The 57,671-nt window shown below is 37.5% G+C and carries 41 protein-coding genes and 3 pseudogenes (1 of these 44 running past the window's edge); 12 read left to right on the top strand and 32 right to left on the bottom strand.

Annotated elements, in window-relative coordinates; genetic code table 11:
- Positions 1 to 774, top strand: partial view of a glycine--tRNA ligase subunit alpha gene (locus ACFIKJ_RS06380; RefSeq protein ID WP_375625678.1) — the 3' portion only. 168 nt of this gene lie to the left of the window's left edge; only the last 774 of its 942 coding nucleotides appear in the window; its start codon lies beyond the left edge, outside the window; it ends in the stop codon at positions 772 to 774.
- Complete coding sequence (gene glyS, locus ACFIKJ_RS06375; protein ID WP_375648116.1) at positions 774 to 2,996, top strand: glycine--tRNA ligase subunit beta; 2,223 nt, start codon at positions 774 to 776, stop codon at positions 2,994 to 2,996. Before ACFIKJ_RS06380 ends, glyS begins: the two co-directional genes overlap by 1 nt.
- Before the next feature lie 123 nt (positions 2,997 to 3,119).
- Here the strand turns inward: glyS and ACFIKJ_RS06370 are convergent, their stop codons facing one another.
- From ACFIKJ_RS06370 to ACFIKJ_RS06335, 8 genes are all read right to left on the bottom strand, one after another.
- Positions 3,120 to 3,614, bottom strand: coding sequence for a F0F1 ATP synthase subunit B (locus ACFIKJ_RS06370; protein WP_375625676.1), 495 nt, complete (start codon positions 3,612 to 3,614; stop codon positions 3,120 to 3,122).
- Between the two features lie 11 nt (positions 3,615 to 3,625).
- On the bottom strand, positions 3,626 to 4,192 hold the full coding sequence (locus ACFIKJ_RS06365; protein WP_375625674.1) for a F0F1 ATP synthase subunit B: 567 nt from the start codon (positions 4,190 to 4,192) through the stop codon (positions 3,626 to 3,628).
- 144 nt (positions 4,193 to 4,336) lie between these two features.
- Positions 4,337 to 4,567 (bottom strand): F0F1 ATP synthase subunit C, encoded by a 231-nt coding sequence (locus ACFIKJ_RS06360; protein ID WP_005773968.1) that lies wholly within the window; start codon positions 4,565 to 4,567, stop codon positions 4,337 to 4,339.
- Positions 4,568 to 4,621: 54 nt separating this feature from the next.
- The gene (locus ACFIKJ_RS06355; protein WP_375625192.1) at positions 4,622 to 5,380 is read right to left on the bottom strand and encodes a F0F1 ATP synthase subunit A; all 759 of its coding nucleotides are present in this window, start codon (positions 5,378 to 5,380) and stop codon (positions 4,622 to 4,624) included.
- A gap of 7 nt (positions 5,381 to 5,387) precedes the next feature.
- The gene (locus tag ACFIKJ_RS06350) at positions 5,388 to 5,822 is read right to left on the bottom strand and encodes an AtpZ/AtpI family protein (protein ID WP_375625147.1); all 435 of its coding nucleotides are present in this window, start codon (positions 5,820 to 5,822) and stop codon (positions 5,388 to 5,390) included.
- A 1,066-nt stretch (positions 5,823 to 6,888) separates the two neighbouring features.
- Positions 6,889 to 8,313, bottom strand: a complete 1,425-nt coding sequence (gene der, locus ACFIKJ_RS06345) for a ribosome biogenesis GTPase Der (protein WP_375625148.1) — start codon at positions 8,311 to 8,313, stop codon at positions 6,889 to 6,891.
- A 4-nt stretch (positions 8,314 to 8,317) separates the two neighbouring features.
- On the bottom strand, positions 8,318 to 8,989 hold the full coding sequence (locus tag ACFIKJ_RS06340; RefSeq protein WP_375625149.1) for a tetratricopeptide repeat protein: 672 nt from the start codon (positions 8,987 to 8,989) through the stop codon (positions 8,318 to 8,320).
- Between the two features lie 584 nt (positions 8,990 to 9,573).
- The gene (locus tag ACFIKJ_RS06335) at positions 9,574 to 11,346 is read right to left on the bottom strand and encodes an SLC13 family permease (protein ID WP_375625671.1); all 1,773 of its coding nucleotides are present in this window, start codon (positions 11,344 to 11,346) and stop codon (positions 9,574 to 9,576) included.
- 354 nt (positions 11,347 to 11,700) lie between these two features.
- On the opposite strand from ACFIKJ_RS06335, the gene ACFIKJ_RS06330 reads away from it, so the two are divergent.
- Together ACFIKJ_RS06330 and nhaA are read left to right on the top strand one after the other, a co-directional pair.
- The gene (locus ACFIKJ_RS06330) at positions 11,701 to 13,407 is read left to right on the top strand and encodes a hypothetical protein (RefSeq protein ID WP_375670355.1); all 1,707 of its coding nucleotides are present in this window, start codon (positions 11,701 to 11,703) and stop codon (positions 13,405 to 13,407) included.
- Positions 13,408 to 13,554: 147 nt separating this feature from the next.
- Complete coding sequence (nhaA, locus tag ACFIKJ_RS06325; RefSeq protein ID WP_375625667.1) at positions 13,555 to 14,913, top strand: Na+/H+ antiporter NhaA; 1,359 nt, start codon at positions 13,555 to 13,557, stop codon at positions 14,911 to 14,913.
- Between the two features lie 2,422 nt (positions 14,914 to 17,335).
- On the opposite strand, the gene ACFIKJ_RS06320 is transcribed toward nhaA, so the two are convergent.
- Entirely contained in the window at positions 17,336 to 18,592 is a 1,257-nt protein-coding gene (locus ACFIKJ_RS06320) for an aspartate kinase (protein ID WP_375625153.1), read from the bottom strand.
- 189 nt (positions 18,593 to 18,781) lie between these two features.
- Here ACFIKJ_RS06320 and ubiG point away from each other — a divergent pair, with 189 nt between their 5' ends.
- A complete protein-coding gene (ubiG, locus tag ACFIKJ_RS06315; protein WP_375625664.1) occupies positions 18,782 to 19,525 on the top strand; it encodes a bifunctional 2-polyprenyl-6-hydroxyphenol methylase/3-demethylubiquinol 3-O-methyltransferase UbiG in 744 nt (247 codons plus the stop codon).
- A gap of 20 nt (positions 19,526 to 19,545) precedes the next feature.
- Here ubiG and grxC read toward each other — a convergent pair whose 3' ends face one another.
- A complete protein-coding gene (grxC, locus tag ACFIKJ_RS06310; protein ID WP_375625662.1) occupies positions 19,546 to 19,800 on the bottom strand; it encodes a glutaredoxin 3 in 255 nt (84 codons plus the stop codon).
- 47 nt (positions 19,801 to 19,847) lie between these two features.
- Positions 19,848 to 20,633, bottom strand: a complete 786-nt coding sequence (locus ACFIKJ_RS06305; protein ID WP_375625660.1) for a ComF family protein — start codon at positions 20,631 to 20,633, stop codon at positions 19,848 to 19,850.
- Between the two features lie 197 nt (positions 20,634 to 20,830).
- On the opposite strand from ACFIKJ_RS06305, the gene ACFIKJ_RS06300 reads away from it, so the two are divergent.
- Complete coding sequence (locus ACFIKJ_RS06300) at positions 20,831 to 21,709, top strand: methyltransferase (RefSeq protein ID WP_375625658.1); 879 nt, start codon at positions 20,831 to 20,833, stop codon at positions 21,707 to 21,709.
- Positions 21,710 to 21,716: 7 nt separating this feature from the next.
- Here the strand turns inward: ACFIKJ_RS06300 and ACFIKJ_RS06295 are convergent, their stop codons facing one another.
- Complete coding sequence (locus tag ACFIKJ_RS06295; protein ID WP_375625656.1) at positions 21,717 to 23,072, bottom strand: L-cystine transporter; 1,356 nt, start codon at positions 23,070 to 23,072, stop codon at positions 21,717 to 21,719.
- An 820-nt stretch (positions 23,073 to 23,892) separates the two neighbouring features.
- Between ACFIKJ_RS06295 and ACFIKJ_RS06290 the strand changes: the two are divergent.
- Positions 23,893 to 24,976: pseudogene (locus tag ACFIKJ_RS06290) on the top strand (type ISP restriction/modification enzyme); the annotation flags it as partial.
- Positions 24,977 to 27,085: 2,109 nt separating this feature from the next.
- Here ACFIKJ_RS06290 and ACFIKJ_RS06285 read toward each other — a convergent pair.
- Complete coding sequence (locus ACFIKJ_RS06285; RefSeq protein ID WP_375670354.1) at positions 27,086 to 28,459, bottom strand: glutamate--cysteine ligase; 1,374 nt, start codon at positions 28,457 to 28,459, stop codon at positions 27,086 to 27,088.
- Between the two features lie 68 nt (positions 28,460 to 28,527).
- Entirely contained in the window at positions 28,528 to 29,271 is a 744-nt protein-coding gene (locus ACFIKJ_RS06280) for a 16S rRNA (uracil(1498)-N(3))-methyltransferase (RefSeq protein ID WP_375625159.1), read from the bottom strand.
- 235 nt (positions 29,272 to 29,506) lie between these two features.
- On the opposite strand from ACFIKJ_RS06280, the gene ACFIKJ_RS06275 reads away from it, so the two are divergent.
- Positions 29,507 to 29,650 (top strand): hypothetical protein, encoded by a 144-nt coding sequence (locus ACFIKJ_RS06275; protein WP_012754785.1) that lies wholly within the window; start codon positions 29,507 to 29,509, stop codon positions 29,648 to 29,650.
- A gap of 313 nt (positions 29,651 to 29,963) precedes the next feature.
- Here the strand turns inward: ACFIKJ_RS06275 and ACFIKJ_RS06270 are convergent, their stop codons facing one another.
- Entirely contained in the window at positions 29,964 to 31,844 is a 1,881-nt protein-coding gene (locus ACFIKJ_RS06270; protein ID WP_375625160.1) for an AsmA family protein, read from the bottom strand.
- A 314-nt stretch (positions 31,845 to 32,158) separates the two neighbouring features.
- On the opposite strand from ACFIKJ_RS06270, the gene folD reads away from it, so the two are divergent.
- Positions 32,159 to 33,058 carry a bifunctional methylenetetrahydrofolate dehydrogenase/methenyltetrahydrofolate cyclohydrolase FolD gene (folD, locus tag ACFIKJ_RS06265; RefSeq protein ID WP_375625161.1) on the top strand — a complete coding sequence of 300 codons (900 nt, stop codon included), beginning with the start codon at positions 32,159 to 32,161 and terminating at the stop codon, positions 33,056 to 33,058.
- 66 nt (positions 33,059 to 33,124) lie between these two features.
- On the opposite strand, the gene edd is transcribed toward folD, so the two are convergent.
- From edd to ACFIKJ_RS06230, 7 genes are all read right to left on the bottom strand, one after another.
- Complete coding sequence (edd, locus tag ACFIKJ_RS06260; protein ID WP_375625652.1) at positions 33,125 to 34,948, bottom strand: phosphogluconate dehydratase; 1,824 nt, start codon at positions 34,946 to 34,948, stop codon at positions 33,125 to 33,127.
- A gap of 56 nt (positions 34,949 to 35,004) precedes the next feature.
- A complete protein-coding gene (pgl, locus tag ACFIKJ_RS06255; RefSeq protein ID WP_375625650.1) occupies positions 35,005 to 35,757 on the bottom strand; it encodes a 6-phosphogluconolactonase in 753 nt (250 codons plus the stop codon).
- Between the two features lie 10 nt (positions 35,758 to 35,767).
- On the bottom strand, positions 35,768 to 37,240 hold the full coding sequence (gene zwf / locus ACFIKJ_RS06250; protein WP_375625648.1) for a glucose-6-phosphate dehydrogenase: 1,473 nt from the start codon (positions 37,238 to 37,240) through the stop codon (positions 35,768 to 35,770).
- 120 nt (positions 37,241 to 37,360) lie between these two features.
- On the bottom strand, positions 37,361 to 38,644 hold the full coding sequence (locus ACFIKJ_RS06245) for an NAD(P)/FAD-dependent oxidoreductase (protein ID WP_375625193.1): 1,284 nt from the start codon (positions 38,642 to 38,644) through the stop codon (positions 37,361 to 37,363).
- 11 nt (positions 38,645 to 38,655) lie between these two features.
- Positions 38,656 to 40,083 (bottom strand): glutamine synthetase family protein, encoded by a 1,428-nt coding sequence (locus ACFIKJ_RS06240; protein WP_375625165.1) that lies wholly within the window; start codon positions 40,081 to 40,083, stop codon positions 38,656 to 38,658.
- 559 nt (positions 40,084 to 40,642) lie between these two features.
- Positions 40,643 to 40,915: a hypothetical protein gene (locus ACFIKJ_RS06235; RefSeq protein ID WP_375625166.1), complete on the bottom strand. Its 273-nt coding sequence runs from the start codon at positions 40,913 to 40,915 to the stop codon at positions 40,643 to 40,645.
- A 16-nt stretch (positions 40,916 to 40,931) separates the two neighbouring features.
- Positions 40,932 to 41,663 carry a hypothetical protein gene (locus ACFIKJ_RS06230; protein WP_375625646.1) on the bottom strand — a complete coding sequence of 244 codons (732 nt, stop codon included), beginning with the start codon at positions 41,661 to 41,663 and terminating at the stop codon, positions 40,932 to 40,934.
- A gap of 339 nt (positions 41,664 to 42,002) precedes the next feature.
- On the opposite strand from ACFIKJ_RS06230, the gene ACFIKJ_RS06225 reads away from it, so the two are divergent.
- The 3 genes from ACFIKJ_RS06225 (at position 42,003) to ACFIKJ_RS06215 (ending at position 45,585) form a co-directional block, all read left to right on the top strand.
- Positions 42,003 to 43,424 (top strand): coproporphyrinogen-III oxidase family protein, encoded by a 1,422-nt coding sequence (locus ACFIKJ_RS06225; protein ID WP_375625168.1) that lies wholly within the window; start codon positions 42,003 to 42,005, stop codon positions 43,422 to 43,424.
- 10 nt (positions 43,425 to 43,434) lie between these two features.
- Positions 43,435 to 44,655, top strand: coding sequence for an MFS transporter (locus tag ACFIKJ_RS06220; protein WP_375625642.1), 1,221 nt, complete (start codon positions 43,435 to 43,437; stop codon positions 44,653 to 44,655).
- Positions 44,656 to 45,438: 783 nt separating this feature from the next.
- On the top strand, positions 45,439 to 45,585 hold the full coding sequence (locus ACFIKJ_RS06215) for a hypothetical protein (protein WP_375625169.1): 147 nt from the start codon (positions 45,439 to 45,441) through the stop codon (positions 45,583 to 45,585).
- A 46-nt stretch (positions 45,586 to 45,631) separates the two neighbouring features.
- On the opposite strand, the gene ACFIKJ_RS06210 is transcribed toward ACFIKJ_RS06215, so the two are convergent.
- From ACFIKJ_RS06210 to ACFIKJ_RS06165, 10 genes and pseudogenes are all read right to left on the bottom strand, one after another.
- Complete coding sequence (locus tag ACFIKJ_RS06210) at positions 45,632 to 45,835, bottom strand: hypothetical protein (RefSeq protein WP_375625170.1); 204 nt, start codon at positions 45,833 to 45,835, stop codon at positions 45,632 to 45,634.
- Positions 45,836 to 45,846: 11 nt separating this feature from the next.
- Positions 45,847 to 45,993 (bottom strand): hypothetical protein, encoded by a 147-nt coding sequence (locus ACFIKJ_RS06205; RefSeq protein WP_375625967.1) that lies wholly within the window; start codon positions 45,991 to 45,993, stop codon positions 45,847 to 45,849.
- A 371-nt stretch (positions 45,994 to 46,364) separates the two neighbouring features.
- A complete protein-coding gene (locus tag ACFIKJ_RS06200) occupies positions 46,365 to 47,615 on the bottom strand; it encodes an MFS transporter (RefSeq protein ID WP_375625172.1) in 1,251 nt (416 codons plus the stop codon).
- A 64-nt stretch (positions 47,616 to 47,679) separates the two neighbouring features.
- Positions 47,680 to 47,802 (bottom strand): hypothetical protein, encoded by a 123-nt coding sequence (locus tag ACFIKJ_RS06195; RefSeq protein ID WP_330168748.1) that lies wholly within the window; start codon positions 47,800 to 47,802, stop codon positions 47,680 to 47,682.
- 151 nt (positions 47,803 to 47,953) lie between these two features.
- Positions 47,954 to 48,252: pseudogene (locus tag ACFIKJ_RS06190) on the bottom strand (hypothetical protein).
- Between the two features lie 7 nt (positions 48,253 to 48,259).
- On the bottom strand, positions 48,260 to 48,469 hold the full coding sequence (locus tag ACFIKJ_RS06185; protein WP_375648487.1) for a hypothetical protein: 210 nt from the start codon (positions 48,467 to 48,469) through the stop codon (positions 48,260 to 48,262).
- A 166-nt stretch (positions 48,470 to 48,635) separates the two neighbouring features.
- A complete protein-coding gene (locus tag ACFIKJ_RS06180; RefSeq protein WP_375670353.1) occupies positions 48,636 to 49,979 on the bottom strand; it encodes an MATE family efflux transporter in 1,344 nt (447 codons plus the stop codon).
- A gap of 462 nt (positions 49,980 to 50,441) precedes the next feature.
- Positions 50,442 to 53,648, bottom strand: a complete 3,207-nt coding sequence (locus ACFIKJ_RS06175) for a DEAD/DEAH box helicase family protein (RefSeq protein WP_375653184.1) — start codon at positions 53,646 to 53,648, stop codon at positions 50,442 to 50,444.
- Between the two features lie 28 nt (positions 53,649 to 53,676).
- Positions 53,677 to 55,545, bottom strand: coding sequence for a site-specific DNA-methyltransferase (locus tag ACFIKJ_RS06170; RefSeq protein WP_375670352.1), 1,869 nt, complete (start codon positions 55,543 to 55,545; stop codon positions 53,677 to 53,679).
- A gap of 1,103 nt (positions 55,546 to 56,648) precedes the next feature.
- Positions 56,649 to 56,792 (bottom strand): annotated as a pseudogene (locus ACFIKJ_RS06165) (DUF2924 domain-containing protein); the annotation flags it as partial.
- Positions 56,793 to 57,671 lie beyond the last annotated feature (879 nt).

The following is a 57,671-nucleotide window of genomic DNA, read 5'->3' as shown; positions in this document are numbered from 1 at the left end:
CCTTGGCAAGTTGCTTATGTCCAACCCTCTCGACGTCCAACAGATGGCCGATATGGTAAGAATCCAAATCGTTTACAACACTATTATCAATTCCAAGTGCTTCTCAAACCCTCTCCGCTCAATCTACAAGAACTTTATATAAAGTCGCTACAAGCTATCGGGCTTGATACAAAACTGCATGATATTCGCTTTGTTGAAGATGATTGGGAAAGTCCTACCCTTGGTGCTTGGGGACTTGGATGGGAATGCTGGTGCGATGGAATGGAAGTCTCTCAATTTACTTATTTTCAACAAGTTTGTGGCATTGAATGCGCTCCAGTTTCAGGGGAACTCACATACGGTCTTGAGCGTCTAGCGATGTATATCCAAGGGGTTGATAACGTCTATGACCTTAACTTTAATGGTTTGGAGGGAGAAAACAAAATAAGTTATAGAGATATTTTTTTACAGGCAGAACAGGAATACTCATATTACAACTTCGAATTTGCTGATACAAAACTGCTACATCAGCACTTTATCGATGCAGAACGCGAATGCAGCGCACTTCTTGATGCTGGAAAACCAAATAAAGAAAATATATTACATCGCTGTGTTTTTCCTGCCTATGATCAATGTATTAAAGCGAGCCATATCTTTAATCTTTTGCAAGCACGTGGCGTTATTTCTGTAACCGAACGACAAAACTACATTCTTCGCGTTCGTGATCTCGCGCGCCGTTGTGGGGAAGCCTTCTTACTCACAGAAGCTGGACAAATATATACTGGAGAAGCCTAATGTCTGATCTTCTTCTTGAACTTTTCAGTGAAGAAATACCCGCACGTATGCAACGAAAAGCTGCTGCTGATCTCAAAAAATCTGTTACAGATCAACTTGTGAATGCTGGATTGATCTATGAAGCTGCTCGTGAATATTGGACACCTCGTCGGCTAACATTGGACATACGCGGACTTTCAATACGCTCAAAAGATATCCATGAAGAACGAAGAGGTCCTAGTATAAAATCACCACAGCATGTAATTGATGGTTTTCTACGTGCAACAGGATTAAACGATATTTCTGAAGCACATATTGGACATGATGATAAAAAAGGTCATTTTTATATTGCTAAAATTGTTAAAAAAGGTCGAGCTGCAGAAGAAATTATTGCCGATATTTTACCGAATATTATCCGCAACTTTCCGTGGCCGAAATCTATGCGTTGGGGAAAAGATTCAGCACAAAATGGTGCTCTGAAGTGGATTCGACCTTTACAAAACATTCTTTGCGTCTTCGGACCAGAAATTGGTGAAACACATGTTATTCCGTTTACAATTGGTTCTCTTAAAAGCAATAATTTAACTTATGGTCATCGTTTCTTAAGTGATGGAAAGCCATTTCAAGTGCGCCGCTTTGATGATTATGTTACTCAACTTGAAACCCATAAAGTCATTCTGGATGCCGAGAGACGAAAGAATATTATTTTAGCTGATGCCCAAAACCTCTGCTTTGCCAACGGTTTAGAACTAGTTCAAGACAATCCCCTCCTAGAAGAAGTTGCTGGTCTTGTTGAATGGCCTGTTATCCTGATGGGTGATTTTGACCAATCATTCCTTGATATTCCTCCAGAAATTATTCGCTTGACCATTCGAGCTAATCAAAAATGTTTTGTTACCCGTAAACAAGGAGAAAAAGTAAAACTTTCTCATCATTTTATTCTCGTTTCTAATATTCTTTCAAATGATGAAGGCAAAGAAATTTCAAAAGGAAATAGTAAGGTTGTCCGTGCCCGTCTTTCTGATGCACTTTATTTCTGGCAAACCGATCAGCGTGATTTGCCTGATATTCAACAATTAGAATCTTCTATAAAAAAATTTGATCTTGATATAAAAAAACCTCTCGATCAAAGAATGGCGCGACTTGATCATTTGAATGTAACTTTTCATGCTAAATTAGGTACGCAAGGTGCAAGAGTAGAACGCATTGCTACACTCGCACAAGAAATTGCACCTTTAATACAGACAGATCCTCTTTTAGCAAAACGTGCAGCAATCCTTGCAAAAGCTGATTTGCAAACAGAAATTGTCGGAGAGTTTCCTGAACTACAAGGGGTTATGGGGCAAAAATATGCCCTTCTTCAAGGGGAAGATCCTCGCGTAGCTGTAGCAATCGAGGACCATTATAAACCTCAAGGACCAACAGATCGTCTTCCACAAGAACCGCTTGCTATAACCGTTATGCTCGCCGACAAAATTGACATGCTCGTTGGCTTTTGGCTCATTAATGAAAAACCAACGGGCTCAAAAGATCCCTATGCGTTAAGACGAGCAGCATTGGGAGTTATTAGGCTTGTACTTTCGCGAGATTGGAAAATCAATCTTATGCCACTGTTTCAGTTCGCAATGAATCTTTTCTTACAACAAAAAAATAAATATGAGATTTCTCAAAGAGAAAATTCACAATTACAGAATCTACTTCCAGAAAAAACAAAATATATTTTATCAGACCTGTTATTCTTTTTTCATGACCGTTTAAAAATCTATCTAAAAGAGGAAGGTGCTCGTTATGACGCTCTTGAAGCGATTTTAAATAAAGATTCTGATGATTTTTTATTGGTTGCACGTCGTGTCGAATCGCTTATCGCTTTTATCAATACCCATGATGGAATGAACTTTGTAGCCTCTGTAAAACGTACTGCCAATATTCTTGAAAATGAATTTCAAAAAAGCACGGCAATAGCGAATGAAATTAATCCTGAGCTCTTTGTCGAGAAAGAAGAAAAGCAGCTCTATCATGCAATCTGTGAAGTAGAAAAACAAGCTCTTGCTCCCATCAATGCGACAAATTTATCATTTGCACTCAGTGTGCTAGCGCCACTTGGGAAATTGATTGATATATTTTTTGAAAAGGTATTGGTGAATGATAAAAAACCTGATGTTCGTGCTAACCGTCTTGCTCTTCTCAAACGTACTCACATTGTTACACAATCGGTTGCGGATTTTTCAAAACTTGTCATTTAGAATCAAAATGTCCTATTAACTGGTAAAAATAATGAAGATAAATTTTTCTTTTTTATGACTTTTATTAATTAATCTTGAGAAAATTATGCAACCAAAGAGGCCATTTTTATCTCTCAAATATCATTAATTAAGATATGTTTTCATTTTGATAAATGATTCTTTCTCAAGAGACTCTTTAATAAGTTCATCTGCCTTGTTAGAATCTAATTCCTTTGCAATAAGGATACGTGCTGTAGAAATTGCCAAATCAATAGCCGATGAAGAAACCATGCGTATCGCATCCGCTTCTGCTTGAGCGATTTTTTGCTCTGCCAATTTATTGCGGTTTTTTACATATTCTTCTGCTTTTGTACGAGCCTCAGCAATAACAGATTCAACTTCATGTTTTGCTGCTGCAATAATTTCTTGCGCGTCTTTTTCTGCTTCTGCATGTTTGCGTTGATATTCAGCCAATATTTCCTGTGCTTCTTCACGAAGACGCAGAGCCTCATCCAGCTCATCTTTGATACGCTTCGCGCGTGCATCAAGATGGTGTATAAGCTTCTGTGGAATTTGGAAATAGACTAAAAGAGCTAAAAAAAGAACTAACCCAACAAATGCCCAAAAAGTATCAGTCATTTTTCTCTTCCTCAATAATCCGCAGCTTTAACAACTGAACGAACAGCCTCTTTGCTAATATCAACGTCAATCAATTTTTTCACAATTTCAAGAGCTACTTCTTCAGCGATAGAACCAACATTTTGCATCGCTTTATCCCGAATTTTTGCTATCTGTTTTTCAGCATCTGCGAGTTTTTTTTCTAAACTCTCTTCAATTTCTTTTCGTTCAAGCTCTGCTTTTTCTTTTAATTCTTCACTAGCCACCTGCGCTATAGCATGCGCTTTCAAACGCGCTTCTGCTAATTTCCGCTCATAAGTTTCAACAACAATGTCTGCTTCCTGCTTCATGCGCATTGCCTGATCTAAATCAGATGCGATTCGATCTCGCCGTGTTTCAATAACACCACCAATACGTGGTACAATTACACGAGAGATAAAAAGATAAAAAAGTCCGAAAGAAATTGCCAACCAGAAAAAATGCGAACCAAAATGTACAAAATCAAAAGGTGGAAACACACGATTTGCATGCTCTGCCACCTTTTTAACATGTTCTATCGACGTTTCAGTGTTCTGTGCATAAGCGCTTGAAACAAACATCTTCTTTCACCCTTTAAATAGCTTATTAAAGCCCTCTATAACCGATGATAACTGACTGGCATCTCTCTCTGGCATCTCTCTGGTTAAGAGCTAAAAGGGTAAACCTTTCCTCGTGCAAGAACAGATATACCCTTTTGATGATGATTAAACCCCAAAAAGAAGTAGTAAAGCAATGAGCAGTGAAAAAATTCCCAAAGCTTCTGTTACAGCAAAACCAAAGACGAGACGTCCAAACTGACTATCTGCCGCTGATGGATTTCGTAATGCACCAGAAAGATAGCTACCAAAAATATTACCAAGTCCTAAAGCTGTTCCAGCCATACCAAAGCAAGCAAGACCAGCGCCAATATATTTTGCTGCAAGCACCATTTCCATGTTATTCTCCTTTAAAGCGAAATTGCATTATTCGACGGAAAACCGCCAATTCTATTAATGTCCTGGATGAATTGCATCATTAAGATACATACAAGTTAAAACCGTAAAGACGTAAGCCTGAAGAAATGCGACCAAAAACTCAAGAGCAGTAATTGCTACAGTCATAATAAGCGGTAAAATCGAACCACCCACACCTACGAGTCCTACCCCAATCATTGAAACAACAAACCCAGAAAACACTTTAAGCGTAATATGACCAGCAAGCATATTCGCAAAAAGACGAAGAGAAAGACTAATTGGACGGGAGAGAAAAGAAATAACCTCAATCATTGTCACCAAAGGCAAAACCACAACAGGAACTCCACTGGGAACGAACAGTTTCAAAAAACTGACCCCATGCTTATAAAAGCCATAACCAATCACCGTCAAAATTACCACCATTGCTAACGAAAACGTGATCATGATTTGAGACGTAACCGTATAAAAATAAGGAAAAAGACCAATAAAGTTAGCAACCAAAATAAAAGTAAACAGAGAAAAAACTAAAGGAAAAAACTGCATTCCCTGCACACCAGATGATTCCCGCAGAGTCGATGCTACAAATTCATATGCCATTTCCGAAAGAGACTGCATCCGCGTTGGAACCAATCCACGACTCGATGATGAAATAAAGAGAAAAATAGAAGTTATAACAACCGTGAGGACTGTAAACAATGATACATTTGTAAACGATAAATCCATATTTCCTATGGAAATCTTAATCAGCCTTGAAATCTCAAACTGATGAATAGGATCTGGAGCGTGCGCTGTCACTTCAACCTCATTTATCGGACCTCTCATTGGCCCCTTTATCTTGTTTATCTTGGCGCGATACGCCTTTTTTTCCCAATTGACTGGAGGAAACATACCCCACAGACCGAAGAATACTCACTATACCAGCAGCAAATCCAAAGAAGAGGAAAAATACCAATCCCCAAGGATACGAACCTGCTAACTTGTCAAACCCCAACCCCAAAACAACACCAACTATAACACTCGCCAGAAACTCACTGGAAAGCTTAATTGCATCTGCCATCCCTCCTTGTGATTTTTCCCGCTTATTCTTATGCTCCCGCTTCTTTAATGCCTGCTTGCGCACTAAAGCTACGCTTAAGTTCCTACTACGACATTCCAAATCCTCTGAATGAAGACATTCTCCTTGCTTTTCCTCTTCAGCCTCCTTACGGCTTATAACGGGTCTCTCGCCCACCGCCATCATTGGCTCCTTAATTAAAAGCAAAGTAAGAATGCATTTCATAAAACCGTGTGCATCATATTGTTCCCGAATTTATTCGTCAAGATACTAAAAAAAATCTATCACAAATTATCGTATAAATTTTATTGTATAAATAACGTATTTTTCAATTTACATGCTTTCTTAAAAAGATATTCTGAGCACCTAAACCGACTTCACGACAGCTCCCATGAATAATATAAAACTCATAGAATAGCCTTTTTTACACTTAATAAAAGGCGTAAACTGACACCATCTTATTTTCCGGCTCCAAATTTTATATCAATCCTAGTTTTGAAAGAGAACATAAAAAACTAAAAAACATTACGAGAGCGTTGTTTTGCTCCTTTTATTCAAATAAACTTGCACTTTTTATTTTATGAAAATGATAATAATCAATGGTTTTTATATGATCCTATTCGCAAAGTATTTTACATATGCCATCACAGAACCCATCACTCAATGAGCTTGAGGGTATTAAGAGAGGTTTCTTTAAATACGAGATATTAATAAATCTAAAATTTTAAATAGATCAAGCCAATAGAACACAATAAAATTTAAATAAGATCACCATACCACTTTATACAATTTTAATCCACTTTTTTGAATTTTGCCCTATGATTGAATATCGGTCGATTCAGCAAATATTTTTTCTTTTTATTTAAACAAACTATTGTGAGCAAAAGCGCTTATTCATAGCCTTTATTTTTATGAAGCGATAATTTAATGCTTCTTTTCAAACGAGCATCATAACTATATTCCCCTACCCTCATATTGCATCTATTCTTGCATTTAAATAACCCATTAAGAGGATGATGTACTCTTTCTTAAATACTCCCTATCACACTCTTCTCATAACATACAAATAAATGATCTTTATCAAGATGAGAGAACTCTATTCAATAGCGCTCATGGTAAATGATTATGAATAAAATTAAAACTTTAGCAAATAAAAATTTTTTATTTTATGAAAAGAAAGATCATTGAAAAAACTTATTTTTAAGATTCTTAAGTATAGATTTCATTCACTTAAAAAATTAAAGAGTTATCATTTCTTTTTGGAACGTGTCGCAAAAGGATTATCAGAGGCTCGTAATGATATGCGAACGGGTATACCAGACATATCAAATGTTTCACGTAACCCATTGACAAGATAGCGCAAATACGACTGGGGCATACTTTTGGGGCGCGAGCAAGAAATCATAAATCCAGGAGGACGTGTCTTAACCTGTGTGATGTATTTAACCTTAAGTCGACGTCCAGAAACCGCAGGAGGTGGATGATGAGCCACAACAGTTCCAAGCCATTGGTTCAATTTAGCCGTCGAAATGCGACGATTCCATACACGGTGCATCATCATGACATTTTCCATCAGTTTATCGATCCCTTGACCATATTGTCCTGATAAAGGAACGGCTCTCAAACCACGAACTTGAGGAAGAAATCGCGCACATTTTTCATGCAAATCAATCAATGTGGTCTGACTATTTTCAATAAGGTCCCACTTATTGAAAGCAATAACTGGAACACGCCCTTCACGAATCACAAGATCAGCAATTTGTAAATCCTGCTTTTCAAAAGGTATCGTTGCATCAAAAACAATGACCACCACTTCTGCAAAACGAATAGCACGCAAAGTATCTGCAACAGATAATTTTTCTAATTTTTCCTGAATTTTCGATTTTCGACGTAAACCTGCAGTATCAAAAAGTTTAATATGGCGACCACGCCATTCCCAATCTACAGAAATAGAATCACGCGTAAGTCCTGCTTCTGGTCCTGTTAACAAGCGCTCTTGTTTCAACATACTATTGATAAGAGTGGATTTTCCTGTATTTGGACGCCCCGCAATTGCAATCCTAATGGGCTTACTTTCATCGTAAATAAGCTCCTCTTCTTCCAAATCGTTTACATCATCACCAACAGATGCAGGCTGTATCGTAATATCTTCTTCTTTGTTGTTGCCAAAAGCATGCTCTGACCCCACAGCATCTATAATTGCATCACGCAGATCACTAAGTCCCAAACCATGTTCAGCCGATATTGGGCACGGCTCCCCCAAACCTAATGACCACGCCTCATACTCTCCTCCTGTTGCCGCTCTTGACTCAGACTTATTGGCAACAAGCACAATTGGCTTTCCTGATTTGCGAACCAATGAAGCAAAATTTAAATCACTTGGTGTTATCCCGCTCTTTGCATCAAATACAAATAAAATAAGATCCGCTTCATCAATCGCAGCTTTTGTATGAGAACGCATTCGCCCCTCAAGTGTATGATCACCTGCTTCTTCCAGCCCAGCTGTATCAATCACATCAAAACGTAGATCTTGAAGTTTTGCCGCATGAATACGTCGATCACGTGTTACACCAGGCTTATCATCAACCAAAGCCAATTTTTGCCCAACCAAACGATTAAATAGTGTTGACTTCCCAACATTAGGACGACCAACGATAGCAATGGTAAGGCTCATCGATTTATTCCTTATTTGCCTTGCCCTCAGCTTGTATCAGCTCAAGCATTATTCGAGCCCGATCTGTTATTTTTGAACCCGAAGCACCTTTTTCAGAAATTTTCTTAAAATAATAAACCGCCTCATCCATTTTATCCGCCTTATAAGCAGCTAAACCTAAAGCCTCTCTTGCAGACATATGCATAGGATCGGTATCACTTGTCATATCTTTGATACGCTTTTCAACATCAGCTAACGTCCCTGTATCAACTAGGATATAAGCCGCCCGAATTTTTGCAACTTTCTGCAAAATCTCTGGTGCTTTCTCATCCGCTGCAACAGAATCAAAGATCTCCACTGACTTAATAATGTCACCCTTCTCCATGAGTAAAGAAGCCTCACGTAAACGAGCAAGAAAAGGATACCCTCCAAAATGAGAGGTTTTAACAGTTTCTAATTGCTTTATCGCTTTATCAAAATGACGTGTATCCGCAAAATCAAGACTTTTTACAAATGCATCACCAATATAACCGGCTTTCTTTATTTGCTGATAATGGTAAATTTGATAAGCAACTATCATGAGTATAAAAAGAATAGCTGCTCCAATAATTGAAAAACCATACCGTCTCCAAAAAGCAAGCGCCTTTTCCTGACGAAATTCTGCATTCACTTCAGCAATAAAACTATCATACGACATATATCATACCTTGAAAAAAGTTACTTTATCTGTGCTTTTACGCATAAATGGACCAAGATGGTAGTCCTAATTAACTAAAAATATTTAAATTGCTCGTTTATTTATTTTAAATCAACATGTAGCCAAATAAATCGGATTTTTGCAACAGTCTTAATCGAAAATGATGTAAACGCCCTGTTTGTTCACATTACAGCTTTTACATATATTGTCTTGAGTCTTATAAAAAATTCACTGTTTTAATATTTATCATGATTGCCTATCATCTCAAGCGGATTTTCTCCACATTATATAGAGAGATAATCTTTTAAAGTCTTCAACGCAATCGTTGATAGTATTGGATTATAGAATTATAATAGAAAAGACAATTCTTTTAAAAACTTGAACAAAAAATAAATTTCCACGAATACCTACTAAAACCAAATAGATAAATCTTATCTGTATCAAAAATACCGAAGTGCCATAATAAAGTGTGGTATAATTTCAAATCTTCAGTTAAAGCTCTTTATACAAAATGTATCCCTTCAACTTATCTTCATACGATTAACAACCTTTTGTAATTGATCCTTAAAGTTTCTAAAAATATCCTATTGTAAGGGCCAAACCCACATAAGCATTGGAACAGCAATAATAACGATCAACACCGCCAATGGAGCACCCAAACGTGGATAATCACTAAAACGATATCCTCCTGGTGCCATCACGAGCATATTACTTTGATGTCCAATAGGTGTAAGAAACTCACAGCCTGCACCAATTGCAACAGCCATCAAAAAAGCTTCAGGCTTATAATGAAGGGAATGAGCAAAACTTGACGCAATTGGTGCTACCATCATCACTGTTGCTGCATTATTCAAAAATGGCGTGACCAACATAGCTGTCACCAACATAAGTGCTAAGGCACCAGATGGCGGAAAAAATATTGCCAATTGGCTCAGCCATTGACCAATGAGATCTGTACATCCTGTTTTCTCTAACGCTTCACTCACTGGAATAAGAGCCGCTAATAGTACCAATATTGGGCCATCTAATGCCTGATACAGATCACGCGCAGGCAAAACGCGAAAGATAACCATTGCAGCAGCAGCAGAAAAGAAAGAAAAAGCAACTGGAACAATATGAAAAGCTGTAAAAATAATGGCTATAAATAAAACAGCTAAAGAGATGAAACCATGTCGTAAATTTCCAAACACAATATTTCGTTTTGCTAGGGGCAAGCATTTCAATTCTCTTAATAAATTTGGAATAACTGCATCCTGTCCTTGCAAAACAATCACATCGCCAAGATGAAAAATAATATCATCGAGTCTTCCCCGCACCCTTTCATGTTGACGACTTAACGCAAGCAAATTTACATTATAGCGATCAAATAGAGAAAACTCTTTCGCACTAATACCAATAAGAGGTGAATTATGGGTAATGACTGCTTCAATAATATCAATGTCACTGTCCTTATCACCTGCAGCGATAGTTCGCCCTTTAGAAAACTCTAAACGAGCAGAGTTCATCACGCTATCTAACCCTGTATGCGACCCTTCCAGCAAAATAATATCATTTTCAGACAAAACAAAATCTGGTAATGGCGAAATAGATACTTTGTTTCGGATGATTTGAATCACCATAACGTCACCACTTGATGGCTTAACCAAATCAACAATATTTTTCCCTATAATCGGTGAATTTATTGGAATATGCACTTCTGCAACATAATTACGAATATCAATGGCATCATCAAATGATGCACCTGAACGCACACGCACAGGCAAAAGCCAATAAAAACAGACCAAATATACAACACCAGCCGTCGCAATAACCGCACCAACTGGTGTAAAATCAAACATAGTAAAAGGTGTTCCTGCTAAACGTTCTTGCATCGCTGAAATAACAACATTGGGAGATGTTCCTATCTGTGTCATAAGCCCCCCCAACAAAGAACCAAAGGCCATGGGCATCAAAAAGACAGAAGGAGAAACCTGAGAACGACGTGCAAACTGAAAAGCTATCGGAAGCATAATCGCCAAAGCACCAATGTTTTTAACAAACATTGATAATACGACAACAGAAAGAACTAAAAAAGCTAATTGAAGACGCACAGATTTCACGTCTGGCCATATCCGTTGAATAATAAATTCCATTATACCAGAGCGCGATACGGCCGTACTGACAACAAACACACTCCCCACGATAATAACAATATCATTACTAAAACCGCCAAAAGCTTCCTTCGGACTAACAAGACCAAGAGCACAAGCTATTAATAACGTACAAATAGCAACAAGATCATAACGAAATCGATCCCAAATAAAAACAACCATCATGAGACCAATGATCGAAAAAGCCATTATTTGATTTTCTGTCATAACACTCACCTCTCCCCATTAAATTATAATGTACAAAAACATATCTTTTATGTTTTAAATATTCCTATAAACAGCAGCAAGATAAAAGCAGACATCGGAATATTTTAGGATAATCTTAAAGTGATAAAAAATTATGATGCGCATAAACTTACCTCTCCTTATTATGCGTTCTTTTCTATAAAGTGCTAAACTCAAAGAAAATTGATAAAAGTTGATCAAGCTATATTGCAAAAAAGATGAGAATAACTCTAATATAGAGAGTAGATAATTGTTGAAACTGGTACACGCTATATTTAAACCTTTGTCGTTGCTTAAAAGAATTTATCTTCACTCTCAATTCAAAGAGTGATAAAAATGAAAGAAGAAAGAATGGTCAATCTTAATAGTGGGTATCAAAGTAACCTCAGATATTGGCTCACTTGTATTATTGGATTTGTTGCTATCTTGGCAATTATAATTGTTGGTGGATTTTATATCGCAAAACCCTATCTTGACAGTTTTGTAAAACAAGAAATAGCCCGTCGTGGTATAAAAGCCCTAACATCTGAAGTAAGCATTCTAGGTAGAGTCAATTTGAAGAATGTGACATTACCCGTCCCAGCTGGTACATCACTTAGAATTGGTGCCATTTCTGCCCGTCCTCCCCTTTCCTTTATTCCCGGAACTTTTACATTTTATAATGTTGATTTAAAGCATAATAATATTCATGTGCAAATTCCCCAAATTTCTCTTCGGAGTGTATCCTTAAAAGAAAAAGATAGAACGATAACATCACGGCTTTTACAATCAATGATGCGTATTGAGCTTTCCTCAATTATTGCTCCCAATATACAACTTTCTATAGAAAATAAAAATAACCGAATAGAAACGGTTGAAGTCAAGAATTTCCAGCTTTCTGATTTTAAAAATGGCCATATCCGTTCAGTTAGTATTAAAAATATGGATCTTAAAACAGTTGCAGTAAATGGTGCCAAACAGATGCAGCTTATGGCTAAAAGTGATACAATAAAAGCTCATGATATCGACATCAACTATGCCTATTCTATCATTTTTGGAAAAAACAACGCTCTTAACCAAGATAAAGCCGTTACTGGCCCCATTTCTCTGAATAATGTGAGTATCGATGTGTTTGAAGAAGCGGGAAAAAGTAGTTCTTTCTTCCTCGGACAGTTTAAAACATCTGGTTTAAAAATGAAGCCGCTTGAACAAACTCCTGAAAAATTAATCAAAGCTTATCTTAATGCAAGAAAAGAGAATAATAAAATCGCTGAAAAAATAGCACAAAATGGTCTTCTTCTAAACATACTGCTCGCCATTACCTCAGCGGATGCCAAAGTTGATAATGTCACCGTTGATATACCGCAGTTGAAAGCAACACTCGAATCACTCCAATTTAAACCAACCTTGTGGAAACAACCTATCCCCAAAAAGCTTTTTCTTTCTCTCAATAACCTTTCCGTTCTACCTAAAAAAATGAATGAAAAAGACTTAGAGTTCTTAAAAAATCTGAACTTTGAGCGCTTTGACATTTCAGGAAAAATTGATATTTCTTACGATGAAAAAAAACGTATGCTCCTTCTTGATGCAATGTCTTTCAATATGAAAGACGTTGGATCTGGTAACATATCGGCTAAGGTTATTGATGTTGATGAAAAGCTTTTTTCTGGTCAGCAAAATGTAATGATTGCTGCTTCTCAAGACTTTGGCATCAATGAAATTGATGTGCAATATAGGGATGCAGGTTTCATTGATAAGCTTTTTTCTTATCTTGCGCAAAATCTTAATGACAGCCAACATGATCTTAAAAAGGAACTCTATGACGATTTCTATCTAATGATGACGCAGACCCCAAAAATGCTGCTAAAAAATCATGACGAAGCAGAAAAAATTTCAAAATCCTTAGGGGAATTTGCTAAAAATCCACAAACATTGATTGTTAAAATTAAAGCAAAAGATAATAAAGGGCTCACAATGGTTGATCTCGAATCAGCTCTACAAAATGATCTATCCAAGGCTTTAAACAAAGTACATCTCACTATTAAAAATGAAGCATCACCTTAAACATTTTGTGCTTTAAATATGATGATCTTGTCTATAAATTAAGAACTTTATTCCTCTTTTTGCTTTTATATGATACAGAAGGTATCATATAAAGTCATTTACACAGAGAATATAGAATCCTAAAATTGTCGATGCTTGGAGTTGTTCATGTCTGATTTATCTTCAAATCGCCTGCCTAATCGCGCTTCTCGTGTCACCAATCAAGCGCTTTCTGCGATCGAGCGTTTTCTCCATATTGAAGCTCTTAGTGGTATTGTTCTTTTATTAGCTGCTGCTGCTGCACTTATTTTTGCCAATTCTAAATATGCTGCTTTCTATGAATCTTTTTGGCATACACCTCTTGGCTTTAATTTGGGTCATTTCACTCTTTCATGGGATTTACATTTCTGGGTTAATGATGCTCTTATGACTATTTTCTTTCTCGTCGCAGGAATGGAAATTCGACGCGAAATTCATGAAGGTGCTCTTGCCGATTTTAAACAGGCAATCTTACCAATTGTTGCCGCAATAGGAGGCGTTTGTGTTCCCGCAATTATTTACTTTATCTTCAACTTTAACGAGGGGCATATACGCGGTTGGGCTGTGCCAACAGCAACAGATATTGCCTTTGCTCTAGGTATTCTTGCTCTTCTTGGAAAAAAAATTCCTTCTAATCTTCATATTATTCTTCTATCATTAGCGATTATTGATGATATTATCGCTGTTCTTATTATTGCTTTTTTCTACTCAACAAACATTGATCCTAGCGGTTTAATGATTGCAGGAGCAGGTATTACTTTAGTGCTATTTTTTCAGTGGATCGGGCTTGCATCAGCATGGCTTTACATTTTACCTGGTGCAATCATTTGGTGGGGTTTAATGGTAACAGGTGTTCACCCATCACTTGCTGGTGTAATCTTAGGGATGATGACTCCCGTTCTTCCTACCCGTACTCTTGTAGCGCCACTCACCATGCTCAGTAACGCTATGCAAATTCTTCAAGAAAAAAATACAAAAACAGATCTGCATCATATTTCAACCGCATTGAAAAAAATGCGCAAAGGACAACGGGCCATGATTGCTCCAGTAACACGCGTTCAAAAAGCGTTGCATCCATGGGTTGCATACGGTATCATGCCAATCTTTGCCTTCGCAAATGCAGGAGTAAGTTTTGCAAACTTTGATCTTTCTTCTGACAAATCATTCTTGATTGTTTTGGGTGTTGTCATTGGTCTTTTCGTTGGTAAGCCTCTTGGTATTATCACAGCCAGTTATATAGCCGTAAAATCAGGGCTATGCCGCCTACCCCCTCATATGACATGGACAGGCGTTTTACTCATTGGTTTTTTAGCAGGAATTGGCTTTACAATGTCTATCTTTGTTTCAATGCTCGCTTTTAAAGATATTGTTCTGCTTGATGCTGCAAAAATTGGGGTCCTTTGTGGCTCTGGTTTATCTGCTCTTATCGGTCTGGGATATGGGTTTATTTATATTAAGCGCAATAAAGGAATTTCCCGTAGCTCCTGACGAGCTAATTGAAAATACATTTTTATGCAAAACTTTTAAAAAGTAATTTTGCTCATTTGTTGGATTCGGACAATATTTAATGTGAAATCCGTTGTCTCACCTCATCTTTACACTTATGAAGGAGAAAATTAACATCATCATACTATTTACTAACCTCTAATGTCGCAATACCTTTGACACTTAAGAAGATTCATAAGAAATATTTTTATTCCTTTCTTCAATAATCTTTTATTCATACACCAACTCCACTGGTGATATACACAGGAATGATTTTAATTGTTTCAATATAAAAGGCTTCGTGGTTTCAGAGAAGCTGCCTTTCGTCGGAAAAATTATTCACTATAAATAAAAATTTAATTGTTATAAATCAATATCTTATGTTCAATTATAAGAAACAGATAAGAATAAACAAAATTCCGTAATCAGTTAAGTAATTCCATGGCTTATTTTTCCCAATAAACCACCCTTCTCGTTACTGATTTTATTGCTGGTATTTTAAACAACTTTAATTTTTATCTTCTTAAAAGGCACATTATTTTTGGTAAAAATATTTCTTTAAAACAAGCGCGTAAATTGGCAATATAATAGCGTTTTTGTTTTACGTGAAAGGCATATACGATTTATTTAACGTAATAAACAAAAACGTGAACCAATATGTAATATCCATTATTTAAAAGATATTTCTGTCAATACCTTTGAAAGTTGTAAAGCAGAATTAAAAGGAAATTGTAAAATGGAAACTGGTTTTCACTTTTATGGCTTTATATTCTCCCCCAATTAGCTTTTATCTCCATTTCAGAGATTCCCCCAACAAGTATACGCAACATCCTTGTTCCTATCTGGCATACAAAAACAGGAGTTGCTCGTAGTCCCCTTATTCGTCTCAATATATATCGTCCAACATGCATCTACGCTGACATTAGATATTGATACAGGTAACAAAAAACAAAAGATTTATTTGGAATAACAACGTCATAAAATCACTACTCGATTGACAATGGAGTGGAAAAATATCCTCGTTTTTTATCATAAACACATCGCTTGTCTCACTCCATGAAAGAATTAAACTTGAAGCATGCTTCCATAGGGAGCACTCTCGTTTACGTAATTAACTCGCGGGAAAAAATTAGTCATTTAGACTATTCTAAAACATACGATCAGGAGAAAAATAGAGCGTATATACCGCTGCTCTCCCCTTTTCCCGCTCTTAGTTGATATTTATTTTCTTTTTGTTTACGGAGTTAGCTCTATATTTCTTGATACCATAAAATACTCTTTACAGATAATTTAAAAAACAATATTTCCGAGACTTTCGAATTATACAACGCTACATTAAATATAATAAGAGTAAAATAATATTTATAAAAATATCTTTATTGGGAATAAACGTATTAATTACTGCACTTTGATAACATATCTTATATTCACTTCAAATGGATATCCCCATTCGAATGCATTATGCTATTAAAAAGTAATTACAAAACAAGAGAATACGTTTCGCATTCATATACTGAATAAAAACAAATTGTGGGAAAAATATGTAAACATGATAAGAAACTAGCACGATATACGGCATAAATGAAAGAATGTATTTCATGCGTAATTGGCAGTATGACAAAGAAAATACTTGTAATAGAGTAGTTAAGAGAAGAAAGTTAACCTAAAGAATATACGGAGGTATCGAAAACTCTAAAAATCTTAATCATAATTCAAAAAAAGACAAATAGACATAAGAAAAAATTTAAGTAATGAAAGCAACACGCTATAACATTATCATTTAATTTTGATCTATCGTTACATGATTTTATGAAAAGTGCTTCTGAAGAGCTCTATAAGCCACAAACGCATAAGATATAGTAATTTTATAACTTATAGCGCAACATAAATATTGTCTATAGAGATATATTTTTTATTGCCTCATAATACAGAAAAAATTAAATTTACAAGATATATATAAAGCCATAAACAACCATTTGAGACAAGCTAAATATCTCTAGAAAATACATCTTCAATTCTATTTTTAGTAATGCCGTCACTAATCCAATAAGCTCAAATTTCTCTAAGATTTATAACATTAAATCTGTATTCACGAGGCTGTCCCTCATGCAACATGCATCCTTTGAATAAACGCAGTGCATTATTCCTTCTTCTATTAAAGCTTATTGTAAAGACTTCTCCATCCCTATCTATAGGCTCTAAAACGTTTATAAACGGCATATTTTATATCCATTCTTAAACAGTTTTATCCAAACATCTTTCTCTTGTAATGTATAAGCAACCATTTTTAAATTCATCATGAACAAGTTTAAAATAAGAGAGTTTTGCTGTATTAAATATTCTATTTAAGTTAAAAATATAAATTATCCTTAACAAAAATTATTAATATATATTAAAGCTTTATGTTATTGAAACTAAAAAATGCTTATCCCTTATCAAGTGCATAAACAGCATGTAATGTTCTAACCGCAAGTTCAGTGTAAGCACTATCAATCAAAATAGAAATTTTAATTTCTGAGGTCGTAATTGCTTGAATGTTAATACCCTTTTCAGCCAAAGCCTTAAATGCTGTAGCGGCAACACCTGCATGGCTACGCATTCCAATACCAATCACAGATACCTTGGCAAGATCACTTTCAAATTGGAGAACATCAAATCCAATTTCTTTGCGATTCTTCTCAAGAAGTGCAACAGCTTTTTCTACATCTGATGATGGTACAGTAAAAGTCATATCCGTTTTTGAGCCATCTTCAGAAATATTTTGCACAATCATATCAACATTAATGCGCTCTTCAGCCAAGGGACCAAAAATTGCTGCCGAAATCCCTGGACGATCGGCAAGCCGACGAAGGGAAATTTGCGCTTCATCCTTAGCAAAAGCAATACCAGTAACATTTTGTTGTTCCACGATTTCATCCTCATCGCAAATAAGTGTTCCAGAAGAACTCTTTGGATCCTCCATGCCTAACGCATCAGGATCCTCAAAACTTGAACGCACAAAGGTACGAACCTTATGAACCATTGCCAATTCAACAGAACGAACCTGTAAAACCTTTGCACCAAGAGAAGCCATTTCCAGCATTTCTTCAAAAGCTACTTTCGGTAAACGACGCGCTTTCGGTTCTATACGTGGATCCGTTGTATAAACACCATCTACATCCGTATAAATATCACAGCGATCAGCTTGTACAGCCGCGGCTATAGCAACAGCACTTGTATCTGATCCCCCACGCCCTAAGGTAGAAATCCGGTTATCTGGAGCTAACCCTTGAAAACCAGCAATAACAGCAACCTGACCTTCCTGAAAACACTCGATTAAAAAAGATCCATCAATATCAGTAATACGTGCACGTCCATGCGCATTGTCTGTATGAATGGGAATTTGCCAACCAAGCCATGAACGTGCATTCACACCCATTTCTTGAAGTGTCAAAGCCAACAAACCTGAAGTAACCTGTTCACCAGAAGCAACCACAACATCATATTCACGAGCATCTCTATGCTTGGAGGAAGCATCACACGTCCACTGAACAAGCTCATTGGTTTTACCAGCCATCGCAGATACGACAACTGCAACCTCATTGCCTGCATCAATCTCTCTTTTGACATGCCGTGCAACATTATGAATACATTCAATATTTGCTACAGATGTTCCACCGAATTTCATGACAATGCGCGCCATTAATAACACTCTTACCTTTACATCTCTTATCTCAAACGGTAATGAGAATTAGATGCTGTATCAACTAACCATTTTCTCGACATAGCGAATATCTATCATTTGTGCAAGTTTCATTATGATTATATTAATTTCTCTTGACTTTGTATAAAATCTACTGGACTTGATCATTAAAAATAAAAGGCAGGCAACATGATAGATGAAACACAAACAACTATTGATCAAAGTGAAATTGATCATTTTTCACGTATTGCTACAGAATGGTGGAATCCACAAGGAAAATTTCGACCTCTTCACCAATTTAACCCAACACGCCTTGCTTACATCAGAGAAAAAATCTGTTTAGAGTTTAATCGCGACCCTTTTTCGCTTACGCCCTTTGACAATTTGAAAATTCTTGATATTGGCTGTGGAGGAGGCTTGTTATCTGAACCAATGGCACGTCTTGGCGCTATGGTCGTAGGCGTTGATGCTGCACAAACAAATATTGAAGTCGCAAAAACCCATGCAGCTCAAAATGACCTTTCCATTGACTACCGCACGACGACAGCAGAAGTACTTGCCAATGAAGGAGAAAAGTTTGATATTATCCTTAATATGGAAGTTGTTGAACATGTCGCTGATGTTAATCTCTTCATAGCAGCTACAGCAAAAATGTTGAAACCACAAGGGTTAATGTTTGTCTCAACACTCAACCGCACGTGGAAATCATGGGGGCTTGCTATTGTAGGTGCTGAATATATTCTACGTTGGCTTCCTAAAGGAACACATGATTATAAAAAATTCCTAAAACCTCTAGAACTTAAAAATTTCTTATCAAAAAACGCTCTGACTGTCATTGATGAGATAGGTATTACTTATAACCCATTAAATGACAGCTGGAATCGCTCAAAAGACATGAGCGTTAACTATCTCCTTCTCGCAAAACGGTCTTAAGGATATGTAATTTACAAATATTATACGCCTTGTAATAAAGAATTGAGCTTTCCCTCAGCCTCTAAAGCATAAAGATCATCACAACCGCCAACGTGATAATCACCTATAAAAATTTGTGGAAATGTATTACGTCCATTTGCACGCTGTACCATTTCTTGGCGAAGGGATGTGGAAGCATCAATATCTGTATACTTTACGCCTTTTTTATCAAGCAAATCACGTGCTTTTGTGCAATAAGGACAGTTAGGGCGTGTATAAATTATTATCTCTTTCATAGTATTATCCTCCAATATTTTTAAATAATATTCACTTTAAAGCCCTCTTACGAGGAGGGAAAAATAGAATCTTCTTTGAGAACACGCGAAAATGTTAGCACATCAACCTGTCGTGCACCTGCATATTTTAATGCAGCAGCTGCTGCTGTAACTGTTGCACCCGTTGTAAATACATCATCAATCAGCAAAACAGAACATCCTTTGAGATATTTTTTAACCTTATGCGAAACCTTAAAAGCATTTTTTACGTTAAGTTTTCTTTCTCTTGAAGAAAGACTAACCTGCGGACGGGTATGCCGACAACGAACAAGCCAACTTGGTTTTAAAAGCTTTTTTTGTGATGCTGCAATATAACGTGCAAGCTCAGCAGATTGATTATAACGCCTCTCCCAAAAACGACGAAAATGCAATGGAATGGGAATAATAACATCACAATCATCAATAAGCTCGCGTCCAGAAAACATCATCCAATTGGCCATAAATGATGCCAATTCTATATGATCACCATATTTTAAGCGCGTTACTAAAGTTCGTGCAAGCCCTTTATGAACAATAGCTGAGCGAACACGTGAAAAAGGAGGGGAATTACGAAGTGCTTCACCACTAAGAAAACCATCCCCCATATCACAAACAAAAGGAGTCCCCATAACAGGACAATAAGGTTTTGTGATAAATTGAAGGTCTTTCCAACATTCGGAGCAAATCGTACCATAGGTAGAAACATTTTGCTTACATCCAGGACAAATTGGTGGATAAAGCACAGTTTTCAAGCGTTCAATGAACTTACTTAGTATATCCCCACTACTTAACGCCGCTTCTCGAAAATACAACATTATAAATTTAGGCTTTTACAAGTTTCCCTCAGAACAAAAGTTCCTTTGTATTTCCTCAATTTATAATTTTAATTCCTTTAAAAACTCTTACCTTCTATAAATTTATTTTTCTTTTATATTATAAACTTGACAGAGCTTGCACAAATAATGAACCTTTTCAAAATATATTCTTCCATAGATCGAAAGTGTTCCACAATATGTCGCATCCTTTAATTTTTGATCATAACCGCATTGAACAATTCCGAAAACGTGCCTTTCAAAAAGCAAAAAAAGGATACGACTTTTTACTCTCTCACATGGCAGAAGATCTCTATAAACGTCTTAGCACTGTTGATCGCCTCTTTACATTAGCTCTCGATTTACACAGCCATACAGACCTTGCTGCGCAAGCTTTAATGAAATCTGGAAAAGTTTGTTCTATAGAACGTATTGAGACCGATACGCTTTACCAAAGCCATGATAAAAAATTTCATTTACGTCATCGAGAATTTCTTGATTTACCTCAAAGTTACTGTGACCTTATTATTTCACTTCTTTCATTACAATTGACCAATGATACCCCTGGTGTTCTAAGCCAGATAAAAAATACCCTTAAACCAGATGGCTTATTTCTTGCTGTTATGGCAGGAGCTGGTACATTAAGAGAATTGCGGGAAAGCCTGCTGCAAGCTGAAAGTGAAATTTATGGTGGAGCAAGCCCTAGAATCTATCCTTTTGCCGACATTCGTGATGCAGGCGCTCTTTTACAGCGTGTGGGCTTTGCTCTGCCTGTAGCAGACGTTGAAGATATCACAATACGTTATAATACAATGTTTGACCTTATGCACGATCTTAAAGCTATGGGAATGCAAAATGCACTCATCAATCGTTCACGACGCCCTGTATCTAAACGTTTTTTTCTCCGCGCAGCTGAAATCTATGCACAACGATTTAGTGATCCTGATGGACGTATTCGTGCACATTTTTCTTTCATCTGGCTCTCTGGTTGGGCTCCTCATCCCCATCAACAAAAACCCCTACAACCTGGTTCAGCGCAAATATCTCTTACAGATGTTTTACAGCCCAAAAAAATATAATCTAAAATTATTTTTTAAAAATACTTTTATCTGTTGTCCGTAATATTTGACTGGTAACCGTTCCAGCTATCATTGAATCGCTCACGTTTAGAGCAGTACGTCCCATATCAATTAGCGGTTCGATAGAGATAAGTACAGCAACCAAAGTAACAGGAAGCCCCATAATTGGTAACACAATCAATGCAGCGAAAATAGCGCCTCCCCCCACACCAGCAACACCAATAGAACTCAACGTCACGACCCCAATAAGCGTAGCAATCCAAGTAGGATCAAGAGGATTAATACCCATAGACGGTGCAATCATGGTCGCAAGCATCGCTGGATAAAGACCAGCACAACCATTTTGTCCAATTGTTGCCCCAAAAGAAGCTGCAAAACTCGCAATGGGTTGTGGTACACCTATCCACTGTGTTTGCGCTTCAATATTTAAAGGAATACTTGCAGCACTTGAACGACTGCTAAAAGCAAATGTTAAAACCGGTAAAACCTTTTTGAAAAAACGAAAGGGATTAACCCCAGAAATACCAAGCAATACACCATGAATTCCAAAAATTAAAATAATACCGACATAAGATGCAATGATAAAAACCAGTAAATTTAAAATATCTGCAATACGCGATGTTCCTCCTACTTTCGTCATAAGTGCAAAAATACCATAAGGCGTCAAAGCAATCACAATACGGACTAACCGCATAATCCAAGCTTGTCCCACTTGAATAAATAAAAGCGCTTTTTCTCCTTTTTCTGGCTCATCTTTCTTTAAAAGAAGAACCGCTGCACCTAAAAATGACGCAAAAATAACAACACTGATAATTGACGTACGTTTGGCTCCACTCAACTCAGCAAATGGATTTTTAGGAATCATAGACAAAATCATCTTTGGTATATTCATATCTCCAAGTTTAGAAATATGACCTTCAAGAAGAGCAGAAACATTTTGCCCTTCATGCACCAAACCATCAGTTGTTAATCCAAAAAAATTAACCACAAGCACACCAACCAATGCTGAAAGAGCCGTTGTAAAAAGCAATATTGAAATTGTTATTATACTCATCTTTCCAACAGCATAAACAGAATGTAAATGAGCAACTGCTGAAACAATAGAGATAAAAACCAGTGGCATAACAATCATTTGCAACAATAAGATATAGCCCTCACCAACAATGTTAAACCATTCAACGGATTTCAATAAAGTGCTTTCACCCTCTCCATAAACAAACTGCAAAACACTTCCAAAAATCAAGCCAAGGATAAGCCCTAGCATAACACGTAGTGAAAGACTCCATTGCATTCTCTTACTTTGAGAAACCAACAATAAAAAAATAACAAATAGAAATAAATTGACGAAAAAATTAAATGTCATTGTCTATGCTCACTTACTATTGTTATGATTGACGTCAATAATCTGCATAATTCAAAATCAATGCATGATATTTAAAATTAACATAAAGCTTACCAGGATTTTACAAAATCATTATTTTTTTAATTTATCGATTAAAAGAGAACTTTTTATCTACTAATAACTGTTTAAATAAAATAAATAAAATTATTTTCCTATTCTTTAAATTTACGCTCTCATAAAATAGTTAAAAAAGAGAAATATAAACAACATTCATTGCGTCTTAATACTGAATAATTCCAGCATATCTTATCCTATCAATATCCTTACCTCTCTCTTTTTCTATTTGAACTGAAGCGAGCTTTCCAAGAAAGGATGAATTAACAATCGAACATTCATGACTTTTCTAGAAAATACACCAACAAGCTACTTTTGCTAATTTTATGGACTGTACTCTCAACAGCTTTGACCAGCATTTCAAATATAATTATTTTATTGAAAAGACCTTTCATACATTCTTTCTTTGCTCTCAATGAAAGCTTTTTTATTTTTCGAAATTCTTTTTATAGTCATAAAAAAGACTTTGAACGCCACAATACCTATTGAATGACAAAATATTGATTTATAAAAATAATTTACTGTTTTGCATATTAAATGAGAGTCCCGAATAACGTAAGATTCTCTTATTTCAAACCTGTTTATCTTGAATCAATCAAAATCACTTGCTTGCACGTCACAAGCAGGGCTGGCGTGTAAATAAAAAATGTATAAGAAAGGAGTAGAAATACTTCTTATGAAACGTCTTAATTCAAGAGCTATCACAACATTGGAGGGCGGAGCTTGGGCAGAAAATATAAATAATATGATGGCTTTTTATAATAGTGCAGTAAAATGTTTTAATGATACCTATCTATATGCTGATCGAACAACACGTGCACGTACCGTAGATAATTTTATCACTTTAGATGTAAAAAAGATAAGTTGTAGTTATAATGTTAAGCAAGAACTAATCAGAGGAAGGGTTTTTGAATTTGAAGAGATATGTCTCACGCAAAGTTCGTATCGTCCTTTTACACGACTATGACTTTATTATAATCGTATCTTAAATGACGGAGTTGATCAGATACCACATGTATTCCCTATGGGGCAAGCAGTAGAAAATAGAGTCATAGAAATTACAAGCATAGGAGCACGAAGCTGTTTTTCTGTGTTGATAGCTAAGAATTTACCTAATCTAGATGCAATAGATACAGGCCAATGCTTTCCACAGTATTTTTATAAAAATGTTGAATCTTCTATAACTGATCATGATGAGAAACAATCCCATTTGTTTACAAATTCAATAAAGGAAAGAAAAACATCTGGTTTACAGAGGCGTGATGCCATCACTGATAAAGGATTAACGCATTTTAAGCTGCTTATCCTAGTGAGACCATAACTAAAGATGATCTATTCTATTAAGCTTACGGATTATTGCATTCAAAAGATTACCGTACTCGCTATGCTCATAATTTATGCAAAGAATTGCCTCGTATCCCCTGTGTAAAAAGCGCTGAAGATTTCAGGATATTGTGGACAACAGAGTGTGAGTTTGATCACTTGCACATAAATTATGAAAGTGTGGAGCCTTATCTTGTGACCTTTAAAAAGGATAAATCTACTGTTATTTACAACAGCAATATCATCATGAAAAACATCCCTCTTGAAGCTTATGAGTATATCGTTAATGGCAACCCCACTCTTGAATGGGTTATGGAGCGTCAATGTGTAAAGATAGATAAAAAGAGTGGCATCGTTAATGATGCCAATCGCTATGCTATTGGAACCATTGGTAACCCTGCTTATCCATTAGAGTTGTTTCAAAGGATCATACTATAAGTTTAGAAACAATGAAAATTGTTAAAAAACTACCAAAATTAGAAGTGTGAGAAACCGAATAGACTTATGAGGTTAACACACCTCATAAAGATCTCTTGTGTATTGCTTTAAAACGGCAGTCTATAACTTTAACCATCTTATTAAGTTTATTACCTACAATCTTAAAAGGATAGTTTATATGTGTTATTCTAAAGACAAGGCTTTGCACTTTTAGACACTGTTATTTGGATTGCTTTTAAAAGATTATATCATAATCTAAAATGATAGCTTTATTGTTTTCAAAAGCTCTGTTGAAAAAGAGCTATATGTATTCATTTTACTTATAGATTTTGAAGGTGTCTAAAATCCTCAAAATCTTCAAGAACCTCAAAACTAATAACCATAATGGTCTTAATAGCATTTTTTATGACTAGAACCTATCTTTTGAAATGGCTTTAAAGGATCACATGCTTATCATAAGATATATTTAATCACTCACTAAAATGATCTATTTTGTCGGTTCAATTTACTGACAGAAAAACGACAAAAGTCTATTAAAAGGGAGTTTTCTGACCTCTATAATTATCAGTCTCTCTTTAGATGTCTTTATAACAGGCAATAAAGCGCATTATCATCTTTATTATTTATGTTATGAAAATGAAAAATGATGCCACGACTATAAAAAATATAATAGCTATAGAGCATACGTGAAAAAACAGGTTTTCATAATCACAATGCAAATGAACGCGTTGGTTACAAAGAGCGCAGTGCCTATTAAAGTTGTTCAAATTAGAAACCCTTATCAACAAAATCCACAAAAATCATTAAAAACATTTAGTAAAAAACTGATACGTTATAAAGCTAAAAATACACATGATGATAGCGTTTACAAATATTATTAATGTTGTATATAAGAAAATAACGCATTCATTTAATGAATACCATAATATAGATTTAAAATATACAATAAAAAATAATAAATTAATAATTATATAAATAATATTTAATACACAATATATTTAAAATATAAAAATTTTATTGATAATAAATATGTATTGCATCATATAAATAATATATATATTAGCGGATATGTTACGAAAAAGCATTTTCCATACCTTTAAAATACTGACTGTCTTTTATGTTTTTGTTAGTATATGAGTACTTTGTCGGGTGTAGCTATGCCATACAATACCCTTTTATGGGAAATGCAACGCCACTCGTAATCTACATATCATTCAATATAATTTGAAACACAATACCAACAAAAATATCACATATACCATTGATATAACCAAATTAAATGATATCAACCGTCGTAATAGCCCCGTATTCAATACCGGCCTATTTATCGAAGATAAGCAGTTAAATCACTCATGAAACGTACCGTAACATTTATTGTTTTATCTTCTCTATTGATCGTTTTGTTTGCTGTATTAATATCACTTGGATATACTAAAGTGAATGATCCCCTGTAATTTTCCTATCTGTTTTAAAAATACATCTATTGCCTTCATGATGACTGTATAACTATATCGTATAATGGTACAAAAGGTATAAGAAGCCTCAGGGGATCTGGCTACTAAAAAACGGAAGAAGAAAAATTTAAAAGCGCACTAGATATGTTTAGCTAACAAAAAAGTTTTCGTTGCCCGTCTCTGCAAAAACTGAAATTTTTTATTTTTATTCCATACTTTACTCTTGTAACAAAAGAATAACACATATTGCTATAATATAATCAAATACATGGAGTGAGAATAATAAGACATAAAGAAATATTCATATTAGCAACATAATTTCAAGAAATTATCCATTAAAAATGATTTTTGGTATATTTCCTCCTTTAAACGCAAATTATATTTTTTTATCCCTTTTAAAAGTGAAAAATATTATTTTCAAACCTATTCATAAGTGGGATGAGCCACGTGAATAAAAATGTTTGATAATAAGCTTAAGTATATCTTTTATGAGCTATCTTTAGCACAAAAGTACAACATTAAGATTACGGAAATATCGTGATATTATTGGGTATAAAAATCACACTGCCCAAGAGATTTTTGTATTGTACCCTTTATGAGAAATGTTAAAAGAAAGGCAGGATATGCTCTCTAGAGCAAATGAGTGAATGAGCCACCACGGTGATATGCATTTTTTAAAAAGTAGGAAGCCTCTTTTCTTCAAATTTAATAGGCACATTCTAAAAATAAAGGTTCTACAGATTCATTCCAAATAGAATAGTAGTGAGACAAAAATTTTTCAGCATCTGTTTGTCCCATTGCAACAACCTCTTCTAAAGGATTAAGAAAATTTGTTTCATCAAAACCATTCGTATCATACTGTTTGCGATTTTTTAAGCCTTTGCGGGCAATAGCAAGAGCTTGTCGTGCTAACTCTAAAAGAATAGTTTGACGAAAAGGAGTTCTTAACCCTTCTTTAGGAACGCGTTGGCGCACATCTAAAACTTCTTCAAAACACCAATCTTTTGTCAAAGCTTCTGCCTCATTAAGTGCTTCCCTATCATACAGAAGCCCGACCCAAAAAGCCGACAACGCACAAATGCGCTTCCAAGAACCGCAATCAGCTCCTCTCATTTCTAAAAATCTTTTTAAGCGGACTTCAGGAAATAACGTCGATAAGTGATTAATCCAATCTCCCATGTTTGGAATTGAATTTGCAACTTGTCCTTTTAATGCTCCATTCATAAACTGACGAAATGTTATATGTGTACAATCATAATAACGACCATCCCGCACAACAAAATACATTGGAACATCAAGAGCCCATTCAACATAATCAGCAAAACCAAAACGCTCAGAAAATATAAAGGGAAGAACGCCTGTCCTCTGATTATCCGTATTACGCCAAATTTCAGAACGCCACGACAAAAAGCCATTTGGGCGTCCTTCTGTAAAAGGTGAACTTGCAAATAATGCTGTTGCAATGGACTGTAATTTCATGGACACTTGCATTTTTCGCCGCATATCACTTTCAGATGAAAAATCAAGATTAACCTGAACTGTTGATGTGCGATACATCATATTAAGACCATTATATCCCACTTTAGGCATATAATCAGTCATAATCTGGTAACGTGATTTAGGCATTCGTGGCGTTTCAGCTAAAGTCCACTTTGGACTAGCTCCAAGACCTAGAAAACCTATACCCAATGGTTCTGCAATTTTTTTGAGAAGAGTTAAATGCTCCATCAACTCGTGATATGTATGGCCTACTGATTTTAATGGTGCACCAGATAATTCAAATTGTCCTCCAGGTTCCAAAGAAATGGCTCCCTGATTAACTGATCCTACGAGCCCAATAATATTCTCATCATCTAAAATAGGTTTCCATCCTAAGGCACTTTGCATCCTCTCTAAAAGCGCTCGGATTCCCCTCTCTCCTTCATATGGAACAGGGTGAAAACCATCTTTATAAAACGGAAATTTTTCATGTTCTGTACCAATACGCCAATCATCTTCTGCTTTATACCCCCCTTGGAAATAACTAACCAAGGAATCTAAGTTATAAATTTCACTTTCATCAGTTATATCAAGCGCCATAACTTATCGTATCCTATCATTGGTATCATCATCTTAAATGAATTGTTTAGAATGATTTTACAGATTTCTCAATCCATTGCCCAATCCCCCACGGTAGCATTAAGAAGAGCCAAAGCAGCAACAGCGGCAGTGTCAGCGCGTAAAATACGCGGACCTAATGATATTGGAACCACAAAAGGATGTTTTTTTAAAAAGCTCCGCTCTTCTTCACTAAAGCCACCTTCCGGTCCAATAAGAATACCAGGTGTTGTAACGTCACGCTTTTTAAAAGAAGGTAATGGATTATGCGATTTATGCTCTTCATCACAAAAGAATAAAGGCTGTGTCTCATCCCATCGTGCTAAAAGTTCTGCTAATGATAGAGCAGATACGCATTCAGGGAGAGATAAAATACCACACTGTTCAGAAGCTTCAATAACATTGGCTTCCATACGCGCCATATTGATACGCGTAACCTGCGTATGATGCGTTATAACAGGCTGCAAAACCGATACCCCCATTTCAACAGCTTTCTGCACCATATAATCCAACCGCGCGTTTTTGAGTGGAGCAAAACAATAGATAAGACTGGAATGCGTCGTTTGTAATCTTTCTTGATGGATAAGCTGAACCACAACAAATTTTTTCTTAACAATGATAAGTTTAGCAAGCCACTCACCATCCTGTCCATTAAAAAGTAAAATTTCTGCTCCTTCTTTCATACGCAAAACATGCACAAGATAAGAAGCTTGTGCCCCCTCTATCTTTATTTCTTCATTCAGAGCCAATGTCTGTCGTATAAATAATCTTTTAAGTTTATAATTTATGCGCATAAAAATTTTGCCAATGCTCACTATCGTCATCGAGAAAATAAAGAAAAATATATAGCAAAAAGAAAAAATTATATCTATAGAACTATAATATATTAAAGAATTATAGAGTTTTTTTAGCTTTATGAGATAATAATAGGAACTTATAGATCCTTAAGTGATTCTACTTTCATAAAAGTTTAAATAATGCACCATTCATCTTTGCATTCAGTCATTGATGCATCCGTGGAGGAAAAATATGTCTGCTAAAAAAGCTACAATTATTACGATTACAACCCTCTTAGCCTTTATTTTGATTACAGTGGGAATTGGTTCTGTTGGAGCAGATGGGAAGCATACAATTACCAAAGATGGCTATGGTATTTCTTCTGGGATTCAGTAAGCACTGGCCGACATCCCTCTTAAAAATTTAATGTTTTTTAGAAACTTTTCTAAGAACTTGCATCAATATTATGAATTTCTTGTATTTGAAAGATTCCATAAGAAGGATTTTTATTTCTCTCTTTAATCATTTATCTGTATCAACCACACTTATGACAGAGAGAACGATTTTTACTGCTTCATCACGAACGGATTTAAAATGAGAAAATCTTCCGATAGTGAGACCTCTGATTTAAATTTAAAAGACAATTTTAAGTTACAAAAAGATGGATTACCATTATAAGATAGAATGTTATATAGATAAAAAACAATTCTCAATCTGCGTCAATGTCTTTTGTAACCCAAAAGTTACCATGATTTTGTCCTTTAGAGCTTAGAGAAAATGTAAAAGGCCATGCAAGGCTATTAGCGAGACATTGGACATCTTTACATAAAGTTTCTGATCTATAATTTTTGCGTAGTTGTGCCTGTAATATCAATTCATTCTGCTTCCCTTGCGTAATAGCAGTTGCAACGGTTCCTTGAATGGATAAGCTCGAGTCTGCTGTACGCATTAATGACTCTGTCACCTTCATCATACCTTCTGAAAAGCTTGTCTGAATATCCCAGTGATCAAATGTTGTTGAAAAAGTATCATTAGTCATTAAAAGAAATTGTTGTTTATTTAAAAGTCTTGTTTGTAATTCGTTCAAATCATACCCTAAGAGCCGACCAGAAGACATCTTCAGTGTTAATTCACCCTGCATTTTTGTAAAAATTTCTCGCCAAGAATCAGCAAGTGTTCGTACCGTTGCAGTAAAATTCGTTTTGCTTTGTATAAATGGAATAAATCCCAAGGTTTCTAAAGTCTCCTGCATATCAATAGAAGCACCTGAAATATTTCCTCCTATACGCACTTTCTGTCCAGCTGGCGTAACTTCAATATTACTTTGCACGGATCCACCAAAAATATTCGCATGTCCAAGATCAAAAATACCATGCCCATTTCTTATTTGTATTGCAGCAGCTAAATTTGTGAGTGAAATATTTCCTATTTTAGCTTGTGGCGCAGAAAGTCGTATATCCACGCCAATACGATGAAAAATTGTCATATCAAAGAAGGAATTTTTCTTTTTACCTGAAAAAAACATTGAACCCAAGAGGCTAAGATCTAGGTTATCAAAGGCTAACGAACCCATAACATTTGGTACATAATCTTGAAAATCGAATTTTAAAGCTCCTCGCGCATTGGCTTTCCCCATCGTAAATGTAACATTGTTCATTTGAATATGCATTGGCTGCGCTAAAAAATGAGATTCCCATACAATGGGTATTTTTAATTTATATCCCCAAAACTGATTTCCACCAACCCAAGACAATGTCTGATTCCATCCCGGAGAACGCATCGATACTTTTCCGTCAAAAATATAATATTCAGATAACCGAGCCTTTCCTGTAAAAGTTATTCCCCCACGTACAGAATTGAGACTTGCCCTAATATGACTTTTTCCTCCTGCAAGAAGCAGCAATGCTTGAGAAGCATCAATTGATAACTTTGTAAATTCTCCGCGCCAACGCGCATCTGCACGTAACCGTACTTCCCGAGTCGATTCCGGCCAATCTAAAGTCGCATTTAATCCTGTTATTTTTTCTGCTAATCCTGAAAAACTATCGTGATACACAAGAACACCATTTTTAATGACAATCCGCCCAAAAGGTTGTTTTAAAAGGTGCTCTATTTCTGGATGTTCAGGATTATGTTTTAATATTTCACGCGTATTGCGTATTGCCAACCCTAATGCACCTTGTGAGCGAGAAAACCGATCAAAAAAATCTGCTATTGTTTTAACAGGCTTTTCCATAACAAATTGAGGACGCATAATCCGCGTCTCTGAAAAAGAAACATGTCCCCAAAGAAGATCGACGACAGAAAGATCAACTTCTATTGATTCAGCTTCCATTAATGGCCCAACATCATCCATTTTAGATGTTAAAGTAACACCAGAAAGAAATGCTTTAGGATAAGGAAAAAGATGTAACCGCGGTGGATCACGCAATTGCACATTGTAACCGGTCCATGCACTCAAATCCTGCGCTAAACGAATGCGAATCGCATCTGTAGAGATAAGATAAGGTAAAACGAGAATCCCCACTCCAAATAAAAAGATAATTGTAATAAAAATTCCGCTCAAAAATTTTATTATTCTGATGCGCACAATATCCCTCTATATTTATCCCCCTATAACAGATTAAAAACAAACTTAAATGATCAAAAAAAGTTTTTATAACCCTATAATTCACTATATCCACTTTGTATCTTAATTATTTTTGTTCTTTATCCAAAATTTATTCAAACAGCAATGTTGCTGCTTCTTTATAAAGCAATTATTTAAAAATCTTCAAAACTATAAATCCACAACATTATAAAACCATTCTTACTGTTCTCATATGAATATTGCTATAAAACTCTATCGTATTATTAGAAAATGCTTTACAAAAAAACAAACAGCCTTACCGAAAGGATCTCTGAATGAATAATATTATCGATGGAAAAAAACTTGCTGAAGAGATTATTGCGAAAGTTAAGGCCGAAACAACAAAGCTCCGCCATCACTATAATATACAACCTAGTATCGCTGTTATTATTGTTGGAGATGATCCCGCAAGTCAAGTATATGTCACCTCAAAAAATAAAAAAGCCGAAGAATGTGGGTTTCTTTCAATCAAACATGTCATTTCCAAAGAAACACAAGAACAAGAACTCCTTCAACTTATTGCAACATTAAATTCTGATCCAAAAATTCATGGTATTTTGGTACAGCTGCCTCTCCCTGCTCATATGAATACAAATCGCATAACACAAGCCGTTGCTTTCCAAAAAGATGTTGATGGTTTTCATTATATTAATGTAGGAAAACTCGCGGCAAATGCACTTGAAGATGCGATTATTCCCTGCACACCAGCTGGTGCCATGATGATGATCGAACAACACTGTGGGCAAGATTTATCTGGACTTGATGCTGTCGTTGTTGGACGCTCTAATATTGTTGGAAAACCTATGGCTGCCCTTTTAACAGCAGCCAATGCCACTGTGACAATTGCCCATAGTCGTACCCGTGACCTTGATGATGTTTGTCGAAGCGCTGATATTTTAGTCGCAGCTGTAGGCCGCCCACAAATGATTAAAAAAGACTGGATCAAAAATGGTGCAATTGTTATTGATGTCGGTATTAACCGCGTTGCTGCACCAGAAAAAGGTGTAGGGAAAACACGTCTTGTTGGTGATGTCGATTTTGAAAACGTAAAAGAAAAAGCTGCCGCGATCACCCCTGTTCCAGGAGGCGTTGGACCAATGACAATTGCCATGCTTATGGTTAATACACTCAAAGCCGCCGCGCGATCACACAATCTGCCTATGCCAAAATTCTAAGAATTATAACAATTCCTTGTATATGGTTTTATTGTACATGATTAAGCTTGTTTATTTTTGCATTTTTCATGTCATAAAAACAGATGCTCCTTGATCTGCACGATTAACGGATTGACGAAAAACATGAAAAAGTTCGCGTCCAAAACCGTGTTCGTTTTTTGAAAGATCAGGAGGTATGATTTTTCGTACGTTAAATTTTGCTAAATCCTCCAAAAGAGTTAATTTACCCTCATGAGCATCAAGAAAAACAATATCACCATCTTGCAAACGTGCAATGGGACCATTATCCACTGCTTCCGGTGTCACATGAATGGCAGCAGGAATTTTTCCTGACGCCCCTGACATACGCCCATCGGTTATCAATGCTACCTTTTGACCGCGATCTTGTAAAACGCCTAAAATGGTCGTTAATTTATGAAGCTCTGGCATACCATTGGCTTTTGGTCCTTGATAGCGAATGACAGCGATAAAATCTTTATCATACAACACTCCAGATTTAAAAGATTTTTGTAGTTCTTCTTGATCATTAAAAACAAAGACTGGTGCTTTAATCTGCCAATACTCTGGTTTAACAGAGGAAACTTTTATAATAGCTGTTCCCAAATCTCCCGATAAAACACGAAGACCACCGTCAGGCTGAAATGGCTTTCTCCACCCTGCTAACACCTTATGATCACCACTTTCCTTGAGAGCCGCTTCACGCACCACATGACCATCAGCAGAAAGCTTTGCTTCAATTGCATAAGCATTGAGATCTTTACCAAAAACCGTTGAAACATCTTCATGTACTAAACCTGCATCGATAAGCTCGCGAATAATAAATCCCATCCCCCCAGCAGCATAAAAATGATTGATATCCGCTAAACCATTAGGATAAATGCGCGCTAAAAGAGGCACATGGCAAGAAATTTCTGCAATATCATGCCATGTCAATTTAATACCGCAAACAGCAGCCATAGCAATCAAATGAATCGTATGATTGGTAGAACCTCCTGTTGCATTTAATCCTACAATGGCATTCACGAAAGAACGCTCATCAATGATCATACCAAGTGGACTATAATGATCACCAAGATCTGTCATTTCAAGTACACGTTTCGTAGCTTCTTTTGTTAAAGCATCACGCAACGGTGTATTCGCATTAACAAAAGAAGCTCCCGGCATATGAAGCCCCATCATCTCCAGTATCACCTGATTAGAGTTAGCGGTTCCATAAAATGTACATGTTCCTGGTCCATGATAAGAACGAGCTTCTGATGCTAGAAGTGTTTGGCGATCTATTTTATTTTCCGCGTAAAGTTGACGTATCTTCGCTTTTTCATCATTACCTTGACCACTTGTCATAGGACCAGCTGGTATAAAAATTCCTGGTAAATGACCAAATGTTAGTGCACCAATCAATAAACCTGGTACAATTTTATCACATACTCCAAGATACAATGCTGCATCAAAGACATCGTGTGATAAGCTTATAGCTGTCGCCATTGCAATTACTTCACGCGAAAAAAGGGAAAGCTCCATCCCCGCATTTCCCTGCGTAACACCATCGCACATCGCGGGAACACCACCTGCAACCTGCGCAACACCACCAACCATACGGGCCGACTCTCTAATTAAGTGAGGAAATTTTTCAAAAGGTTGATGAGCTGAAAGTAAATCGTTATATGCCGTGATAATGCCAATATTCCCAACGATATTTCCCTTCAAACGCTCTTTATCTATTGCACCACAAGCAGCAAAGCCATGCGCCTGATTGGCACATCCTAAAAAACTTCGTTTGGGGCGATGAACTTGTGCTTTTGCAATACGATCTAAGTAAGTTTCTCGTGTTGATCGAGAACGTTCATAAATCCTTCGTGTAACTGTGGCAATTGTCTTGGAAAGTGCCATATTTCTCTCCCCCTTTCATTGTTGCTGCCCCTCATTCATTGAGAGAGATTACGTTTTTATTCACCTTGTGTCGCATATTTTGATTCACTTATTTCATTTTCTGCAGGCGACCAATAAACCTGAACGAGATGAGGGGAATTACGCAAAATTGCCCGAATAGGCATTTCTATTTCAGACCCGTCTTGACAAGCTTTTTCAAAACAATCGCGTTTCTGAAAACCTTCGATATGGAGAATAATACAACGAGACTGCATAATAACTGGCAAAGTTAGTGAGAGTCTTGGCTCAACAGCACTCTTAGCATGAAGGGGCAAAACAAGTGCTTGTGTTCGCAGATCAAGCGCTTGCTTTAAACGATCAGCATCAGGAAAAAAAGAAGCCGTATGTCCATCACCCCCCATTCCTAAAACAACAACATCAAAGGGTTTAGGCAAAGTATTAATACGACTCGCCGCTGAAAAAGCTGAAAGTTCAGCAGTAATCGCTTTATGATAAAGCCCTACAAAACGCGCTTTTTCGGCAAAATTTTGTAACAAATGACACCGTACCATATGCTCATTTGAACGTTCATCGTGTGTAGGAACGAAACGTTCATCGACCAAAGTAATAATGATATTTTTCCAATCAATATCCGCTTTTGACAAATAATGAAAAAACAATTCTGGTGTTTTACCACCAGACACCGCTAAAACTGCTCTCTTACGCTCAAGAACAGATACACTAAGCTCTGCGGCTACTCGATCTGCTAATGCCAAGGCTAAAGTCTGAGGGGTTTCAAAATCTAAACGGTCAATATTCATTCTATACATACTTATTGCTCTAAACTAAATTGTTCCATATACGCCCATCACGTTCCATGAGAATCGCCGAAGCAGATGGCCCCCACGAACCAGCGTTATAACTGTGAAAAGGCTGTTTTATTTCTTCCCACCCCTCAATGATTGGATCAATCCAACGCCAAGCAGCCTCAACTTCATCACGGCGCATAAACAGCGTTTGATCTCCACGAATAACATCCATTAATAAACGTTCATAAGCATCAGGATTACGTTCAGAAAATGCGGAAGCAAAACTCATATCTAATGGAATGTGACGAAACCGCATACCGCCGTAACTTGGATCCTTAATCATCAACCATTGTTTTACACCCTCATCAGGTTGGAGACGAATCACAAGCCGATTAGAAAAAATTTCATCTAAATCCACATTAAAAATATTATAAGGAATAGGTTTAAAAACCACAACAACTTCAGACATTCGCGTGAACATGCGCTTACCTGTTCGTAAATAAAAAGGCGTATTAGCCCAACGCCAGTTATCAATCTTAACCTTAAGCGCTACAAATGTTTCAGTCTTACTCACTCTTCCCAGATCATCAAAATAAGACTCTACAGATATACCATTTGATAGACCAGAAAGATACTGCCCACGTACAGTATGCTGCCCTACATTATGTACATCAAGCGGTGTTAAAGAATGTAAAATTTTAAGTTTTTCATCACGTACAGCATTAGCACTGTTGGTAAATGGTATTTCCATAGCAACTAAACAAAGTAATTGTAGCATATGGTTTTGCACCATATCGCGTAGAGCACCAGTGCTTTCATAATATTCTGTACGCCCCTCTAACCCTAAAGATTCAGCAACGGTTATTTGAACATGATCAATATAGTTGGAGTTCCATAGCGGTTCATAAAGTGTATTAACAAACCGCAATGCCATTAAATTTTGAACAGTTTCCTTCCCAAGATAATGATCAATACGAAAGATCTGCTCTTCATTAAAGGCGCTTGCAAATGCATCATTAAGTGAAACAGCTGTTTTTACATCGCAACCAATTGGTTTTTCAATGATAATCCGTGTTTGTGGTGTCACCAAATCATTTTTTCCCAACTTCATCGCAATATCAGCAAAAAGTGACGAACTAACAGCCAAATAAAAAGCTCGAATATTCGCTGAATCTTGTGACAGAAGGAGAGCTAAATCCTCCCACCCTCGATTTGAGGAAACATCAACAGAAACGTAAGTTAAACGTGCAAGAAAACGATTGAGTTCTGTTGAATTGAGATCTTTTGGATGGATATGTTTTTCTAAAGAAGTGCGGACAAAATTTTGATATTCTTCATGACTTAAGGAAGTGCGGGAAGCCCCAATAATACGTGTTGGCTCACTGAATTGACCAACACACTGACAATGATACAAAGCCGGCAAAAGCTTGCGCGACGCCAAATCACCATTGCCACCAAAAACAATACAATCAAAGGAAGAAACTGGAATAATTTTACGCACCATGAACTTGTTTATTTTTCTATTCGATTATGAAATCCCATATCACTTATAAAAGCTTCCATTATTAAAGCAGACAGATACTAAATAAGCCATTAATTTTCTTCATTTCAAGCAATGTTTCCATTAAAGGCGATCCATTAAAGAAAACCAACGCATTGCTAAAAATATAAGCGGATAACGCAAAACTCCTCCCCCCGGAAAAGATGAAATCTTTAAGTCTTGGAAATAGGAAAAACGTTCATATTTTCCAGTCAACCATTCTGCGTATAATTTTCCTATGAAAGGAGCCAGCATAACGCCATGCCCTGAATAACCACCACAATAAGTCATCCTTGAGAAAAGTTGTCGAACATAGGGCATGCGCTCAACTGTGATGGCAACCGTTGCTCCCCAACAATGGCTTAAATTGATAGAATGTAATTGAGGATAAATTTCAGCAATTTGCCGTTTTATACGTTCATCTAAATTCAAAGGATGTTTATTATCATAACTTTCTACGCCACCAAATAAGAGACGATTATCAATGCTTTTGCGAAAATAGCGAACCATAAAACGGGAATCATCAACCGATTCCCCGCCTGCGAGAATTGAACTGTGCTTTGGTAATGGGTCCGTTGCTCCAATATAAGAACGAATAGAAACAATATTTTTTTCAATAAAACGCTCCAGACCAAGTTTATACCCATTTGTTGCAAGTAAAACATGCTCTGCTGTTACACTGCCTTTTTCTGTTATCACTTTCCAATGGGCTCCCTTGCGCTTTACTGTCGTTACTTGTGACTTCTCATAAAGCTTAGCACCAGCATCTTTAGCTTTTTTTGCCAATCCAACAATCAATTTTAAGGGATTTATATGGCCGGTATCCGCATCATAAATACCACCACAATAAAAAGACGATCCAAGTCGCCTAGATGTTTCTGCCCTATCCATAAAAGTAAGCGCATGATAGCCATAACGCTGCATCACCTCAATATGCCGTTGATAAGAAAGAAGCTCACGCCTTTTATGTGTCACAGAAAGCTGTCCTCCTATCAAATCACACGAACAATTAGGCATCGCGCATAAAGATAAAATATCTCTTTTAGCTTCTTCTGCTAAATCAAACAGAGCCTTACTTCGCTCAAAACCATACTTTTTTTCTAATGTTTCTACCCATTGCCGTTGCCCTGTTCCCAGCTGTCCACCATTGCGCCCTGAAGCACCATCACCAAAACGTGATGCTTCAAATAAAACAACATCTACTCCAGCCTTGACTAAATGATAAGCAGCCGACAGACCCGTAAATCCGCCTCCAATAATGACCACATCACACTGTCTGTTTTCACAAAAAGAAGGATAAGAGGGACGTTCTTTTAAAGTATCTTCATACCAAGAAATTCCTGGAGAAATTGAATTATAATCAATCATCGTCATAAAATTTAAACATTCAGCAGAAGATATTCACGCTCCCACGGACTAATTACTTCCATAAAAGTTTCAAACTCTTGTCGTTTGATTGCAGCATAAGTACTGACAAACACATCCCCTAAAATAGCACGTATTGCTGTATCTTGTTCAAACAAATTGACTGCCTCAATGAGTCCACGCGGTAACTCAATATTATCAGCGTTTACATTATTTGTCGCTGGCTCATCCGGCTCAATTTTTTGTTGCAAACCAATAAGACCACACGCTAAAGAAGCTGCAAGGGCTAAATAAGGATTCGCATCTGATGAAGGAAGTCTATTCTCAACACGCCGCGCTTGAGGAGCAGAACGGGGAACTCGAAAAGCTGTAGTACGATTATCATATCCCCATCGCAAATTAACAGGAGCCGAATTATCAGGGACAAGACGTCGATAAGAATTCACATAAGGCGCAAGCATCACAAGTACCCCTGGCATATGTTTTTGCAATCCACCAATAAAATGGCGAAAACAGATACTTTCTTCACCATTTTCCTGTGTAAAAATATTCATACCGGTTTTCTTATCAACAACCGATTGGTGAATATGCATAGCAGAACTCGGCTGCCCTTGAATGGGTTTTGCCATAAAAGTTGCATACATATTATGTTTTAGAGCTGCTTCACGAATTGTTCGTTTGAACATAAAAACTTGATCCGCTAATTCAATAGGATCACCATGACGTAAGTTAATTTCAAACTGACCTGCTCCTTCTTCATGAATGAGAGTATCAATTTCCAATCCTTGTGCCTCTGAAAATTGATAAATATCATCAATCAAATCATCAAACTCATTAACACCAGCAATGGAATACCCCTGTCCACCACCAATTGAACGCCCAGAACGACCAACCGGTGGAACTAACGGATAATCAGGATCGGGATTTTTCTGTACTAAATAAAACTCAATTTCTGGTGAAACAACAGGGCTTAAACCCATTTTTGTATAAAAATGAACCACCGTTCGTAAAACATTGCGTGGTGTGTAATCCACAATCTGACCATTTTGATACACAAGATCACAAATCACCTGTGCTGTGGGAGCATCTTCCCATGGAACAATGCTTAACGTAGAAAGATCAGGTTCAAGGCGTAAATCACCATCTGCTTTAGGATATTCAAAACCATGACCATCTTCAGGATAATCCCCTGAAATTGTTGCCATAAAAACGGCTGAAGGCAATGCCAATGATGTTTCCGATGTAAATTTTTTAGAAAGCATCATCTTGCCCCGTGGTACCCCTGCTTGATCAGGCGTAATACATTCAATATCCTCTACCTTACGGAAAGCAAGCCATTGTGAAACTTGTTCCCAATTGTGCACACCACGTAAACTTTTGAGAAAACGAGAGACAGGTTTAAAATTTTTACTTTTCGTTTGTTTACCATTTTTTACAGCCATAACATACCAACTTTACAAACAATCAAGTTCTATTCTTATAGTATCAGCCTCTGCATAAACGACACGAAAAAAAATTATCAACTGATATTTTTGAAGAATACTATAAGATCTATCAAGGTAAAAGAACTTTACGCTCAACAAGCTATCCTATCACCATAGTGAAAAAGTTGATATTGCACGCGATACATCGGTGCGAACCTTCTCCTTAATATAAAACAGCGAGAAATACCATGGTGGACGTAACCTAATTCCGATTCAAATAATCATATATAAGAAAACATTGGCGAGAATAATAAAGGCGAGATATTTAATTTTCTTTTGGCCGTAGCAATGCTTAATTAAAAGAAAAGAAACTTTTCTTTTAATATGAAGCAAGTTTTGTAACTCTATTGTTATTCACATAGAAGAAAACAGCCTAGGATAGTGAGTAGCTATGCCTTTACAACTAATGCTTACAAACACTCACCACGCCGTAATATGCGTAAATGTATTTTCAGGATAAGACATACGCTCAGCATTTCCGACATGAAACTTAACCATCCCCTGCATAATAGAGCTATCAACCTTGTTCTGAGCGGATACCTATAGACTCTGCACTTATATAAATTCCCACCGCTTGACATTGCACTTCGCACACAATATTTAGAGCTGAAAATACAGTAGAGCATACCAAATCCAATAGATAGGATTTTTTGCTAATTGCGCCATGCGTGATCCAATATTTGATAGTCTCCAGCCCACTAGGAGATGTGTTATTTATATCTAAAAAGCCCCAAAAATCAGGATATGAGAACACAATAATATCAATTTCCTTTGAACTAACGTCCTTCATCGTCGATCTTCCACCGTCATAAAATCTTTTTTGTATCAGTTGCTTTCACATACTTTGACTTATGACCTAGTGATACTGTGCAGATTGAGTACACATCCCCAAAGCCTAGATTGTAATTAAGTTCGTACCACTCTGCTCTTTTATAAAATAAATAACCATAATCTTCAGATATAATACGCCTAGATTCAATAATTACCGTAAGCTTATGTAAATCATAACCCAATTGTGATAATGCCTCATAAATTTTACGAGGGTATTCGTCATTGATCGTCACGGCATAGCAGAACGCTGTGGAAGTCGGATATCCCCCGCCTAGACTGATAAAACTTTTTTGATCCTTCAATGCGTAAATATCCTTTCCAACCTTAGTTAAGGTGGATACTATTAACTCAGTCGAATTCAAATTAGAGCCCATATGCAAAGGCACCACATTAAGCCTAATCCTATTGGATTCTAGCAAAGATAATGCGGCACGTAACTCCGCCGCAGTCATATCAAAACGCGATCTATCCCCGTTTGCCAGTACATGGCACAATCTCAATGAGATTTTAGGCAATATGTCAAAATGGCGGGCAAGAGCGATGATGTCATGTAATTCGATAATATTATCACACTGGACATTTATATGTTTTCTAATAGATAATTCTATCTCTTCTCGAAGTTTTACAGGGATATTAAAAAATATATCTCTACCTTTAAAACCATCTTTTTGCGCTAATGATATTTCATAACCAGACGCAAATTCCAAGTCCCAGCAACATAACAATGATGCCCCGCACGTCCATTAAAACACCTTGCTTTTTCTCGCTCTAGGCATTCATAGCCCGACCACGTAAAACAGGATACCAATTACAATATCAGACCATAAGGCTGCAAGAGAAAGTTCTTTTATATTTTTATCTTTATATTGCCTCTTAAACAAGCTCGCCTGTTCATATAATAAGTTATATGTATAATACATATAACTTATTAAAAAAGGAGGATTCATTATGTTCCGTGAAAATCTTTGGTAATACACTCGGGTGATTGGGTCACCAGTCGCCCGTCAATAGTACAGTGCAAGTTAAGAAATTGGGGGAGGTAATCTGTGCAACTCGTGGATCATCCTTTTGTAAAATTCGATCAACTCAAGCCGATTTACAACTTCACATATCCGTTATTTCGCACTATTTCAAATGAATTTTACGATTACCTAGACTTTAATAAACTAGCGCAAAGTAAGCAGATTCCACAAGCGCGTACCATTTCTCTTTATTTGCATATTCCCTTTTGCGAAACCATCTGTTCCTTCTGTCCCTTTCAGAAAGGGGCCTACAAGCACGTTAAGCAAATCGAATCTTATATGTCAGCGCTTACCACAGAGAACAGAACCAAAGGAAATTTCATTCGCTCGCTTAGAGGGACCATCCGCAGCATCTATATAGGGGGCGGCACACCGTCGCTTTTGTCCACAGATAATATCCGACACATCGGAAAAGTATTGCATGCCGAATTTGAGCTCTCTTCCTTAACCGAGTTTACACTGGAAAGCGAACCGAAGAGCGTCACACGTGATAAACTTTATGCTGCCCGTGAGATCGGCGTTAACCGGATCAGCTTCGGTATACAGAGTTTCATTGAGCGTTTCCGATCATTGTTTAACCTCACCTCAACACGTGAACAAATCAACAATACCGTGGCTTGGTCACAAGAGATCATTGGACATGTCGGTTTCGACCTACTATATGGCATGCACAGCCAGCAAACTGAAGAACTATTATACGATTTGAAGCAAGCCAGCGAGCTTCATCCTGAAACCATCAACCTCTATGCAATCAACAATCTGGCTATCACGTCGCAACTGCATAAGTCTTACGCACAAAAAGGGCTAAAGCCATCCAGCCTACAGCATCGACAGATGCTTCGCTTATTTAGCGACATCGTTATGCGCAGCTGCGGCTATGCGCCGTGTAATGGGCATTCCTATATCAAAATTGCCAATAACACTCCTCTAACGCTCGCTAAAACGAGTTCAGCTAATTATTTCCGCTATCACAAATATTTGCATGGTTATCATGACGATTATGTGGTTGGCTTCGGGGCGTCAGCAATGTCGATTCTCGGCTCACTCGTCACACGAGCCAATCCCAGTCGAAGCGGATACATTACCGACATACAACTTAAAGGCAAATCCAAAGTATACTACAATTGGGTATCAGCGGAGCAACAAGCCTCCAAGGCTTTGTGTATGCGGCTACCTTATAACGGCTATGCCAAAAAAGAAAGAATTGACTGGACCGCACTTCCCTCTTTTGTATACAATAACCTACAACAGCTTATAGGCGCAGGTCTCGTCGCAGAAAGTGATAACGATCTCCAGCTGACTCAGCGTGGTTGGCAATGGTATTCCAACCTTATATATTTTCTTCTACCTCAGGAAAATAGGAATATCTTGGACGGCTATGTCGCAAACATGCTGAATACAACCGCCGTACTTGATGGACCAGCGGAAACCTGTGTGGCATCTTAAGGAGAAAAGAATGTTCACGCTTTTTGCCAATAAGAACATACGCTATTTTTGCCTAACTGTTAGTCTGCTCGCCTTACTCAGCGGTGCTTTGCGTACTGCCATCCCGCTATTAGCAAGACAATCTGGATATGGCGTAGTCGGAGTAAGTTGGGCGCAAGGTCTCTTCTCATTAGCGTGGCCAATTTTCGGCATCCTTGCAGGCGCTTTACTTGATCACTGCGACAAAATAAAACTTGCCACCTCGGCTCTCTTCATCTTCATGCTACTGCATATTGTACTGTTCGTACTGCTCATGATACAGATTGCTCCAGCCGAACAAATTTTCTTCTATGCAACCATTGCTGGATTCATCGTCGTTTCTGCCGAAGCTTATATAATGACGATTCCACCACTTATCATGGAGGGAGAGCGATTGATGACCTTCTACTCAATTGTCTTGTTTTTAGATTTCGGGGTCTCCTATTTTCTTGCCCCTGTTATAACAAGCAGCATTTTAGCGCATAGCACACTGCTATTTCTTGGCCTGTTAATCGTGCTTTTTATCACATTGATTTTTACTGCTCGCCGTGCTGTTCCGACATCGCCAACACCTGATAAAGAAAACATCACTTTTCGTTATATCATTGCCGGCTTTCGTTTCATTTTTTCAAATCGGCATCTTACCTCCCTTACATTACTCACATTCTTTCTATCGGTGGTATTTGGAGCATTCCTAACCTCGTTCATCTTCTTCGTTACCGACGGTCGGTATCTGGGTCTACATAGCAGCCAATATGGCGTGATGTTTGCAGCCTACGCGCTTGGTACAATGGCAGGTGCCCTATTTGCACCACATATACGCTATGCACCGGTGCGCCTAGCTGTTCTCACTGACGGGTTAGGAACGGTTATCTTGCTGCTGGTTCCAGCCTTTTCAAAAAGTGCTGTCGTCGTATGGGGCGTCACCTTTATCGCTGGCGTTGGAGCAAGCTTATGGTTTATTGGTGTTACCGCCTTCAGGCAGCGCCTCACACCAAAGCAACTTCTCGGGCGAGCTAATTCTGCTTTTCGGGTGATCGGCTATGCTGGAATGCCGGTCGGAAGCTTTTTGGTCGGCGTCCTTGGTTCTTTTATATCATTGCAGTTTGCTGCCGCCTTTATCGCTGGACTACTATTGGTGGCTATCGCGATAACGCTTCCATTTCTTTGGCAGGCTGATCATATAGACACACCCAACCCTGCCACGAGGTAACAGCTGCCTTTTAAAAAAGACACGGTCAAAAAAGGCACACATACCCTATTACGCAATCGATTGACCTGTTCTTTGGACGAGGAAATTATAACCGTAATGGCTGATAGAGCCAGCGACACTAATGGAAGCAGCCAAACAAGCGTTAAAGGCAAAATAGCCCCTTTACGTTGCATTGGGCGATGATCTCAACGCCTATATGAAGGATGTAGAGAGCTTATAGCGTACGGAGCGCAATTCTTAACTAAAAACTCCGCCCTAGCAATGCCCACTTATACTCCAGTTAATCCGTCACCCGCTGAATATCAAATGCCTCACCCCTTTACTGCTCCTCAAAATACATTTTGCTGCACTTACGCGCCGTATTCTTCCTTTGGAATTAAAAGAGCAGCCCTCTTTTCCTAATTTAGAATCTCTGCCTACACAACGCAGCAACAGATGCGACCATATATGCAATCACGCCTTAGGATCTGCATAGTAGAAAGCTTAGTTCGAGAGATTCATAAAGCCTATATCCCAATAAATTTTCCACCCAATCCACCTTTTAAAAGGGCGACTTTATATAAACCGTTAGAGCAAGCTATGAAATCCTTAGGTGTATTAGAAATAATTGGCGGTTTTTCCCTCAGACCAATGTTGATTGACTTTTACTCGTGCATATACGCAAGCGGTGCTACTCTTTTCTCAAATAGAAAGGACATAACCGTTACCATCTGGCCTATTATTGTTTGAAAATAAAGAAAAAGTATCAGTGCGACTGATGATATTGAAGAGCTATCTCATTATGTGGCTGTACTTAATTACGGCATTGGGAAGCTAGACACGCAATCACCCATTTCTGCGTGCCTTCTGCATGATATTCATAAGATTTTATTACGCGGTAAACGCGGTACGTCCAAAAGCCTTGGTGAATTTCGCAAAGCACAAAATTAGCTTGGCGGTACGCAACTAAAGACAGCGTCATTCGTGCCGCCCATTCCTACCACAGCCCCCCCACTCTCTCTACCACCATCCCCCGCTTAGAATCGCGCCAACTCATCACCGGTGCCTCGTTAAACACCACACCAGTCTCAAGGGCGGTAAAATGCGCCTTGCCGCATTTAATCTTCAGCATTTCTTTAAGGCGCAAATCAAACTCGCTATTCGTTCCTTTTGATTCCAGTACAAAATAAAGCTTTTGCACGCCATCTCACTCTAAAACACCCAAAAATCCGGCGTGTAAGAGCCTATGAGCACCACGATTTTAAAGCTCCTTGGCAATTTAAAAAATAATTTTATTTCGGAGGCATTATCATTAATTTTGCGCAAATTCTTTCTCAATATTACTCTTATAAACCACATGATCATATACACTCTTCTCACTCACCAGAACTGTACGCTCTAAATTCGCCGAAATTTAGCTACTTGCAAAACATTCTTGCACACTATAGTCTTGGCCAGCTAGTTTTAAATATTTAATACCAGCAATAGTAAGATTGACATACGCTTTATCGAGGATTTCCTCCGCGCACTCTAAAAAAGCTTGCGTTTTTTTTGCAAAATCTAATACGCGCCTACTATTTAGCAAAACATCAATATCATAAGCATCTCTACTAAAAACGATGGACAGCTATTAATTTCAACTCAATCCATATAAGATGACCCACACACTATTTTTTCTTGTGTCTTTATGTAAGTCATAGGCAAGTCCCTATTCAACTGTATTTTCACTTTCAAACCTCCTCGTCTTTTATTAACTTTTTATCAGTATAAAGCCAGGCCAAATTAAGCGGAATAATTAAACATATACAAAGCAAGGTGAAACAAAAAGCTGCTTCTATACAAACATTGTTTGCCAACCAACCAATCAGCACAAGCGCTAAAATACCAAAAATACGTGCAAGAAAACTAACAATGGATAAAACCGTATTTGCATTCTTTTGTTGAATATGTTTAAAAAATTCTGCTTCAAACTGCGTTACGGGGACAGAAAAAAAACTGTGAAATATGGTGAATAAAATAATGGGGGCCCAGCTGTTTGCAATGAGAAGCAGAGCAAGCATCACAACAGCACTCAGGGCGAGTGAGCACAAAGTTATCGCCATAGGAGCATATTTTTGCATAAGATATTTAATTACAAAGCGATTAAATAAGTATTTTACGAGAGTATAAGACACAAAGCACAGGCCAAGAATAAGAATTTTAGTCTTTCCTGTTGCATTGTCTAATACTCCTGTTTGTCCCAAAATAAAAGGTTGCCAAAAATGAAATATTGGCTGCAATGCAGCAACAATAAAACCACATATCAATATATAATATAACCCGATTTTTGAGGTAACTAAATAAGCAAAAGCTTCTGTTGCATGCAACAAAGAACCTGAGTCTATTGACTGACTACTCGAAACGGATGCAATAGCTATCCCCGTCACCCGACTAAACAAGAATACAAGTACGAGAAACCCGAAAGAACAAAAATAATATGCTGACTGATAATTATCCATACACAAAACAATAAGAACACCTAGCGCACCAGCAACCGTATTCATGAATGCCGTTAGTTCCCGCTTATAGGCGTTTACTTGGTGGTAGACCAAACTACCTTTGTAACCACCGCTATCGATTAAGCCTTTAATCCATGTGCTATCAGCGCCAGAACATAAAGCAAAGCCTAAAGCATAAATAATTTCTGCCGGAATTAAGACAGAAAGATTAGGTGCGTAGATACATAAAAAGAAAAAGAGCGAAAAAAAGAAACATGATAGGATAACATTTTGTTTAACGCCGATTTTATCTCCTAAAATCCCACAAGGCACTTCAAAAATACAAATAGCGACGCTAAATACAATTTGCAATAAAGCTAACTGTGTTATACTAACGCCCATAGACAAGAAAAAAAAAGCATGGAACGAACCTGTAATCAGCCGAACCCCACTCATTGCCGCACAGCCATAGAGCAACTTTTTAACTTCATAATCTATCGTCATTAATATATCCAAAAGCTATAAAGCTGGCAGCTTTTTTTGCTGCCAGCTTTATATATTTTAAACCTCAATTCAGAAGGGAGCGTCGAGCAGTCATTTTCTGCTCACTTGTTTGTGCTTTAAGCGAAGTAACATCAACCCGCTTAATTTGAATTTTTTTCAGTGGTTTATACACATCTTTAGTTTTCATAATTTTACCTCCTGTATTAAATGAAAACAATTAAATTTCACATGAAGTACACATTATAGCTACTTTTTAGCTAGCTTTTGTCAATTTATTATTTTGATATAAAAAGCTTTGCTCTCCTCCCCGCGCCAAGGTTAAGTATTTCATACTCCAATCATTCTGTAACAACCACCGCAGCACTTGGAAACTCATGCGCCCCTTCGGGCAAAGTACGCTTATATTCACGCCAATTTATCACCGGCTGTGCACCACACTTGAAACCCATCTCAAGCGCTGCAAAATGCGCAAAATAAAGCTTTTGTGCGCCCTCATGCTCTAATACCGACCAATCTGGTGTATAGGAGCCAATTAGCGTTGCAATTTTAAAACTTCTTGGCAATTAAAAAATAATCTTACATCAGGATCATTATCGAGATTTTGCGCAAACTCTTTCTCAATACGGCTCTCACACATCACATGATCATAAACATTTTTCTCGTTGACCACCGCCAGCCATTGATTGCCTTTTACGACCTAATTTTACAGATGTGGGATCAATCTTATTACGATGCGCACATTCAGCGATTATTTTATCCTCTGCATTAGAGTCAAAAACACGAACAATACGCGGCAGTTTCGGTAATAAATCCAGCCGCTCACTCAACCTACACGAAACGGTATTTCCTATCATCTTTGATCATATTCTACACCCTTATTATTTAAAAATCTATACATTCCATCAGCAAGACATTAACAACGAGCCTGTACATCTTTGCTGTTAAGTCTCCATGTATGGACTTCATCCTCAAAATCATCTTTAGCCGAAGCAACTTGACATTGCGGTGCTTTTATAACACTCACTCCGCCTCAAACATAGGGTTGCGTTTTATTAAATAACCCACACGCATATAATTAAAGATAGAAACAATTAAGCTGGCACTAATCATGCCAAACCAATAGCCAATAAAGCCATATTTTAAAAAATGTGCCATGAGCGCGCCCCCAAATAAGCCTATCCCCCAATAACTTATTGTTACAACAATGGTTGACCAAAACGTATCAAGCAAGCCCACAAGTATGCCATTGAGCATAGCTCCTAAAGTGCCAAAAGCAAAAGACAATAAAACAAACGGAAGCAACTCCCAAGAAAAAACAATAACGCGGACTGAAGAAATATCAAAGATGGTTGTAAGAATAAATTCATAAGAGAAATAAACAACCCCTGATAAAAACAAAACATAAGCGACAGCAAAAACTGTAACACTCATACGCAACTGTTTTAGAGCCATATGATTCCCATCTGCTCTATACCACGCTGCTATTGTTGCGGCTGCGCTGGAAATTCCCAAAGCTACCACAGAAATAAGCATATCGAGACGCATTCCTATCGTATGAGCAGCCAAAGCTTGAACCCCATAAGCCGTAATCATGAAGGCAATGACCGAAGGAAAGCCTTCCGCAATAAAAATACGTACACCAATGGGGAGCCCTACGCGCAGCAATTGTATTATTCGTGAAATCTCTAACTTTGGTCTCAAATAATTAAAGTGGAAGGAATGAAAAGTAGAATTGCGAGATAGAATTATTGCCACTGCAATAACAATCAAAATACGGATCAAACTACTCGCAATTCCAGCACCAAAGACACCGAAGCCGCTTGCAGGACCTATACCAAAAATAAGCAGCCAAGAGATAAGAAAATTCACGAGGATAGCGGTAAGCATAATCCAAGTTAAGGGCTTGGGATTACCAATTGCGGACAGTAATCCGCGGCTATTCACATAAAGATAAAAAAACACCACTCCTATCGCAGCGCCCATGTTATATTCCTGCGCTATATGAGCAATTGCCTCATCTTGACCAAGAAGACACAAAATATTCCTCGTATTGAGTAAAATAATAGCACTCACCATTCCAATCAAAAGGGAAAGCCATATTCCTTGATCAAACCATGCCTTCAATGCATATTTATCTTGTTTGCGAAAACTTTCCGCAAGTTTTGGTGTAACCGCAGTAATAATCCCTAGTCCCAACAACATAACAAAACTAAACATACTCAGAGCCAACATTGTACCACTTAAGGCTTGAACGCCTAAATGTGCTACAAGCGCTGCATCTGTGAAGGAAATCATCATTTGAGAGATAAACCCAACAGCCAGTGGCATGCCAAGAGAGAGCAATTGCTTCATCACAACAAACATTGTGAAATACCCTTCCATATTGAAGGGGGTATTAAGCCTAGATCTTTTAAACAAAACTGATTGATTTTTTCCGTCAAGTCTTTCCACCGCAAACCTTGTGTAAAGGATGCATAATGAGAACTCATTAAGCTAAGAGGAGATGCCCAGTTCTTAAAGGAGAAGCCAATGCACCTTTGTTCGTTTTTTGGACTTCATGCCATGCATGTTTTGTACAACATTATGCCCCCAAGCACAGCATCATAAATATCATGCCAAGTCTCAACCAGAAGAGGGCTGATTTCCGACGCGTCAAACAACAAAGCTTAGGTAATTGCAACTTCCATAAACACTCTCCACGAATATTAATCTATCTTATTGTTGCTTTAAAAATAGATCCTATCAAGACCTTCACACTTTTAAATTCGTAAAATTTATTTCAAAAAAATATAACGCATTAGCCACAGGCCACTTATTCTCCCCACTTCATTCCGCGGCAACGAGTTCAGTACTTTTGGCGCCCCTGCCACCCCCGTCCGTCGCCGACACCCCACGCTTATATTCACGCCAATTTGTCACCGGCTGGTCGTTAAATGCAACGCTCGTTTGCAGTGCAGCAAAATGCGCTTTGCCGCATTTAATTTTCAGCATTTCTTTAAGACGCAAATCAAACTCGCTGTTTGCCCCTTTTGTCTCCAGCACAAAGTAAAGCTTTTGTTCGCCATCCCGCTCTAAAAAGACCGCCCAATCAGGCGTATAAGAACCAATGGGAGTGGCTATTTTAAAACTTCTTGGTAGTTTAAAAAACAATCTGACTTCAGGATCATTTTCAAGACTTTGTGCAAACTCTTTCTCCACACTGCTTTCATAAACCACATGATCATACACACTCTTCTCACTCACAACAGCTGTACGCTCTAAATTCGCCACAAGCTCTTCGCTGGTAAAAAGCTCTTGCACACTATATTCTTGCCCGACCAGCTTTAAATATTTAATGCCATCAATTGTAAGATTAACGTGGGTTTTATTGAGTATCTCTTCTATGCGCTCTAAAAAAGCTTGCGGATTTTTCACAAACTCATGCTCACGCCCACTCTTTGTCAAAATACCAATAATTGTCTTTGCGGTTAATTTCAGCTTTAAGGTCAAATAATGTACAATATCCGGCAGTGCACACGAGATATAATTAAGCGCACTCTGCTTTAATAACTTCTCTTCATAGGTCACACCAGCACTATCCAGTTCTATTTCTGCTGTCTGATAAACCAAATGCGCGGGCGCAACTGGCGCCATTTTTTCCACTGCATCCACTGCTTTGGCAATAAACTCTGTGCGATCAAGCTTTGCACGATAAGTGGTCTTTTTATTGATCTTCTCCCACAAAGACAAAAACTCGGGCGAAGCCACTGTTTGCTTTTTAAGCTTAACCCGCACCTCGCGCGTAGCATTACGAATAATCGGCATGGCTTGGATCGCCTCTAGCGCCTGCATCACAGCCCGCTTTTGCCCTTTACTAAAACGTTCACTTAAATCCAATGTCCCCGCTGCCCATTGCGCTTTTAATGTATCTGTAATTTTTCCTTCTGATGTAAGCAAGGCTTTTTCACGCAACTCAGCCAATACATCAGCAGCCTCTTGCGAAGACATAAACTTTGTTTCCGTCACAGCTGTCACATACGTCAGATCTTGCAGCGTCTCAACATTAATAAGTGCGCCCGCATCAATTTTTTTCACAATTTCTTGACGCAATTCGCGTGGCATTTCCTCCGCCCCTATAACTTCAAATTCATTCGCTACCAAATCTTGATTTGCTTTAACCATACCCGCCTCGTCAATCAAATCTTTTGCAACAAGCGTTTTAATAATTTTTTGTGCTTGTGACACTTCCACTTTAGCGGCTATATATTTTACATCTTCATAAACACAGCCAACCAACTCCTCCATCTGCAATGTACCAAATTTATAACCAATATCCGCCTCTAATTCTTTTTGCAATGTACTCACAAACTCAGCAAAGCTTTCATTCACCATGACATGCAGCACATTTATATCTTTATCTTCCACCCGCTCACCTTGTTGGTTTACACACAAACGCAAACCGCGACCAATCTTTTGCCGCGCGGTAAAATTCGATTTTTGCTCAATCAACATACACACTTGAAACACATTCGGATTATCCCAGCCTTCTCTTAATGCCGAATGCGAAAAGATAAAACGCAAGGGGCATGCAAAAGATAATAACCACTCCTTATCGCGCATAATCGTGTTATAAGTGTCATCATCAGCTTGGCTGTCGCCCTTTGTATCCTTATACACGCCTTTCTTGTCTTGCGAGAAATAACCGCCGTGTACGTTTCGAACATTTTGCGCAAACTTAGTTCGCAAGGAGGCATATTTCTTTTTCGCCCACAGCTCTTCATAACATTCTTCAAACATACGCTCATAAAGTGCTGGCTCTTCATCATTGCTACGATATTTAGCCACCTCATCAATAAAAAAAAGTGATAAAACTTTAATACCTAAAGGCGCAAGCCGCAATTCTTTATCTAAATGTGTTTCTATAGTGCGATAAATTTGCGCGCGTTTAAGCTCTACTATATTCACATCACCAAGCGCGTGGCCAAACTTGACAATTTCAGTATCAGAAAACTCAACGGCTTCATCCCCCGCCATGCAATTGATACCCGAAACAATATACCCCCTATAAAGCTCACGCCCGCCCGTAACGCGATACAGATCATCGCCTTGTCTCACTGTAACTGTTTTGCGGCTCACAGTGCCATTCTTTCCCGCAATATCCAACTCTAAGCGCGCCTTAAAGCCATGTTTGTGTGATACGGATTTCAAGGCAATATAGGGACGGTTAAAATCTTGCTCTATCTGATTAGAAGAAACACAAATTTGCTTTACCAGTCCTTTTTGATAAGCATCAACAGGTGTTAAACGATATAAAAGATTAATCTCATCTTTATGCGTGGCACTATAGCGGAAAACACAAAGCGGGTTAAGGCTCGCAATAGCCTCCTTCGCTTTTGCTGTATTATCCACCGATTGCGGTTCATCTATGATCACAATCGGTTTTGTATCTTGGATATAACGCATAGCACTTTCGCCATTCAATCTATCTTGCGGAAGGTTGATAATATTTTCTGCTTTTTTAAATGCATCAATATTGATAATCATAATTTCAATATTGGTAGAGCTTGCAAATTGACGAATTTGCGAAAGATCTTTTGAATTATAAATAAAATAACGATAGGGCAGATTATCAAACTCTGCTTGAAAATGCTCTCTTGTTACCTGAAGTGATTTATATACCCCTTCGCGAATAGCAACACTTGGTACGACAATAATAAATTTGGTAAAGCCATAGCGTTGATTTAACTCAAAAATCGTCTTGCTATAAACATAAGTTTTGCCTGTTCCCGTTTCCATCTCAATAGAAAACTGCTTTTGCTCTAGCGTCTCACTCGCCAAGAGTTTATTGTTCTGTTGCACCTCTTGTAGATTTGCTAATATGCTTTCATCACTAATTAATAATTGATTACCACAACCAAATTCATTTAACGCTAATTGTCCTTGTTCTAAATGCAAGAAAATAGAAGAATTCCGTCGTGGTTGGCCTTTAAATAAATCAATGACGCTTTTAACCGCATCATTTTGAAATTCTTGTTGTTTAAATTTAAGTTTCATATCGCCGCCCCAATCGTCTCTCTATAGTTTAAATTTTATCAAAACTTACTTCATTGTCTTTAAAGATAAAATCGCAATTAATAAGCGCCTCATCACTTTTAAAGGCCGCATCAAGCGCTACGATTTTTACGGGCAAATACTTTATCATCTCTTCCGCATCTTCGGGTTCAAAGGGCGGGTCTATAGCTATAATTACCAAGACATCGCCTTCGCTCTCGCCTATATAATAGAATTTTTTGCCATTGATTGGTAAAGGATAAATTTTTAAATCCAGTGGCCAACCATATTTAAGTATGATTTCGAAGATAATATCTTGATGAGAGCGCTCGGGATTCACCCCCTGCAAAATATGATCCAAGCGCATTTGCAATTTTTCTTTAACATCAAGTGCATTCGGATCAATCGGGCTATCGTCCCATATGGAAAAGTTGGAACTATCGAGCTCTAGAACGCGAAATCCGGTGTCTAGAGGCTGCTCGCTTGTGAGTTCTGCTTCATGCTTTTGCTTGATTTGTGTACCAGCGCGGCGAATACGTTCGCTACCTATATCGCAGATAGTTTTATAACCAGCTTTATAGGCTTCGCTCTTTTCATCACATAATTCAGGCAATTGCACCATGATGAATTTGCGATTACCACCATCTTCGGCATTCAAAGCCATCACTGCATGCGCTGTTGTACTAGAGCCAGCGAAAAAATCGAGAATGATGTCGTTGTCACTGGTCGTCTGTTCAATCAATTGCTTTATAAGACTCACACCCTTGGGATGATCAAAAAATTGGCCGCCTAAAAGTTCTCGTAATTGTTTGGTCGCTATAAAATTCATATCTGTTTCAAGCATTGTACTAAATGGTTTAGTTTGAGATTTAACTTCTGTTTGATGACGTTTATAAGTAGGCGTACCTTGTCCGTTTTTTGGGAAGATCACCTTGCCTTCTTTGATGATGTTTGCCATTCGTCCTTTTTCATAAGCCCATACACGATTGGGATTACACTGGTAAACTACACCCGTTTGTGGATCAGTAATCGGGTAATTAAGATTTGGCCGCTCTGATGCTGTTTTATTGCATGTCAAATTATCAGCCATCCAAGGCCCGCGCGGGTCATTATCGGGGTTGGTATAATTTGCAAAACTCTTTTGTACTCCACTAAAAACAGTGTGCCTGCGACTATAACACAAAATGTAATCATGGTCTGTACTTACATTGTTTTGCGCATCATTAGCACCAGTGCGTTTCCTCCACACCAGCTGCGCAACAAAATTCTCTTCGCCAAACACTTCATCACATACTTTGCGCAAATTATGAACTTCATGATCATCTATTGAGATAAAAATCACCCCATCGTCACGCAATAAAGTCTGTGCCAAACGCAAGCGCGGATAGATCATATTGAGCCACGCAGTGTGAAACCGCCCCATTGTCTCAGGATTCGATTTTGTCGTTTGGCTCGTCACTTCCTTATATCGCGCCAATGGGTCTTTAAAATCATCACCATAGATAAAATCATTACCCGTATTATAGGGCGGGTCTATATAGATCATCTTCACTTGGCCAAAATAAGCCCGCTGGATAAGTTTTAACACTTCAAGATTATCGCCCTTAATATAAAGATTATGTGTATTATCAAAGTTTACGCTCTCCTCGCGCTTCGGGCGCAATGTCGCAAATGAAGGCTTTTGAGCAAGCTTTAAACTTGCTCCTTTGCCCTTCCATTCAAATTTGAACTTCTCAAAATCATTATCAATATATTCGCCGCATAGATTAAGAAGCTGATCTATATTGAGCTTTCCCTCAGCAAAACATTGCGGAAAGGCTGCTTTTAACTTTTCTATGTCTGGATTAACTGGACTTTGACTCATGCCCTCTATTTTATCTTCACCTGCTATTATACTCATCTTTGCGCTTCTCCGTTACGCTTAGTATAAAATATGTCTATGAATATTTCTTTTGTACGTCGCAATTCCTTTTATCCTATTTATTTCTGTATCCTCTGCAAATTTACTTTCATGAAAAGTGTCGTATAAGCTGTTCTCTTTATTTTTTAAAGTTTCTTGTGCTTGTTTTATTTCTTTTTACTTACGCAAGTCAGCTAGATCAATTCGCATTACCACATTTTGATCATTTTGCTTTTCTTTAATTTACTTTGCAAGAGCAATAATTTCGCGCTCTAAATTGGCGCACTGTTTGGCATAATAAAGGCAGCAATTTTATATTTTTTCTTGTGTGCTATTATGGCACTTACAAACATTATCAGTAAGCTTATCAATTGGCACAAGCACATCCAAAATATGTCTATCTTTTAGCCTTGTCCTATTTCTGACAAATCGAAGAGCTGTATCGTCAATTTGACGACATGCCACCATAGGTAATTTTAAAATTGCGTCACATGTGGCTTAGTCAAGCACATACAAGTACTATCACTGTCAACTAAAACATAAATTTCTTCATCATTTATTTCGATGCAATAAAAACCAATTTCTCAAGGGATTATGTCGGCATCCACTTCTAGTTCTCCCTTGTCCGTGCAAGCAAGATTTGCTAAAATACCTTTTACGGAGGGTAAAAACACCCTCAAACGTCCGACAACATGTTGAAAATCTTCCCCATGCTATAAAACGCTTTACCTTTATAGGTTTTATACTGTGCGTCAGATTCATAATAAAATATAGCTCTTATCATTTTGTCCCTGAATGATTTGGCCTTACCAATCATATAATTAGGATCGCAAACCATGCTTCTACAATCTGCCATAGGAATGTATTAATCTCTTGCACTCACTCCTTAAATATATTGCGGCATGATTTTTACATTATCAACAACGTTGGTATTCATTGCCAACCTTCATGACAATAAGCTTTAACAAAGCTTTCGCCTGCTTCTTTTTGTCATCCAGTGAGTTAAACTCCTAAGCCTTCTTCGGTGAATTTACGTCTATATATAGCGCCGCGTATTGGTTTTATCGCTTGTTTAAGCACCTTTCTTGTCCCCTGTCACCCTCTCATCCACGCCTTAAAAGGACAAAAAATAAATGGCCATTCCAATTGATGTCGGTAATATGCTTGGCAATAGCTTTCAAGCTTTTGTAAATCTTTCCCTCATATTGATAGCCTTTTGGCACCACAAGCACATGATGCGTTTGTCCTAAATAATCGTCACTGAAATAAGTGTGTCATAAGGCTTTGGACTCCTACATTGACGTATACTTTACAGTGGCTATTTCTTGCTCTAATTGTTTACAACTCATTGTCTAATCCTCTCAACACATGAATGTTCTATTTCCTCGATTAGTCAGAAATAGTGTGTGTTCACAAAGTTAGACCAAAATGCAATTATGTCGAAAAATAACCAACGCTCAGCGCAAAAAAACAATTTATTCTTTTGCATTGGATAGCTCACCCCCCTCCACGCTTAGAACCAATAAACCTAAGCTTATTGATCACGTTTTTCTGTATACCTCAATCGATCAAACACAATTTAAATAAACTCCTCAATAATGACGGTATCTGCTAACTATACGCCTAAGCTTGTTACTACTATAAGTCTACCGCGCACCCAAAACGAGAAATTTATATCCTATTGAAAAAAATAATAAATTTAGAAGATCCCTTCTTAAACTAAGTCTCGACTAAATAAGATGGTTTGGGCATTTTTAGCAAAAAGAGAGAAAAATTCACTGTCTCAAGGAACTTGAGCTACGTTATCGATCATATGCAAAAAAGGCTGAGAAGTGCAGATTTCTTAAAGAAACAAAAGAAATGAGAATAGTTTTATAAAGGAAAATGGTACTGCACGCGATACATCGGTGCTAACGTTCTCTTTAAAAACACACAGATAATTACAACTAGCTTCAAAAAACAGCCTTACCAATGAAGTACTCGCTAGAGGGTTGCGTGCACAACACAATAATGACACACTGATTCCCGCAAGCGTGCTTCACATATTGTACGCATAGCCTGTACAGAGTCTACCGCTCCTAAATACTCAAACGTAAAAACGTAATGCTACTGGATCGTATAGTGAC

Origin of the sequence: Bartonella sp. PS7NMGDW, from assembly GCF_042193585.1 — a bacterium.
In the GTDB taxonomy this organism is placed as follows: Bacteria; Pseudomonadota; Alphaproteobacteria; order Rhizobiales; family Rhizobiaceae; genus Bartonella; species Bartonella grahamii.
Note: the sequence above shows the minus strand (reverse complement) of the source record. Positions and strands in the feature narration are given on the sequence as shown.

What these genes read in the sequence shown, in the direction of transcription:
- nhaA (WP_375625667.1), top strand. Translation starts at nt 13,555, where the DNA reads ATGTCTGATTTATCTTCAAATCGCCTGCCTAATCGCGCTTCTCGTGTC.
- zwf (WP_375625648.1), bottom strand. Translation starts at nt 37,240, where the DNA reads ATGGTGCGTAAAATTATTCCAGTTTCTTCCTTTGATTGTATTGTTTTT.
- ACFIKJ_RS06285 (WP_375670354.1), bottom strand. Translation starts at nt 28,459, where the DNA reads ATGGCGCTTGATATAACTGATGAAAGTGAAATTTATAACTTAGATTCC.
- ACFIKJ_RS06205 (WP_375625967.1), bottom strand. Translation starts at nt 45,993, where the DNA reads ATGTGGTTTATAAGAGTAATATTGAGAAAGAATTTGCGCAAAATTAAT.
- ACFIKJ_RS06350 (WP_375625147.1), bottom strand. Translation starts at nt 5,822, where the DNA reads ATGGCGGTGGGCGAGAGACCCGTTATAAGCCGTAAGGAGGCTGAAGAG.
- ACFIKJ_RS06200 (WP_375625172.1), bottom strand. Translation starts at nt 47,615, where the DNA reads ATGACGATAGATTATGAAGTTAAAAAGTTGCTCTATGGCTGTGCGGCA.
- ACFIKJ_RS06240 (WP_375625165.1), bottom strand. Translation starts at nt 40,083, where the DNA reads ATGGCTGTAAAAAATGGTAAACAAACGAAAAGTAAAAATTTTAAACCT.
- glyS (WP_375648116.1), top strand. Translation starts at nt 774, where the DNA reads ATGTCTGATCTTCTTCTTGAACTTTTCAGTGAAGAAATACCCGCACGT.
- ACFIKJ_RS06335 (WP_375625671.1), bottom strand. Translation starts at nt 11,346, where the DNA reads ATGACAGAAAATCAAATAATGGCTTTTTCGATCATTGGTCTCATGATG.
- ACFIKJ_RS06365 (WP_375625674.1), bottom strand. Translation starts at nt 4,192, where the DNA reads ATGTTTGTTTCAAGCGCTTATGCACAGAACACTGAAACGTCGATAGAA.
- ACFIKJ_RS06170 (WP_375670352.1), bottom strand. Translation starts at nt 55,545, where the DNA reads ATGAGTATAATAGCAGGTGAAGATAAAATAGAGGGCATGAGTCAAAGT.
- ACFIKJ_RS06220 (WP_375625642.1), top strand. Translation starts at nt 43,435, where the DNA reads ATGTTCACGCTTTTTGCCAATAAGAACATACGCTATTTTTGCCTAACT.
- pgl (WP_375625650.1), bottom strand. Translation starts at nt 35,757, where the DNA reads ATGTATAGAATGAATATTGACCGTTTAGATTTTGAAACCCCTCAGACT.
- ACFIKJ_RS06275 (WP_012754785.1), top strand. Translation starts at nt 29,507, where the DNA reads ATGTCTGCTAAAAAAGCTACAATTATTACGATTACAACCCTCTTAGCC.
- ACFIKJ_RS06330 (WP_375670355.1), top strand. Translation starts at nt 11,701, where the DNA reads ATGAAAGAAGAAAGAATGGTCAATCTTAATAGTGGGTATCAAAGTAAC.
- grxC (WP_375625662.1), bottom strand. Translation starts at nt 19,800, where the DNA reads ATGAAAGAGATAATAATTTATACACGCCCTAACTGTCCTTATTGCACA.
- ACFIKJ_RS06235 (WP_375625166.1), bottom strand. Translation starts at nt 40,915, where the DNA reads ATGAAGGACGTTAGTTCAAAGGAAATTGATATTATTGTGTTCTCATAT.
- ACFIKJ_RS06175 (WP_375653184.1), bottom strand. Translation starts at nt 53,648, where the DNA reads ATGAAACTTAAATTTAAACAACAAGAATTTCAAAATGATGCGGTTAAA.
- ACFIKJ_RS06195 (WP_330168748.1), bottom strand. Translation starts at nt 47,802, where the DNA reads ATGAAAACTAAAGATGTGTATAAACCACTGAAAAAAATTCAAATTAAG.
- ubiG (WP_375625664.1), top strand. Translation starts at nt 18,782, where the DNA reads ATGATAGATGAAACACAAACAACTATTGATCAAAGTGAAATTGATCAT.
- ACFIKJ_RS06340 (WP_375625149.1), bottom strand. Translation starts at nt 8,989, where the DNA reads ATGTCGTATGATAGTTTTATTGCTGAAGTGAATGCAGAATTTCGTCAG.
- edd (WP_375625652.1), bottom strand. Translation starts at nt 34,948, where the DNA reads ATGGCACTTTCCAAGACAATTGCCACAGTTACACGAAGGATTTATGAA.
- ACFIKJ_RS06280 (WP_375625159.1), bottom strand. Translation starts at nt 29,271, where the DNA reads ATGCGCATAAATTATAAACTTAAAAGATTATTTATACGACAGACATTG.
- ACFIKJ_RS06295 (WP_375625656.1), bottom strand. Translation starts at nt 23,072, where the DNA reads ATGACATTTAATTTTTTCGTCAATTTATTTCTATTTGTTATTTTTTTA.
- ACFIKJ_RS06180 (WP_375670353.1), bottom strand. Translation starts at nt 49,979, where the DNA reads ATGTTTGTTGTGATGAAGCAATTGCTCTCTCTTGGCATGCCACTGGCT.
- folD (WP_375625161.1), top strand. Translation starts at nt 32,159, where the DNA reads ATGAATAATATTATCGATGGAAAAAAACTTGCTGAAGAGATTATTGCG.
- ACFIKJ_RS06360 (WP_005773968.1), bottom strand. Translation starts at nt 4,567, where the DNA reads ATGGAAATGGTGCTTGCAGCAAAATATATTGGCGCTGGTCTTGCTTGC.
- ACFIKJ_RS06305 (WP_375625660.1), bottom strand. Translation starts at nt 20,633, where the DNA reads ATGTTGTATTTTCGAGAAGCGGCGTTAAGTAGTGGGGATATACTAAGT.
- ACFIKJ_RS06370 (WP_375625676.1), bottom strand. Translation starts at nt 3,614, where the DNA reads ATGACTGATACTTTTTGGGCATTTGTTGGGTTAGTTCTTTTTTTAGCT.
- ACFIKJ_RS06245 (WP_375625193.1), bottom strand. Translation starts at nt 38,644, where the DNA reads ATGATTGATTATAATTCAATTTCTCCAGGAATTTCTTGGTATGAAGAT.
- der (WP_375625148.1), bottom strand. Translation starts at nt 8,313, where the DNA reads ATGAGCCTTACCATTGCTATCGTTGGTCGTCCTAATGTTGGGAAGTCA.
- ACFIKJ_RS06300 (WP_375625658.1), top strand. Translation starts at nt 20,831, where the DNA reads ATGTCGCATCCTTTAATTTTTGATCATAACCGCATTGAACAATTCCGA.
- ACFIKJ_RS06320 (WP_375625153.1), bottom strand. Translation starts at nt 18,592, where the DNA reads ATGGCGCGCATTGTCATGAAATTCGGTGGAACATCTGTAGCAAATATT.
- ACFIKJ_RS06185 (WP_375648487.1), bottom strand. Translation starts at nt 48,469, where the DNA reads ATGATAGGAAATACCGTTTCGTGTAGGTTGAGTGAGCGGCTGGATTTA.